The organism is Enterovibrio norvegicus DSM 15893 (assembly GCF_900115495.1).
Taxonomy (GTDB): domain Bacteria; phylum Pseudomonadota; class Gammaproteobacteria; order Enterobacterales; family Vibrionaceae; genus Enterovibrio; species Enterovibrio norvegicus.
Genome location: NZ_FOWR01000035.1, coordinates 1 through 51,839 on the forward strand (window position 1 = coordinate 1; position 51,839 = coordinate 51,839).

Here is a 51,839-nt window from a genome sequence, read left to right on the forward strand (position 1 = left end):
CTGTGGGGTGAAGACGGCGATGACGTCCTCGTTGGCGGCCATGGCGATGACCACCTCAATGGTGGCAACGGTAATGACCAACTGCATGGCCAATGGGGTAACGATGACATGCACGGCCTCGCCGGCGATGACAAACTCTATGGTTGGACAGGCAACGATACCCTGCGCGGCGGTGATGGCAATGACCACCTCGATGGCCAACAAGATAATGATACCCTGTATGGCGATAATGGCCATGACACCCTACTGGGTGGCGCAGGGAATGATTACCTTCACGGCGGTAACGACAACGATAAACTCTATGGTCAAGATAACAACGATACCCTGATTGGCGGCTATGGTAACGACCATCTCGATGGCGGTAACCATGACGATACACTTTACGGCGAGTGGGGTAACGACCGATTAGAGGGCGGCAACGGGAATGACAAACTCTACGGTCAAGACGGTAATGATGTGCTTGTCGGTGGTCACGGCAACGACCACCTCGATGGCGGTAATCATGACGACAAGCTCTACGGTCAGTGGGGCAATGACTACCTCTACGGCTACAACGGTAACGATTCACTGTATGGCGAAGACGGTAATGACACCCTGAATGGTGCTGGCGGTAACGACTTCCTTTCTGGCGGTAACGGCGACGACGCCCTGCACGGCGAGTATGGTAACGACCGACTGGAAGGCAACGACGGCAATGACAAACTATATGGCCATGTCGGTAATGATGTGCTTCTTGGTGGTACCGGTAACGACTACCTCGATGGTCAGTGGGACAACGACCATGTGTACGGCGAAGATGGTCATGACACGCTAAAAGGCGGTACGGGCAACGACTACCTTAACGGCGGTAACGATAACGATACCCTCTATGGCGAGGATGGCCATGACACCCTCTTAGGCGGTAACGGTGCCGACCATCTTGATGGTGGTAACCATAATGACGTACTTTACGGCGAAGGTGGCCACGATACACTTTATGGCGGAAATGGTGACGATAAGCTTTATGGCCAAGATGCCGGCGATAAGCTTTATGGCCAAGAGGGTCATGACACACTCTATGGCGGCTATGGTGCTGACTATCTAGATGGTGGCAATGGTAACGATTATCTTCGCGGTGAAGGTAACCAGGACACTGTTCGCGGTGGCGCTGGTGATGACCGAATCTATGGCGATAACGAAACTGACCACCTCTATGGTGACGCGGGTAATGACCACATCGAAGGGGGGAACGACAACGACTTCCTTTGGGGTGGTGATGATTCAGATTACCTAAACGGTAACCATGGTGACGACCATCTTTACGGTGACCGAGGCGCAGATACACTCGTCGGCGACCGGGGTGCCGACAAACTATGGGGTGGTGACGGCGGCGATAAGCTTTATGGCGGCGTCGGCGCAGACCAACTCTTTGGTGGTGGCGGTAATGACTATCTTGATGGTGGCGACAGTGACGATTACCTTCGCGGAGAGGGAAACAAAGACACCATTCTGGGTGGTAACGGCAATGACACACTGATTGGTGACAATGAAAACGACAGTCTCCACGGTGGTAATGGTCATGATTACCTTTCAGGTGGTAACGACGATGACTGGCTGTATGGTGATGCGCACAACGACACCATTTATGGTGACAACGGTTGCGACTTCATTAATGGCGGTAGCGGAAATGACAGATTAATTGGTGGTAAACACCATGATACTTTCTATTTCGATGCTCACTCAGGTAGAGATGTTATTGCAGACTTCAACAAACATCAGGACACAATTCAGATTGATGATTCTCTTGCGTGGAAGTTTAATCAAATATCTTACTGGGCAGATGGCGCAAATACCGTGTTATCCATTAACAATGGTACCGCGTACGTGACATTGGAAAACTATTCGGCCAACAATGTCAGTGCTGACATGTTCAACTTCACCTAATCGAACTCATCATCCGTTGAGTTAACGAATAAAAACCCGCCAATTGGCGGGTTTTTTCATATTCTCTCCAAGGACCTTAATCACTCACACCTACTCTTGCCTTAAGGGTATACAACCCACACCAATCATCGGCGATTACCGTTATAAAATACGTTTTTAGCGGAGAAAGATTAATGCAGACGTTACAAAGACTGAAAGTCGGAAGTTGGAGGAAAGAAGCTAAAAAAGGGGGAAATTTAGAGAGCGGGAAACGGACAGCTGAAACAAGCCGTCCCCGCTCTTTAAGGCACTGGATCAAAAACTGTTACTAAATATGCCCTTAGGATCACAGCCATAACGATTAGTGCCCTTAGTACCGCGCAGCAAAGTGAAAACCAAAAAGATCAGCTGCCCAAGAACCGGTATTACAATAATTAACCACCACCAACCTGATTTGTTGATGTCATGTAACCTTCTCACCGTCACAGCAATCGCTGGGAGCAATGTTAAGGCGAACCACAACAATGTGGCTTGTAAATCAATCGCTTGGAATTGGGATAGACCCGCTTCCGCAATATCTATAAAAACACAGAGAACCAATACAATGTTTTGGATGAGGAAAAAGCCCCAATATTCTCTTCGTCTTGCTCTGCCTGAAAATTTTGCGTAATTCAAAAACGCAGAAAACAGCCATCTCATTCGAATATCCTTACTTCTATATAGGCTTTTTCGAAATATTGTTATAAAGCCAAGATACATCAGCCATGACGCCGAACTACGCTATCAAATGCCTGTTTATAATGTATGAATAAAACACACAAAACTGCTGTCAATTGCACCAGTTACGACCCAATTATCATTTTAATGACACTGCTCTCATTGATTAAAAGTCACATATTTAAGTGAGAACTGATAGTCATCACATCGGCCTCTTTTTTAACAGAAGAAAAATACAGAACTCGCAAAGTTTTCTAGCCATATCAATATGACGGATACCGATTGCACATAACAGGTTGAATCACTGCCCCCCCGAATGTATATTGCGAATGCTTTTGAGAAACATTCTCATTATATTAATAGGGAGTTAACATGAAAACCTTGTTCAAAGCGATGGTGCTTTCCATTTTTGCTTCATTCTCTGCACATGCACACAACATCACCATTGATCACTTGATGGGGCAAACCCAAATCGATGGGATGCCAGAGAAAGTCGTCGTTATCGGTCTTGGCTCACTGGACGCTGTAAACGCGCTCGGCATCGACCCTGTGGCGGTGTCCAAGGTCTCCCAAACCCCTAACTATCTCGATAAATATAAAAGCGATAAGTACGCGAATGCGGGTAGCCTTTTCGAACCCAACTTCGAAGAAATCTACATGCAAGAACCTGATTTGATCATCGTGGGCCCACGGAGCTCCACCAGCTACGAAGAACTATCAAAAATCGCACCTGTGGTTGTTTTCGCGAATAACCATGCAGAAGGTTACTGGGAAGGCACGAAAGAACAATGGCGCAACCTTGGCAAGATCTTCAGCAAAGAGGACTTAGTAGAAGAGAAAATCGCGTCTTTAGAGAAAGAGTTCGATGCGATACGCCAACATAACAGCGCCAGCAACAGTGATGCGCTGACTGTGATGAGTTCAGGCGGCAACATCACTGCCTTTGGCCCGGAGTCACGCTTCTCTGTCATCTACAAAGATTTTGGCTTCAAAGAAACCGTGAAAGACATCAAAACCGCGACCCACGGCGATTCCATTTCTTTCGAATTCATCCGTGAAGCCAACCCGAAAACGCTGCTGATCATTGACCGCGACACCCTGATCAACCCTGCGGACAGCACCACACGCGAAGACTTCGACAACGATTTGGTGAAAAGTACGCAAGCCTACAAGACAGGCAAAATGACCTATCTAGATCTGAACGCTTGGTACTTGTCCATGTCAGGTATTACGGCGACAGAGCAGATGGTTTCAGACATCAAAAACAGCGTAACGCTTTAATACTTGCTCCCGGAGAGCAGAGGTTATCTTGTTCAAGTTATTGCTTCCTCTGGGCTTATTAAGCCTGTTTTCCCTGTTTGTGGGCGTCAGCCCACTTTCACCTGCGAGTTTGCTTGCAGGTGATCCTGAGGCGCTAAACCTCTTTTTCACCAGCCGTCTTCCCCGCCTCTTTGCCATTTTGCTCGCAGGTGCAGGGCTCAGTATTGCTGGCCTTATTATGCAGCAGATCAGCCAGAATCGATTTGCTGCTCCGTCTACAACGGGCACCATTGAATGTGCCATGCTGGGCTATGTGCTGAGTTTGGTTTTCTTCGGCAACGGCAATCAGCTTTGGCTTATTTTCGGTGTGTCAGTGCTCGGCACCCTGTTGTTCGTTACCCTTATCCAACGCATTCAATTTCGTAACGCCGTGTTCGTACCGCTGATCGGCATCATTTACGGCAGCATCATTGATGCGGGGGCAACCTTTGTTGCCTACAAGTATGACGCGGTACAAATGCTCAGCGCGTGGGCCATTGCCAACTTTGCCACCATTTTACGCGGCGATTTCGAACTGCTTTACATTGCCATTCCTATCGCGATTTTCAGTTACCTCTATGCCACACGCATCTCTGCCGTTGGTATGGGCAAAGACTTCGCCACTGGGCTAGGTTTACGTTATCAGCATGTGGTGTTAATTGGTGTGATGCTGGTTTCCATCATGTCAGCCAGTGTGGTGATGATCGTCGGCACCCTGCCCTTCCTCGGCCTTCTGGTGCCCAACGTGGTCAGCTTGTATTACGGCGACAACTTAAGGAAAAACATTCCTCGTACCGCTGCCCTTGGCGCAGCCTTGGTCTTAGTCTGCGACATTGCTAGCCGCATGATTATCTTCCCCTATGAAATTCCCGTGTCCATGCTCGTGAGTATTCTTGGTGGCCTTGCCTTCATTGTGCTTATTTTGAAGGGGCAAAAGCATGTCTGATTCCAAGAAGATTGGACTGATGCTGATCACCGCCCTTGTCTTCTCAGCGCTGTTTATTGGTATCGGACTCACGGCCAATAACTATGAGTACTTCCTGTCTCGCCGGGTGCCAAAAGTGCTTGCCATGGCGCTTGCAGGCATTGCGGTCGCGCAATCATCACTGGTTTTTCAAACCCTCACGCACAACCGTATTCTGACACCCAGCATCATGGGGTTTGATGCGCTTTACCTTCTTACGCAAACCCTGATCGTCGCCATATTTGGCGGTTTCAGTGCCTACGTGTTGAACGCGTATTTGAACTTCGCCATTTCTGTGGGCGCAATGGTGATTTTTTCCGTGCTGCTGTTCGGTTTCTATTTCGCTAAAGAAGGTCGAAACCTAATAGTGCTGCTGTTGGTGGGATTGATTCTCGGACAAGTATTTGGCAACGCCGCGTCGTTCATCACCATGTTGATGGACCCGAACGAGTTTGCTGCCGTGCAGGCGAACATGTTCGCGAGCTTCAACAACGTAAAGGTAGAACTTGTTTACCTTTGCTTGCCAGTGTTGGCGGTGATCAGCTTCACCTTGTTCCGCATGCATCGCACGCTGGATTTGTTCTGGCTTGACCGAGATAATGCAATCAGTTTGGGCATTGATGTTCAACGCGTCACCCAACGCGCGCTGATGATCTCCGCGGTGCTCATTGCCGTTTCCACCGCACTGATTGGCCCTGTGATGTTCTTTGGCTTGCTCGTCACCAACCTCGCCAGAGAACTTTTCAACACTTTCCAACACCGCGTATTGCTGATTGGCTGCGCCTTATTGTCTGTGTGTACCCTGCTGGCTGGGCAATGGATCGTAGAGAACCTGTTCTCCTTCGATACCACCCTGAGTGTGGTGGTGAATTTCGCGGGCGGCTTGTATTTCCTTTGGATGTTACTCAAGAACAAGATTGTATAAAGCATCATGATTATTCTAGATAAAATCAGTAAGGCCTTTGGTCAACAACGCGTTGTTAGCGATGCAACAACCGATTTTGAAAAAGGCAAAGTCACCACAGTGATCGGCCCTAATGGCGCAGGGAAAAGCACCCTACTTTCCATGGCAACACGCTTAGTTTCGCCAGATAGCGGTACGGTTGTGATTGACGGGAAAGCCATTTCAGATTGGAACACCGCAGAGTTGGCAAAGTCTCTGGCCGTGCTCCGCCAGGCGAACAGCATGACCATGCGTTTCACCATTCGCGAACTCGTGGCATTTGGCCGCTTCCCTTATTCCAAGGGCAACCTTACCGCCGAAGACAATGACGCCATCGATCAAGCGATTCACTACCTTGATTTGGCCGAACTCCAACATCGCTACTTGGATGAACTCAGCGGTGGTCAACGCCAACTCGCGTTCATCGCCATGGTGATCGCACAAGACACGGATTATGTGTTCTTGGATGAGCCCCTGAATAACCTTGATATTCGCCATTCGCTCTCCATCATGAAAACTGTTCAACGCCTTGCGCACGAAATGGGGAAAGCCGTGATTGTGGTGATCCACGATATCAACTTTGCGGCCTGTTATGCCGACCACATCATTGCCATGAAGAAGGGCTGCATTGTTGCTAATGCGACGGTGAATGACGTGATTCAAGCGGAGGTGTTGGAAGACATCTACGACACGCCGTTTAACATCGTTGAAGCCAATGGCAAACGCATGTGTTTGTATTACTGAGTCGCAAGGGATGTGTTCGTGAGCTTTTCGTTGCTGTGTGCTCAAAAACAAAAACCCGCCAACTGGCGGGTTTCTTTTATCTGCTTACTTTCGCTATATGGCTTTAAGTGCATTGAGCACTGCACGCACTAATCACTAAGCACTAAGCACTAAGCAAATCGGGCATTACGCAAACTGCTTTCTGCGTAACTCTCGTGACAGACCCAGGTACAAGCTCAAACACATGACCAACAAGAACACCGCAAACGGCAAGCCTGTTGAAATGGTCGCAGCTTGAAGTGCGCCCAAACCGCCACCCATCAAGAGTGCGATAGCCGCAAGGCCTTCAATGGTACACCAGAAGATACGCTGAGAAACAGGCGCATCAATCTTACCGCCCGCCGTAATGGTATCGATAACCAGCGAACCAGAATCCGACGATGTCACGAAGAAAATGATCGTCAGTACCATGCCGAAGAAGCTGATCACACCGGTAAACGGCAGCGCTTCAAACATCTTGTAAATGGAGAGCTCTGGTTGCCAATTGCCGTTAGTGATCAAATTCACCACGCCGTTGTAGCCACCATCCATTTGATCCAGTGCAGTGGTACCAAACGTCGTCATCCAAACGATACAAACGATGGTTGGTGCAATCAGTACCGCCAAAATAAATTCACGAACCGTACGACCGCGAGAAACGCGAGCGATGAACATACCTACGAATGGAGACCATGATACCCACCACGCCCAATAGAACGTCGTCCAACCGTGGTAAAAGCCCGAGTCTTCACGGCCAACCCAGTTAGAAAGAGCAGGTAACCAGCTAAGGTAATCCACGGTGTTTGACACCACACCGCTGAAGATAAGTGCTGTTGGGCCAACGGCAATCACGAACACCATCAACATGCCCGCCATCACCATGTTAATTTCACTCAGACGCTTTACACCACCGTCCATGCCGCGATAAACCGACACAAGTGCCGCCAAGGTGATCACGAGAATCAAAATCGATTTGGTCTCAATGCCAGCATCAATACCAAACAGGTAGTTAAGGCCCGCTGCAATCTGGTTTGCACCTATACCCAGCGATGTTGCCAAGCCAAACAGGGTGGCCAATACCGCCATGATATCGATGACGTGTCCCCAAATACCCCACACACGATCACCCAATAGCGGGTAAAATGCTGAACGCAGTGTCAGTGGAAGGTTTTTGTTGTAGTGGAAGAAGGCTAACGCCAAGCCCACAACCGCATAAACAGCCCACGCATGGAAACCCCAGTGGAAAATCGATGCAGCCGTACCGATGCTACGTGCTTCTGCAGAACCAGTTTCCAAGCCCAGAGGTGGGTTTAGCGTGTGGTTCATTGGCTCTAGCACGCCATAGAACATCAAACCAATACCTACACCCGCAGAAAACAGCATGGCAAACCAAGCAGGGTACGAGTAATCAGGTGTTGCTTCATCACCACCTAAGCGGATTTTGCCGACAGGCAAGAACGCCAGAATTAAACAGAAGATTAAAAAGATGTTGGCGGAAATGACAAAGAACCAGTCAAACGACTGCGTGATTGCAGGGCGTAACCACCCAAAAAACTCCGCAGCTTGTTCTTGAAAAATCAACACACCCAACACAAACACCACCACCATGATGGCGGAAATTGGGAAAACAGGATTATGGAAATCAAGTCCTAATACGTTGACGTTATCTTGACCGATTTGATAGTCGGTATTGTATTGATCGTCTTTATTTACTTCCGATGTAGATTCACTCATAGCATTGCCTCCTTTTACTGCTCGACAACGCGACACGACTGAGCAGCAATAGCAACGCCCTTTCTCACGCTTCGTAGAGTGAGAAAGGGCATTCATAAAATATTTTATTGTGTACGCTGCTCAATGATGACGAATAGGCTAAGAGATGTCCGAGAAAATCCCTTTCCATACCGATTAATGAGCAATCAGTTAAGAGAAAAATGTAAGCGCAACCAATTATCTCACCTTTAAGACGTTGAGGTAAAAATAGAGAAATTTGAGAAAGATAGGAGGGGCAAATCCGAGAGCGGAGAGATCTTAAGGGATAGAGAGAAACACCTACAAAGTGCAGGTGTTTATTTTCGCATTCAACGTATAAATCAATACGATGCGTGAACCTAGGCTATATTAGCCAGCAAACGTGTCGTCTTTTGGCGAGCCGTTGCTATTGCCGTTAGCAGAATCGTTGCCTTTTGGATCAGGGCCAAAGCGGTTACCCCCTTTTGTGCCTTCAAACGCTTGAAGGATCAACAACGCTATCACGCCAAAAGGCACTATACCGAGCAATGCCCACCAGCCGGAGCGATCAGTATCGTGAAGACGACGCACGGTCACTGCCAACGTTGGTAAAAATACCGCCGCAGCGTAAACCATGCCCAAGGTCCCAATCCCCATTTTCGCATCGTAATATCCCAGCATTTGGTCAGCTTGAGACAATACCAATGAGAAAAACATATTGAATACAATGAAGATCCAATACTCTTTGCGGCGAGCGCGTCCTTTAAACACTGCGTACTTTTTCAGTACATCGATATACCAATTCATTCTTCTCTCCTGAGTAATTCTCCCCAAAAAACACTCACTATTTCTCGTCGAAACAGTCAGCACGAGCGTTGTCGCTCATGCGCTATAGAGTATGGGGCCTTGTGTTCAAACTCGGTAAAAACGTCAGAGATGAACATTTTCACTACGTTTACATGCATACTAAAGTGCACGACCTTAAAAACCGTACAGTGTACCAAATATTGGTTGTTCGCATCTGATTATAGACAACCAAAAGCATACATAAGAAAGCACTCTCGACCTTTGCGTATCTCACATTCAGCAAAAAAGTCCGGATAACATCACCTCGCTGTCCCCCCAAGGTTGATCCACTTCAATAAGCATGCGTAACTGAAATCAAATACATCTAAACACCCCGAGCAGAAGACGTCGGTTGTAGAATAAAAGGACGCAAAATACGCCATGGCAGGTCAGCCCCAACACACGCAATCATTGGCGTGGTTCCCGATTTTATTGGCGACCATTGCGACCATGAGTTGGGCAGGTAACATCACACTGGCGAAACTCGTCAATGCGAACATTCCGCCACTGGGGTTGTCATTTTGGCGATGGGCCGTTGCCGCCGTCGTGTTACTGCCTTTTGTTTACAAGCCGATGAAAGACAAATGGCCACTGTTTAAGCAACACTTTAGATTGGTGTTGTTGCTTGCCTTGCTGGGCGTGGCGGGTTACAACAGCTTGGTCTATATCGCACTTGAAAACACCCTCTCCACCAACGTCGTAATTTTACAGTCGGCTTTACCATTGATGATTCTGTTGGTGCAATTCTTTTTGCTCAAACAAACCGCTACTTTAAAGCAAACCCTCGCCATACTGACCTCTGCTATCGGTGTGTTACTCATCATTACCAAAGGCCAATTAGTCACAGACTTCGCCATTGGAAACAGCGAGCTTATTGCCCTGTTCGGTATCTTGGTTTGGGCCACTTACTCCGTGCTGGTACAAAAGCTTCCCGACGCACTAAAAGGGTTACCCATATTGGGGTACACCGTCTGCCTTGGCGTAGTGATGATTTTGCCCTTTTATGTGGCGGAATCTGTGTTGTACGAAACCATGCCAATTTCCCCGCAGAGCATTGCTATCTCTCTTTATACCGGTGTGTTTGCTTCGGGCATCGCGTTTTGGTGTTGGAATACCGCGTTGATGCGTATGGGAGCAGCGACAACAGGGCAATTCATGCACCTTATCCCCGTTTTTGGTTTGGTCTTTTCCATGCTATTACTGGGAGAACGCATGGAGACTTATCACTATGTAGGCATCGCTTTTATCGTATCTGGGCTTGTGATTGCGAACATTCGTCGCCGCGCGACACAAGAATCACCATCGTCGTAAAATCCGTCTTATTCAGCTATAGTGTCGCCTTGATTTAGAAAGGACACCCAGCAAAATGCTTCACATTTCTCAGACCGTGACCTTGTCAGATGACGAGATTGAAATCACCTACATACGCGCTCAAGGTGCAGGTGGTCAAAACGTTAATAAGGTTTCTTCTGCGGTTCACCTTCGCTTTGATATACATGCCTCGTCACTGCCTGATTTTTACAAGGAACGCTTGCTCGCATTAAAAGACAGCCGCATCAACAAAGACGGCGTCATCGTGATCAAAGGCCAACAATATCGCACACAAGAAAAGAACCGTGACGATGCACTCGCGCGCTTGCAAGAGCTGATCAAAAGTGTCGGCGTGGTACAAAAAGCGCGCAGAGCGACCAAACCGTCCAAGTCATCACAACGCAAACGTATGGATGGAAAAACCATTCGTGGAAAAACCAAATCCATGCGCGGCAAGGTAGATTTCTAACGTTCTTCTCTCTCGTGTTTCCGCTTACTTTTTTCCTGCTGTCTTTGTCTTAGCCATTATCTTCGCCTTGGCCATTCCCTCTGTCTTGGTCTTGGTCTTGGTCTTGGTCTTGGTCTTGGTCTTGGTCTTGGTCTTGGTCTTTACATGCATAATGGCAGAGGTCACATTCCCCGCGCTCAAAAAACTGAGCACCTTGTCAGTCACAGCGAAACGGTGTCCAATCAATGTCTCTGAACGCAAAAGGATTGCACCGTGACAGACAACAATTTCAGCCACTTTCCTCTCCAGCACACGCAGTCATTAGTGTGGAACGACATGGACGCGCTACAGCACATCAACAACACCGTCTATTTTCGCTATTTTGAAGACGTTCGCGTCGTGATGTTGGAAGAACTCAAGGTTTTTGAGTACGTAAAGCGTCACAATATCGGTCCAGTGGTTGCCTCTACCCGCTGTGATTTCCGCGCCCCTTTGGTCTATCCCGACAACATCACCACGGTGTCATGGGTCGAAGACATCCAAGAAAAACGCTACACCATGAAATATGAAATCCATAGCCACAACCAACAGCGTCGCGTCGCGGTAGGTGAAGCCTTGGTGGTGTATTGTGATTTCAGTGACGGAAAGAGTTGTGCCATTCCAGAAGAGACCGCTAACGCATTACAGAAGTATCTTTTGCCAGACAACGCCGAATGACAGCTCCCACAGCAACGCTCCAATTCCACCAGCTTCGTTCAGGGTATGAGGCTGATAAAACATCGGCGTTGACCGAGGCGCTATCGCAGGGTCAGCATCTTGTGATTAAGGGTGCATCGGGATCAGGAAAAACCAGTTTATTGCGTGTGATGTGCGCACTGCAACCCGCGCAACACGGTCATATTGATTACCAACAACACACTATATCAGTGCAAAACTTACCTTGGTGGCGTCGTCAATTTTGCTACCTCCCGCAAGAACCCGTGATGGGGGCGAACACCATCGCAGAAGTTCTCCGATTACCTTGGTCGTTACAAGCAACCGACAAACCTTCACCAAGCGATGAAGCCTGCCAAACTGCGCTTGCGAGCCTGAACATTCAGCACAACATGAACCATGATGTCGACACCCTTTCAGGAGGCGAAAAACAACGGCTTGCCATTACACGCGCATTGTTGCTGGATCGACCCGTGTGGCTGATGGATGAACCTACATCAGCGCTGGACGCCAAAAGCAGAGACAGCTTGATGACGTTACTCAAAACACTTCCCATTATTGCTGTGTCTATTTCACACGATCCTGAATGGATGCGCGCAGCAAGCCACACCTTCGTGTTGGGAGATCATCATGAATGAAGCGTTAAACATCAACAGTTGGGCGCTTGCGGGGTTATACCTACTCTTTGTTATTCCGTTGGTTCTTTTCCAGCGTTGGCAGCTTGGGCTCAGTAAAAGTCTCATTTCTGCCGTGGTGCGCATGACACTGCAATTGGCCGTGGTCGGTTTATACCTACAAACGTTGTTCGCTTTCGCCAATATCTGGCTCAATACCTTGTGGCTACTCATCATGATTTTGGTGGCGAGTGGCACTATCTACAAACAAGCCAGCGCCAGCTTAAAACAGCTCATGCCACCAATATTGGTTGGCCAACTGCTCGCCATGTCACTGGTGCTGCCGGTATTAATGGTTGGGGTGATTCAAGCTGATCCGTGGTGGAAAGCCCAGTACCTCATTCCCGTTGCAGGCATGTTGCTCGGAAATGCATTGTCAGCCAACGTGCTAGCTTTGGAACGGTTACTTACCAGCTTAAAAAAGCGCCACGCTGAATATCAATTTTATGTCGCGCTGGGCGCACCGAATCCGAGCCGTCCATTTTTGCGTGAGGCTCTCACCGCTGCATTACGACCACCTATTGCCGCCATGAGCACGCTCGGCATCGTTAGCCTTCCGGGGATGATGACAGGTCAAATACTCGGAGGTACAGAACCTCTGCTTGCCGTGAAATATCAACTCGTGATTATGGTGGCGATTTTCATCTCAGTGTTTGTTTCCGCAGCAACCACCTTGTATTTCGTCAGCCGACGCTTATTTAATGGTTACGGACAACTAACTTCAGAATCATTGTCTAAACCGTCGCCTTGATATAACGCCCCCTAAAATCTCTCAGCTGATAATAGAAGGGGCGCACAACGCTCCTTTTTTCTTATGACGCTCCCCCAAACACACACCCAATAAAAACGATGGGTACGTAAACGCGTGCGCTTGAGAAGAAAAGTCATCAGTCATCGTCACTAACGACTAGAAAAGGAAAATCTATGAAGACGTCCGTCGGCGCATTGATAGAATTTGAAATATGCAAACAATATTAACCCTCGCCAAAAATTTAATATCTATCAATTGATAAATATTAATTGGAAAACATAAAACCCTTTACAAATATTAAGACAAAAACGAAATTAATGTTATCAATTGATAGCATTAACCTATCGGTAAATATCACATTTAAAATATTTTAAACAATAAGTAAAAATATATTTTTCATACAGTTAAAACAAAAATTGACCTAATATTGACATTATTAACAACACCTGACTTGCAATTAATCTCACACTCCCTACCTTTAAAAATCAGTGATTATTTATACGAGAAAATTAAGTAATTACTGATATACCCATCCTTACAAAACATTAGAAAGGTTATGATTATGACACCCAAGAAACTGTCTGCTCTCTCCATTCTCATTGGATTAAGCATACTTGGACAATCCTCTGCACTTTATGCTTCACAAGCGCAGCATGACGACGCTGACATCGATAAGATAATTCAGTCCTTACAAAAAAAAGAAGTCAATTCCGACTATAAGTTATTTAGCCGCGCCCAGCCTGACATTAAATTTGGAAATATCACTCAAGAGGGCTACGAAAATGCCACAGCCCTTTATCACGATGGAAAAGTAACAATAAACAGCAAAAAAATTGGTGATAACAACAATCTTCAATCCGTTATTATTCATGAGGGCTTTCATGCGCTCAAACCGGAATTATCAGAATCAGAGGTTGATACTGAAGCAGCCCTGTATGCGGAAAAAATAGGCATCAATTATCTTGCACAACACTCTTATGACCCTATTTTGAGCGATGCTTATCGGCCGAGTATGCCCAACATTTTCCAAAATAATCTCATACGAGGTTTGTGCCGTTCAGGGGCAGGCACTGCATTAAGCGCGTTTGGGTCTTTTGGTGCAATAGGATTGGCTGAAGATATTTATAACAACTATGTCGGCGGTACAGCAATTAGCCAAGAAACCTTTAATGCTGCCAAAGGGCTCGCCGTTCCTCTCTCTTGGGCGATGTTTGACTATGTCTTAGGCAAAGCACAATGGGTTCATGGTTTTCCAGGAAGCCATGCCAGTGATGGTCAGCGAATCAATGATATGTTGCGCAGTATTCCGAGAGTGGGCAGCATCGTTGCCGATACATTGCAAGTAGGGGCCTTTTCGGAGCGTGTGCTGCGTGAAGAACTTGGACTCATGATGTTTGTCGGTGCCATTGGTACAAATGCAATGATTCAAAAAGTCGCAGATAGCCACAATGCCACAGCGGCAGCATGGCCACTAAAAGTCGTCGATACAGCTATTTGGGGCGGCTTAAATGGCATGGTTGGCGAATTTGTCAGATATAAAAATGGCGGTACTTACACCTCCCTGCCCGCGTCATATCATGAGTCTCTCGTCCCATACCTTGGTTCACAAAAATGGCAACTTCTTACCTCATCTATCAACTGTGGCATTGCCGCGTATGCAGGGAATCAAGCATGGGGTGGCTATGCGAAATGGCAACCCGTCACTAAAAATTCAACCACCTCTGAGTATGCAAGTAGCGCTTATGGTGCTGCGACAGCATACATGGGGACATGGATAGCCGTAGACGGCGTGTTTAAGTCGATGCAATACGGGATAAATGCGGGAGTTGCAGGCTTTAGAGATGTGGTTTGGCGTAATTTTGTTCAATCAGGTGTTGGGCTCATCAACCTCGCTTACTCGGTTGAATACCATCCAGACGCACTCCCAATCGATACGGATTACGGGGATATACCTGACGTTACCATTCACCTTCGCAAAAAACGCTCAACCTCCATCGACATGAGAATAGCGCGAATGCGCAAGATTTTTCATGAACTGCAAATATCTAAATCTGAAGCGCTTGCCGCGTGGGAGAGAGTTACCGCAGTCCCTCTGGATCTGAATGATTTTCAGAAAGTTGACGTGACGAGGTTGGAACAAGATCTTGCATTGGAAAACAGCCCACAAAACACCAAAGCCGCGGGCGTCACCAACAAGACGTTGAGCCAACTGAAGGCGCTTCAACTGTCACATCTCGCCAAAGAAGCGAAAACCGTCACCAAAGTGCTGACAAAAAATTACGCGGACTGGCGGGCGTGGTGGAATGCCAGCAGTTGGGAAAACCCTGCATTTTGCTCAAAAGATGGCGTACTAGAATACGGCCAATGGCTATCGAACGGAGGAAACATTACCGAACAAAACTGCGGCATTAACAGTTACGGGGATGGGGTTAACGCTGTACTCAAGTTTAACGATGGTTCAATGGCGATAGGTATAAACGGGCGCACCATAAAATCAGACGAAGCATGGACAAAAGGCACCAACGGCGGCACCGATTGGAACGGATATTGGGGGTATGCATTTTTCGACGCCCAGGGACGCCCGACCGCAATGGCCTTAACAAGCAAGAATTGGGCGCAATGGGGCGCTGGGTTTAGCTTCGTTTATAAAAATGGTAGCTGGGAATATTGGAAGCAAGATAACTGGATTTCATCGTTTTCGGATGGGCAGTCGCTCGATCGTAACGCGCCGAGGTTCAACATTCCCGCGCTTTAGTGCAACAAGCTTATGCTTTCACGAGCGGAAAGCACTCGCATAAAATAGCGCATCGACAATAGAAAAGGTCTGCCCATAACAGGCAGACCTTTAGGCGTTTAACGCTAGCTCATAGATGCTTGAGAATGGCGAATTCATGGCATATTTAGGCTATTTGGCTTTCTTTGACTACCTCAACACAAACTGCGAAACACGCTGCTTCAACACACCGTTCGAATTGACCAAGTTTTGGTTATCCACGCGAATTTGATCACTCAAGTTCACAATGGAGTCTTTCGATTCCTTAATCTTCAACATAGACGTGTTCAAGTGCTCAATTTGGCCCAGTAATTCATCTAGCCCCGTGTTCTCATCGTCAGCAGAAATCAGCGTCACAACGTCATTGATGGAAGACACCGCATCTTGCACCGTTTGGTTAGAGCCGTGGTAGTGAGAGATAATGTCCAGCAGTTCTTCTTTTTGCGTGGTTAAACGCTCACTGATTTGCACAACAGATCCACGGATCTCAGCCACAATCTTCGTGATGTCACCCAAGCTGTCTTGCGTAGAGAGTGCTAACTGACGCACTTCATCCGCAACCACTGCAAAGCCTCGGCCTTGATCACCTGCACGTGCTGCTTCTATTGCTGCGTTTAAAGACAGCAAGTTAGTTTGCTCTGAAATCGACTTTATGACTTCAACAAACTTTTCGATGGATTCAGCCTGCGCTTTAAGTTCGATAAAAGAGGTGTACATGTGCTCAACGCTGTTTGAATAATTTTCTAACTGCTCAAGAGACGAAATGTTCTTAGTGTTTAAATCAATCAAATCCCCTTTCACTTGCTCCGTGGAAGAAGCCGTGTCTTTGAGTGTTTGCACCATGGAAGAGGAAAAGGTTTTCAATGACGACAGGTTCGATGTCGCAAGCTCATAGTTGTCATCTTGCTTAACAAGATCTTCGTTGATGTTTTTCACTTTCATGAGCATGCCGTCAGACAATGATTTTGACTCATTTGAGGACTCATCAATCGTCTCAAGTGTATTGCGAATACTAATGCGGAAGTTTTCAATAACCCGCAAAAAGTCTTCCATTTCACTGTTTAATGACGATTTCACGTTGTTCTTTACACTAAGATTGTTCTCTTCGAAGTTTTTTAAATAGCGCTTGGTTTCGTTTAGCGAGTCAACGCCCCACTTTTTCTCATCAATATCGTGGATCAAGAGTACGCCCGCCAACGTCAATTGTATGATCACCGAATAGACATTGTCGGTGAAGAAAAACGCATTCACTAACAGCAGCAAAATGCCAACCCAATGAATTAACCTCATTCTTGTAAACAGCGAACTAAACATACTTTTTCTAGACATTAGCTTTCCCTAATACAAACAACGTAGCGATAATATGCATACAAATGTGTATTGCTTAACTAAAAATAGTTGAGCCTTAGAAGGCTCGCCAACATGATTTAACGTTAATTGCCCACACTATTTGTATTGATTACAACACATTAATTTCATATACCAAGAAAACAATCACGCCCTAAAACTCACGCTGTATCCGCTGTTACGTGAAAAATACGGGTGTGCCAAACACGTGATTTCCAGTACTATGCAGCAATTAAATTTGGTGCAGATGTTTATGGCCATTGAAGTGAAAAATATCCCAACGGCGGAAGTTACGTGCGCAAATTGCCAAGCGTGTTGTTGCCGTCTCGAAGTCATGATCATCACAGACACCGGTGTGCCTGAAGAGCATATCGCGGTGGATGAGTGGGGCGCAGAAACCATGCTGCGTTTGGACGATGGCTGGTGTTCAGCGGTCGATCGAGAAACCCTGATGTGTACGATTTATGAAAATCGCCCTTGGATTTGCCGAGAGTTTGAAATGGGTTCGTACGAATGTGTAGAAGAGCGTAAAGCCTGCTTGTAACCCAAATGCTTAACGAGGGGCTCTCGCGCTCACTGTAGATTCATCGAAAAGAGAAAAGCCAGCAGACGCTGGCTTTTCTCTTTTCAGACAGACATAAATCCTAGTTGCCCATGGCCCTTGCAACAAATGCGCGGGTTCTATCATGCTGGGCGTTGCCAAAAATCTGTGAAGGTGGCCCTTGCTCAACAATCACACCGCCTTCCATAAAAATCACAGTATCAGCGATGTCGCGAGCAAACTGCATTTCATGGGTCACAACGACCATGGTTTGTTTTTTCTCAGCCAGTTGCTTCATCACGGCCAACACTTCATCCACCCATTCAGGGTCAAGTGCAGAAGTGGGTTCATCAAACAAAATCACGTCACCTTTACAGGCCATCGCACGTGCAATGCCAACGCGTTGTTGCTGACCACCAGAAAGCTGCGCAGGGTATTTGTTCAAATGATCTGCCATGCCCACACTTTCTAATAAATCACGCGCCGTTTTCTGTGCCGTGTCTTTTGGCTCTTTCCACACCGTCATCAAAGATTCAGCGACGTTTTCCAGTGCCGTTTTGTTGGCAAACAAGGCATAGCTTTGAAACACAAAACTGCTTTGTTTACGCAGGTTATGAATGTCTGATGTCGACGCTTTCTCCGCATTCACAGACGCTTCACCGATTTGGATGTCACCTGTGGTAGGCGTTTCCAAATAGTTCAGGCAGCGCAGCAAGGTCGATTTGCCCGTGCCTGACGGCCCGATAATGACGACGATTTCACCCTGCTTCACGTCCAAGTCGATGTGTTTTAACACCTCAACATCACCAAAGCGTTTGCTGAGGTTTTTTACCGCGATCATTTGATTCACTGTGCTCATCGTGCGTACGCCTTATTCAACCTGACTTCCAACAACGACTGAATCTGCGTGAAGAAAATCACTACCACCCAGTAAATCAGTGCAACCGCCATAAAGGCTTCGAAAAACTTAAAGCTCGATGACGCTTCCATTTGGGCTTTTGCCATGATCTCCGCCACACCCAAAGTGAATGCAAGAGAGGTACTTTTGATCATGTCGATGAAATAGTTCATCAACGACGGCGTTGCCACGCGGGCGGCTTGCGGCAGGATGATGCGCTTCATGGCTTGAAGCTGTGTCATCCCCACACTCAAACTGGCTTCCATTTGGTTCTTATCAATGCCCAAAATCGCCGCGCGAATGCTTTCTGCCATGTAAGCAGAAAAGTGGAGCGACAAACCAATCACTGCGGCGGTGAACGCATCCATCCCAACAAAGATAGGAAAGATTTGTGGCAAGCCATAGTAGAGCAAAAACAGTTGAACCAAGAGCGGTGTGCCACGAAAGAAAGAGATATACACCACCACAAGGGTGTTCAACACGTTCACTTTAAACACACGCACTAAGGCAAGAAAGAGCGACAACACCAATGCCACAGCAAAGCCGATGAGTGACATTTCGAGGGTTATTCCCAGATACTTAAACAGTATCGGGAACAACGCCATCATGTAATCAAAATCAAACCCGTTCATTATTTCGTGATGTCAGAATCAAACCAAGTCTGTGAGATTGCGCTTAGGGTGCCATCGGCTTTCATGTCATTCAGCGCTTTATCTACTTTGGCTTTGATCTCTAACTTCTCTGGTGTGTTCAAAAACGGCATCGCGTTTTGAATGGTTTCAAACGGTTGACCCGCAAGTGCCAGCGGCAAACCTGATTTTTTGATCAACTGTGCAGAAGAAACACGATCCATCACGAATGCATCGGTGCGGCCTAGGGCAACATCTTGCTCGAAACCAGAGTCATACGTGATGATGTTGATTTCGTTGTTTTTGTCGTAGTTACGCAGTAATTGTTCAAAGTTACTCCCGAGGTTTACTGCCACTTTTTTCCCTTTCAGATCATCAATGCCTTGAATGTCATCGCGTCCTTTGCGGATAACCACTTGCGCACCATCAACCACGTAAGGCACAGAAAACGCGTATTTTGCTTTGCGTGCATCTGTCATGGTGATTTGGTTACTGATGGTATCAATGTGGCCCGCTTCCAACATGCCAAACAGGCCTGAGAAGCTAGAGGTTACGAACTCGACGTCGTAGTCAGCACGCTTACCAATTTCATTCCACACATCCACTTCAAAGCCTTGTAGCTTATCGAGTTTCACAAACGTGAACGGGAAGTAACGACCCGACATGCCCACTTTGATTTCGTCTTGAGCAAGTGATGCGGTAGAGGTAAAGCTGGCTGCGAGTGCAAGTGTGGCAACCAGTAGGTTTTTCATTGAAGGCATGGTGAAGTACTCCTTTATTCTGTTGCCGCCAATGTAACGCAGTTCCTTTTTTGCGATAAATAACGAAAAAACATATGTAATACTCTGTAAATTTCATATAAACCAGAGAAATAAAATGTAATCCATTTCATTCACCGAACAGCTAACTGCTCTATCCGCAGTTTTGCAGATGCATTGTTTACTTTATAACCACCCAGCTTCACCGCATCCATTAAAACCCTTATGCCACCCCATTACTCGCCAATAAAAACAAGCAGCTAACAACAATCAAAAAAAAAATGAAAAAAGATCACCCCTTCTGAGGACTTGCCCGTTTGTAGTGTGTAAATACCCGATGAACAAAGGAAGACACCATGCACTCGCTTTCAAAAAAACGCCTTGCTATTGCGATCACACTTGCCTTGGGGATCACCACCGCCTGCACGGATGTCGCGATGAATGACGCATCTACAAAAGAACAGGCGCAGAATGCGCAAACCTCCACCACGAAACCAAATACCCCTTTGCCTCAACCGCAAATCCAACCTATGCCTGAAATGGAAGAGCATGTTGCCATGCATGATGCCTCCGTCGACGTTGCGTTCGCTGCGCAGCCTACTAACCGCATGGGCAAGGCATTGATGGTAATGCCCGGTTACGAGCCCTACCCCCAGGCCGAAAATCGTGACAACTATATCGACACACCGAGCAATGGCGTGCACCAAGTCAGTACCACGCCGCTTTCCACCTTCTCGATTGACGTTGATACGGGCAGTTATGCCAATGTGCGAAGTTACCTCACCATGGGACAAAAACCCCCGACTGACGCGATTCGGGAAGAAGCCTTCATCAACTATTTTGATTACAACTACGCCACGCCAAACAGCACAAAGCAGCCGTTTTCGGTGAACACAGAGATCGCGCCGTCCCCTTGGAACGTGGAACGCCAGTTGCTCCGCATTGCGCTGAAAGGCTACGACATTCCAAAAGCAGAGCGTAAAGCCTCGAACCTTGTGTTCTTGGTAGATGTGTCAGGCTCAATGGCGCAACCCAACAAATTGCCATTGCTGGTGCAAAGTTTGTCGATGTTGACCAAAGAGCTGGGAGAGAACGACACCGTCAGCTTGGTGACCTATGCCGGTAACGCCAGCGTGGTGCTGAAACCCACAAAAGGCGACAACACACAAGCCATCCTCAATGCGCTCAAAAGCCTGAATGCGGGCGGTGGCACTTACGGGGAAAGCGGCATTAAACTCGCCTACCAACAAGCGCAGCAAGGCTTCATCAAAGGCGGCGTTAACCGTGTGATTCTGGCGACAGACGGCGATTTCAACCTCGGCGTCACCAACATGGATGAGCTTAAAGACATCATCACCGCTGAGCGTAAGAAAGGCGTATCCCTCACCACACTCGGTTTTGGACGAGGCAACTACAACGATGCCTTGATGGAGCAACTGGCGAACACGGGAGATGGCAATCACGCTTACATTGATACGCTGCATGAAGCTCAAAAAGTGCTGCTACGCCAGATGAGCGGCACGCTTCAAAGCATTGCGTCTGACGTAAAAATTCAAGTCGAATTCAATCCGGCTAACGTCAAAGAGTACCGTTTGATTGGTTATCAAAACCGAAAACTGCGCGACGAAGACTTTAACAATGACAAGGTAGATGCAGGTGAGATTGGCGCGGGTCATACCGTGACTGCGCTCTATGAACTGACGTTAACAGGCGACCAAGGTCAAATTGACGATCTGCGTTATCAACAAAAAGAGGCCGATGTGGCATCTTCAGGCAGTCACAGTAACGAATTGGCGCATGTGAAAGTCCGTTATAAATTACCCGGCACCGCCACCAGCACACTGGTAGAAGGCAATGTGAATCAAAACGACATCAAGAAGGGCTTCACCCATGCGAGTGCAGATTTCAAATTTGCCACAGCGGTTGCGGCATTTGCACAGAAACTCAAAGAAAATAGCTACCTTGATGATTTCGATTACGCGCAGATCGCCACCATCGCACGAGAAAATCGCGGCGACGACCCTTACAACTACCGCGGAGAGTTTGTTCGCTTAGTGGAAGTGGCGCAAAGTCTTTGATGGCGAGGAACAGCAAAGCGTGCAACAGCGAGCAATCACACGTCTTATCACGGCCATTTAATAACCAATAAGGTTTCATGGAAAACATACCCGACGAACAACTGATGCTGCAGTTTCGCGACGGCAACCAAGCAGCCTTCGCGACCCTGTATCAGCGACACAAAGGATCACTCTACCGCTATTTCTTGCGCCAGCTTGGCAAAGGAAATGGCGGCAGAGCCGAAGAGCTGTATCAGGACGTCTGGTATCGTGTGATTGATAAACGAGAAAGCTATGCGCCAACCGCCAAATTCACGACCTGGCTGTATCACATCGCGCACCACCTCGTGATTGATGAACACCGAAAACGCCTGTCGGAAAACGCCTATGCTTCGCAGCTTCCTGACGAACCTCAATCAGACATGAACGACGCGCAAGCGCGAGAAAAAGACGCCATCAAAGTGTGTATGGATGCCCTTGCTCCACTTCAACGCGAAGCCTTTTTGTTACGCCACGAAGTGGGGTTTGAACCTACACAGATCTGCGAGATTGTAGATGCAAAGCCAGAAGCCGTGAAAACCCGACTGCGCTATGCCATGGAACAACTCAGGCAATGCCTAACCCGTAAATTAGGAGGCCGAGAATGAGCAAGCCTTTTAGCGATGATGATATCGCCGCCATCTACAAAGACAGCGCGACAGAAGCTCCTTCCGCTTCGCTTGATGATGCCATATTGGCGTATGCGTCAAAGCAAACAGGACACGCTGATTCACCTGACACAGAAACAGCATCGCCAAAAGGCAAATCCGCGACGCCGTGGTGGCCGATATTTGGCCTTGCCGCCGGTGCCATGTTTGTCGCCCTGCTTGCACCTTGGCAATGGGTCGATCAAACACTGCCTGGCGCACAAGATATCCAACCGTATTCTTCGCCAGACGTCATGATGCTGGAAGAAATAGACATTGCGCCATCCGCTGCAGATTCGGTGCCAGAAGCCAAACTTCACAAGTTTGCACCGCCAAGTGAAGACGCCCCAAGGGCAAGAAGCATGAAGTCAGCCTTACCTGAAAAATTGACCGTACCCGCTGCCCCTGCTTCATCCTCAGCGCCCGCTATAAAAGCGCTCGAAAGTGACATGATGGCGGACAGCGAGATCATTGCTGAGATTGGCGTCATTGCGCCAGACCCTTTCCTTGAAATTAAAGCACTTCTTGAAGAAGGAAAAGAAACACAGGCTCGCGATACGCTGCGCAAACTGCTTGAACAACAGCCTGCGTTAGAAGCAGCAATACCCGCCGAATTGCAAGGTTTGCTCAATACCGGCACTGATAAACAGTGACCCTTCTTAGGCGATAGTGGTCTCTTAATCGTTACCCCGATAATGACCACGTTGGCGTGTTATCGGGGGATTCAATTCTATCAAAACCCTCACAAAAGCCCCCTGCGAGAAATTCGCGAGAGTTTTGCGAAACGTTAGAGATTGGCCTGCAAGTTTTGTCCTTCATTCTGTTTTAAACCGTTAAACAGGATGAACGACAATGACAAAATCAACGAAGCAAGGACTCTGCGCACTTTCACTTCTTGGCTGCCTCGTATCAGGTAATATCGCGGCAGCGGAGCTTGAAATTACCGTCACAAATGCCACCAAAGGTATCTATTTCACCCCCCTTCTTATTGCCGCTCATGACGGCAGTAACACATTATTCGAAACAGGTACCGCTGCATCCGCTGAACTTCAAGTCATGGCTGAAGGCGGTGACATTTCAGGACTGTCTTCTGCGGTCAGTAACGCGGGTGGCAGCGTGGTCGAAAACCCAGCCACTGGCCCGCTAGCACCGGCGAGTACCACCACGTTTGATTTTGACACTGGCTCACATGAGTACCTTTCTCTTGCCGCGATGCTGCTGCCGACCAATGATGGCTTCGTTGGCCTAAATAGCTGGAAGATCCCTACCGAAGCAGGTACTTACAGCATCAAGCTCAACAGCTACGATGCAGGCACAGAAATTAACGATGAGTTGGCGACAAGCATTCCTAACCCGCCGTTTATTACAAACCTCGGCGCTAACGGAACCGGTGTTGAACAAACCGCGAGTAACGCGACGGTTCACATCCACCCGGGCAACCTTGGCGATGCTGATGCAACGGCCGGCGCGAGTGATTTCGATTTCGCGGTACACCGTTGGTTGAATCCCGTTGCCGTGATGACCGTTGTGGTGAAATAAGGGGGTTTTATGAAATTACGATTAATGCTCGTTGCGAGCTCCGCCCTATTGCTAGCGGGCTGTCCGTTTGATGATGACGATTCTCCAAGCACGTCAACCAACCCTGACTCACCGAGCACGCCAACCAGTGCCAGCTACACCGTCACGGTAAAAAACCTGACGGCGGCGCAGCCTGTTTCTCCGGTTGCCGTGCTCGCACATAACGACAACTTTGCCCTGTTCACGACAGGTGAAGCCGCGTCTGTCCCGCTAGAAGTCATGGCTGAAGGTGGTAACAACGCCGACCTTCTCGCTTTCAGCAGCGATGACAATGTGACATTGACCATGGGCGGCACTGGCCCAATTCCTCCAGGCGGACAAGAATCTTTTACTTTCACAGTGGATCCGAGCAGCGCGGGTTATCTGTCAGTGGCTGGCATGTTAGTCAACACTAACGATGCGTTTGCAGGTTTCAGTGCAATGGACATAAGTGCGCTTGAAGCGGGTGATAAGGAACGCGTTAACGCAGTGATTTGGGATGCAGGCACAGAAGTCAACGATGAGCTTGCAGCAAACATTCCCGGCCCTGCTGGCGGTGGTGAAGGCTTCAATGCCGCGCGTGGCAGTGATGATCAAGTGACGGTTCATCCAGGTGTGATCAGCAGTGATGATGGACTCACAACCTCTGCGTTGTTAACCCAGCATCGCTTCTTGAACCCAGGTATTAGCGTCACGATTGAACGCACCGAATAACGCGAGGACTCACCGCCAGCGTGTTAGCCAAAACGAACAGGCAAACCCACGACTGGCGGTGAACATCATATTCAAAGAAGGACGTCTGAAAGGAAGCAAGTAGACACAAGAAAAAGCGTGGCAGCTTATTGGAAAACATGGAAAGACTTGGCGTGAAACCTGTTACATGCAGAGACAGTTCACACGCAAACGGACGGCATTCCGCCCTTCGATGTTACTGGTTGCTTGATCCCCCGCCTTCATGTGAAGGAACGCTTGAGCCAGATACAACGATGTTAGCCGTCCGTTTTTCTCTTCCCCGCGTGTCACTATCGCGTCAAAGGATCAGCTAGAACGATTCATCATCAAACCCGCCAAAGTCATCACCACCGCCAAAATCATTACCAAAGCTGTCTTCAGCCCCTGAGTCACCGCCATAGCGATTGGCGTCTTCGTCGGTATTGGCAAATCCGCTATCGTTACCAAAACCGCTGTCATTACCAAAACCACTGCCAAACCCAGTGTCATCACCAAAGCCAGTGCCTTGGCTCCAACCGCCCGTATAATCTTGGGTATAACTGTCAGAGCCATCGAGAAAACTGCCACTTTCTGGCGACGCCGCATCACCCGAATCCGACGTTGACGCGTCATCGGGTGAAGTGTCCTCATTGATCACGGTATTGTTGGTGACATCTTCCACCACAGGTTCGCTATGATCGCCACCAAAGAACAAATGGCTCAATGCGCTGCCTCCAACCATACCTGCCGCAACACCAGCCGCTGTTTGCATAAACCCACCAAATGCACTTGGACGATACGCAGGTTGTGGCGGGGTTGGCGGCTGACGATCACCACCAAACATTTTGCTCATGCTGCTGCGTTGAGATTCTTGCTGGTAAAACGCCGCATTGCGCTGCAAATAATCATTGCGGCTTTTAAGCTCTTTCAACGCCACGTCTTGCGCCAACGCCATTTGCGTCAATCGGTATATCACATCAGGTTGCGACGCAATCTGTTCATTAATGAGCGTCGATGCTTCTGGGTCGGATGACTTGCCTTGATTCGCACTCAATTTGCTTGCCAAACCCAGAATCAATTCTCTTTCTTGTGGTGTCATGTCGCCCCCAGCCCTTGTTTGTCATGGGATTGTAGATGCGGACAACATACGCCAATTAATGAAAATCAAAAGCGCCCAAACTAAGTTTGCGAAAATGAAGAGGCCCTCCTACCAACAACCTCCTCTTCAAGCCCAACCAATGTGTGTCCAATAAAACAAGCAAATTTAGAATATAAACCTTGTTTAATATCCACCTTTTCATGCACGTATATATCGATTTTGAGAAAACACACCCACATCAAATGACATAGCCTTACTCATACAATGGTTTATACCCAAACAACCTGAAGATGCTCGCATTCAGGTTGTTTGGGTATATTGGCTGGCCGCATCAACGCACCGATGCGCCAATGATCGCGTATCTGATTAAGGAAATTATTTATGTACCTCATGTCATCGATCTTAAAAACGTTTGTGATCGGCATTGCCTACCTCTTTGTCACGGCAACAGCCACTGCTGAGCCCTACAACGGGTATCTGGCGTCACAATCTGTCGTCGTCGATGCGCGCATTACGGGGAGTGAATTAACAGAGAACAATAATGGCGGAATTAAAGTCGTGGAGTACAACCACGCGGTGATCAACTTTAATGATGCGTTCGACATTAACAGTCACACCTTTACAGCGCCGGTTTCTGGGTTGTACAGCATTGATGCACGGTATGCGCAACGCACCTGTGGCTTTAAATATTTGCTCCGCATCGGCATTTCGATTCCCAACGCGATAGCCCCAGGCAGTAACGCTTCCATTGGTCCTGTTACGTTTGCGAACAACGACACTGGCTGTGCCATTCCCGGCGTGGCCGCGGTCGACAGCATCATGTACCTAAACCAAGGTGACACCATTTTCATTCAGGCGCGTTATCAGCGCGCGCCGTATGATGTGTCGCCGTGGAATTACATTAATGACTATCAAAACCGCCTTGTGATCACCTACCTAAGCGCAGGTGATGGCTGTTATAGCTGTGGCGGGACGCCATAACGTAAGCGGTTTTTCAGCGCCAACAGAAACGCCCCATTCATGCCAAATGTTCCTCGATGCTGGCAAAAATGGGGCGTTTGTTATCACGTAATGACGAACTTACTCGATAATCTGACCGCGGATCTCTCCGGCCGCATTTGCAGGCGTATGCACATTCACATAGTTACCACCTTCTATGAATGTGGTTTGCTGTCCTGCATCCAACACCGTGTTGGCGGGTGTTTGCCAAATATTTACATCACCACTGTCTTGCTCGAGCCCCACAAGCACACCGCCATTCGCACCCGAAACACCGTTGTGAATATGTGCAGCGGTGGCACCTGAAACGCCTTCTGTAACGGCTTTAAGCGTCAAAGCACCTGTCTCTGTATTTAACAGCGCGTAACCATTGCCTTGTGCAGAGGTTGTCACTACAGGCACTTCTTGGCTTCCATCAATCGGGAAGGTAAACAGCACTTGCTGGTTCGTGGTGATCTGGCCTCTTATCTCACCGCTTGGCGTTCCAGGCGTGTGGAAGTTTGTGTAATAGCCTCCCGCATTTAAGGTCGCCAATGTTGCAGCATCAAGTTCAGTGTTCGCGGGCGTTGTCCAAACGCCAGCATCTGTTGCGTCTTGGTCGAGAACAACCAGCACGCCGCCATTGCTGCCGACCTCACCAATGTGAATATGCGCTGCCGTCGCATCGTCGATCTCTTCAGTGTTTACGCGAAGGTTCAACGTCTGGTTTTCACTGTTGTACTCGGCATAGCCGTCACCACTTGCGCTCGTGGTCACTGCGGGAACTTCCTGCGAGCCGTCCACTTCGAAGGTATAAATGGTGGTGGTATCAGGCACAATTTGCGCGCGCACTTCACCAGACGGCACCGTGCTTGTGTGAAGGTTAATGTACCAATCTCCGCTCAACAGCGTTTGAAATTGTTCATCAGTCAGATCGCTCGCATCAATGCTGGCCAGGCCGTTTGAGTCTGGCGTACCAAATGGGAAAACCACAGCGCCTGTACTGCCAATATCCCCAGCGTGAATATGCGCTGCAGTGAAATCGCTGAAGTTGCTCGTATCAAGCGTCGCTTTCAGCTGCTTGGCACTTTCATCCACGTCTATCGTTGAACTGCCTGAGCGTGTGGAATCGTTCATCGGCACCGCTTGTTGCCCTGTCAGCATCAATGCGTACGTTTTGGTGGCCGTAAAGTCAGGGGATGAAGGCGTGACTGTGTTGTTATCGTCATCATTGCATGCAACCAATGCGGTTAAGGCTACCGCTGCTGCTATGTATTTCATTTTATCGTCCTATTGATATGCCCAACCTTTGAAATACCCATGTGTCTCCGATAATTGGGCGACAACAAGAAGGACAACAAAGGCGTTGATAAGAGAAACGCCGAATTTCTGGCTCCATTTCGGGGGTGTTGTATTCGGTGTTTGTGTAAACACACAGGTGGGACGAACACGATGAAGCATTGGATTCAGATACAGAGCAACGCATTGATGCAATACAATTTATTCTCAACAAAGCAACAAAATCCCTTGTTTTATCTAGGGCTAAAACCAAAAAAAAGCACAGTGGTTACACTGTGCTCTTGCCTATTTTCTCACGCTGAATGTCGCGGGTAACGACACATTACAACCACTTTTCGATCAAGATTTCATCGATGTATTCGGACCCAATACCCGCTAGCGCGCTGCCAGGTTTTTATCCATGTCGGCGTAATAGCGCTGAAGGGCATCAACAATGACAGTGTCCACCTCATCATGTTCGAGGTAAACAGGTATCCCCATGTCGATCAATTTGTCTTCAGCATCTTGCAGGGTTTGGGATATGAAAAGTGTGGGTAGGTGCATATAACTGCCCGTGACCGATTTTCCTTGAGCCGCAAGGAATGACACCGTGTGTTGAAACACCGTTTTTTGCACACGTGCAATCGCGTCAAGAGACGAGACTTTAAACGCCAGCGGCGCAAACCAATCCGTGTGCTCGCCCTTGTATTGTTCTAGCTCGCCATCAGGTGCTTTGCCTTTACCGTGTGCCGTCAAAAGGCACTGCGCCAGCACATTTGATGCATCAATCACCTCGATGTGTGCTGGAATCAACCCGTCTCGCTTGAAACGCGCACAACTTGCCGCCGTCAGTGCAAGCGGTAATTCCGTGCAACCGAGAACGACCTTTGAGCAACCTTGCTGTTCGCACTCAGAACGAATCACATCACACAGCAGCGCTTCGGCGTCTGGTGTGATTTGCGCCGTTTTAATACCAAAAGCAGGATCGTAAATCGCCGCCATCACTTTCTGTTGGTTATCGACCGATGGCTTGGTGGATGCAACACCTTGTTCCATCAGCGCCGCTTGATAGAGACCCGAGTCAACCAAGCTATTCACGCCCATCACCAGCACCTTATCTTGTTTGCCTTCTATGGTATGTGCGGTTCGATGAAGCATGTCCACGAAAGTCACTGGTACCTCTGGTAACAGATTCCGGAACAGATCGTGCGCGCTATTACAGGCCAACCCCATGACATCCGCACCGAGATATTGCATGAAACGCAGCGTATAGATGGCCGTATCAGCCTTTCTTAATTCAGGTTCGTCCGTTGGCTTCCAGCTTTGCATCACTTCGTCAGGTTTGTAGGCCAAACGTGAGTTACCGAACGCAATAAACGCGCGTTTATCCGCGCCCTTTATGGCGTCAATTTTTTCGACCAAATCCACCATGGCTTCATTGCCGAAGCCACCAATAATGCCAATACGTGGCAAATGCGTACTGCTCATAAAAACCCCTATTGAATTGCGCGAATGCTCTGAGAATCGACTTCAGAACAAGGACCAATGGCGATCCGATAACGCAATCTAAACAAGAGATTCCAAATTTTCTTTGATCAAACAGCAGCATAGAGACGCATTAACAGCATATCCATCTAGTGATATAGCAAAAACTAGATGTTAATCATACTATCAATAACAAAGCACACCGACTCGTTAACGGAATAAAAACAAGGACATATTAGTCATACTTTTTGTGCGGGAAATTGCAATTCCCTTGAATTCCCACAGGACGGGTGGAAATATGTCCCGCAGATTAAGGATTTGGGAAAAATTCCCCATGGACAGAAAAACCTTCATCAGCAAGGTGAACGGATTGGATTCGTTAACATCGGAAGAAGTGCTTATTGCTCAATATTTTATGAAGCACTACACCATGCTACCTTTCGCAAAAATTGATGAGCTTTGTAAGCAGATTGGCGTAGGAAAAGCCACACTAGGACGTTTCTTACAGCGTTTGGGTTTTTCCGGCTTCCTTGAATTCAAAAAGCAGGTATCAAATGAACTTGCACTCACACTAACAACACCGGTTGAACGTTATGAAGGGGCAAGACAGGCTGACCAGGGCCAAAGTGTGTTGGAGAGCCATGCTAAAGAAATCATGTCGAACATGGCGAAAACCTTTTCTTCTTTATCCGAATCAGATTTCGATCTCGCCATCGTGTACATGCAAAACCCACGAGGAAAATTGTACGTGGTCGGCAGCGCATCCTCTGAGGCACTCGCGAATTATTTCTATTTATTAACAACCGCTGCACACGTTGCTATGCCAATGCAGCTTGCAGCGGGTTTGATGCGCTCTGCATCGCCAGTGGCAGGTGTGGTTATCGCTTGCGCTGGCGTGGCAAACGTTTCGCCTATCGAGCTAGCAAAACGCACCATGATCCCAATGCTGGGCGGCCTTCTGTCCGTACTCGTATGTTCACAAGTGCTGATCTAATTCCCTAGAAACAGTCATCACATGAACACGTAAGTTTTTATCAGGTTGAGGTGTGTCGTCTAAGCAAGGTCTAAACAATATCGGTATGACGCACCCAACCTGTTTTTGTATTTATTCCACGCGATTCACGAAGAAGCGCGTGTAGGAGAACGTAATGAATATCGTCGATCGCTTCCTGCAATACACCCGCATTAACACCACCACCAGCCGAGAAAAAGGCGCTGCTGGCATCATGCCGTCTTCTGATGGGCAAAGGGTGCTCGCACAATTGATTGCCAAAGAACTTGAAGCCTTGGGCATGGAAGACATCGTGTTACGCGATACCGCCATCCTAACGGCGACCTTGCCTTCAAATGTGCCAGCGTCGGCGCAAGCCATCCCGACCGTTTCTTTCTTTGCGCACCTTGATACCAGCGCAGAGCAGTCTAACGACACAAAGGCACAAGTCGTGCCTTACAACGGCGGTGATATTTGCCTCAACGCAGAGTTAGATATCATCCTGAAACAAACCGAATTCCCAGAGCTTGCTCAGTATGTGGGTGACGACATCATCGTGACCGACGGCACTAGCTTGCTGGGCGCAGATGACAAAGCGGCCATTGCAGCCATCATGCACGCGTTGCAAAAACTCAAAGCGAACCCAGACATTCTTCACGGTGACGTGAAAGTGGCCTTCGTCCCTGATGAAGAACAAGGCCTACGCGGTGCGAAAGCCTTCGACGTAGAGAGCTTTGGTGCAGACTTTGGTTACACCTTGGATTGCTGCGGCATTGGCGAGTTTGTGCATGAAAACTGGAATGCGGGCGACGCAGTCATCACCTTCACCGGCCAATCTGCACACCCTATGTCAGCGAAAGGAAAACTGAAGAACTCGCTATTGATGGCGCACCAGTTCATCAGCATGTTGCCAGCAGGCGAAGCCCCGCAATACACAGAAGGCCGCGAAGGCTATTACTGGGTGAAAGAGATGACCGGAAACAGCGCTAAAACCGTGCTGAAAATGGACATTCGCGACTTCACCAAACAAGGCTACCAACACCGCATGGCGTTTTTGCAGAACTTGTCTGACAGTTGTGCAGGCCTATGGGGCGAAGGAACGGTATCGATTCACTTGGCAGATCGCTATGAAAACGTGGCAAACAGCTTAGAAGGTGAGGCAAGTTTCCCAATCGACATCGCCAAAGAAGCTTATGCCCGCAACGACATTCAAATGAACGCGATCCCAATGCGCGGCGGTTATGACGGTGCGGTACTTTCTCAAAAAGGCTTGCCATGCCCGAACATCTTTACCGGTGCGCACAACTTCCACTCCATCTACGAATACTTGCCAGTGAAATCACTGCAAGCCGCCAGTGCCGTGGTGGTGGACGTGATTAAGATTACCGCAGAGCGTCATTTGTAAATTATCCACCATACATCGGGCGACCCCCGCCCGATGTTCATTCTCTTTCAACGCACTCCGCGCATACCTTTTTCTCTTGCCTCTTGTCTCTTTTTCGTCCCTCAAATCTCGCCCCTCGTTTCTCAATAAAAACCCTTCTCGGCAGAGAACAGAATTGTTATAACCCACTCATGCCGACGAATATTTGAACGAAAGGACGCGACACCACCATGGAAATTAGGTTTACCCAACTCACCGCCACGGGCGCAACATCAACACTCAATATTGAACAATGGACAATCTCCCCACAGGAATCTTGGGCGGTATTCAGCACCGAAGGCGACATTGGTTCTTTGCTGGGCGAATTACTGGTGGGTGAACTTGAATTTGATGGCGAATTGCACCTATCGCCAGGGACATTCGCGCAAGTGTCTTTAGTCGAGCAGCAGCGTCTACTCGATGACGAACTGGCAAAAGATGACACCGATTTCCTCGATCGCATTGATGCTTGCAGCACGGTTTACGCACTGATATTCGAGCAATGCCACGATGACGCCCTCACACAAAAGCTCATTAACGAACTGGATCTAAATCACCTGAGAGAGAGTGGCTTTCGCGTGCTGTCTACCGGTGAAACACGCCGTGTGATGTTAGCGCGAGCATTGGCTACACAACCTGATTTTATCGTGCTCGATAGTCCGTTCACAGGCCTTGATGTTGCACACCGCGCTGCGTTGGCGACCTATCTGACCGCCCTTTCACAACGTGTACAAATGCTTGTGACCTTCTCACGAGAAGAAGACATGCCAGAGTGGGTTGATCACATTGCACTGTTCAACCACGGTAAGCTCGACAGTTTGATGAACAAAAACGCGTGGGATACCCACCCCATCATCACGCAAATAAAAGCCCAATCGAAAGAACAAAGCGAGCATATGATGGCGTTAATTCGTCGCTATCAGCACAGCACACCGTTTGAAAACCCTATCTTTGAACTCAAAAACGGCGAAGTCGCTTATACCGAGAAAACCATCTTCACCGAGGTCGATTGGCGCATAGACAAAGGCCAACACTGGCAGGTAAAAGGCCCGAATGGCTGCGGAAAAAGCACGCTGCTCGGGATGATTTTTGGCGATCATCCTCAGTGTTACAGCAACGACATTCAGATATTTGGAAAACAGCGCGGATCAGGCGAAACCATCTGGGAAATCAAAAAACACATCGGCATGGTCTCGTCGGCTTTACACCTGCAATACCGCGTGAATTGCTCTGCCCTCGATGTGATTTTATCAGGCTTTTATGACTCCATTGGTCTGTACAACCAGCCGTCATTGAAAGAACGAGACATCGCCAAAGAATGGCTCGATATTCTCCACATGCGCCAATACCACAAAACCCCTTTCCGCAAATTGGAATATGGACAACAGCGCTTACTGTTGATTGCCCGTGCCATTGTTAAGCAACCCACGTTGCTGATTCTGGACGAGCCTTACCAAGGCTTGGATTATCTTGGCCGCAGGTTAATGAAAAGCACGCTAGAACTGATCGCCAAAGAAAACCTCAGCCAATTGCTGTACGTTTCGCACTACCAAGGTGATGAGCTAGAAAGCATCAAGCATTCACTGACGTTTGAGTTTGATGAAGCGTCTGAGTGCTACCGTGCAACAATGCAGTCACGTTAGTTCTTCACGCCATTGACTCACATGGTTAAACCAAAGGATGGATGAAAAAGGCAGCTAAGCGCTGTCTGCACTTGCTTGCTCACACCAACGCGAGTGCCATTGAGTAAGTTGTTCAATCGGTTTAGGTCGGCAAATCAAAAAGCCTTGGATCAGCATGTTTGGATAATGCGTGACCAAGTATTCCAGCTCTTCTAATTCTTCAACGCCCTCAGCCACCAGCTTGAAATTCTCGGCGGGTGAAAAAGTAGCAAGAGAGCGCACGATGGCCTGACTGAACGGGTCGTTGTGGATTTGGTGCACCAAGGAGCGATCAATTTTCACTTCGGTGAACGGCAAGCTTCTTAACTGCTGAATGTTGGTGAACCCTGTTCCAAAATCATCCATCGACACCCCATATCCCTGAATGCGTAAACGGTTGAGCGATTCCAATTGCTCGGCAGATTTCAGCGCATGCTCCTCAGTAATTTCAAGGATGATTTGGTGCTTGTCGATGTTCTGCGCATCAAACAATTGATGAAGACGTTTAGGAATATCCAGATCGGAAAGTTGAGTCGGCGAGAGGTTGATACTGATGGACACGTCACTGCCAAACGCCGTTAGCAACGCCGGCATATCGATGGAGATTTTCTGAGCCAGCTGCATGGTGATGGTATCGACAAGATCGTGCTGGATCGCTGTGCCAATGAAGTTATCCGGCAAGATCGTCTCGCTATTTTCCTCTACCTCTATCCTCGCCACCACTTCCAAGCTTTCGATGCAATTACTGATGGGGTTTAGCTTGGGTTGGTAGTAAGGCACGATGCTGTCACGAGATATGTGACCGACCAACTCGTCGCGGGTCATTTTTTCTAAATGAAAACGTTTTTTTCGCCCCACATACCCCATGCGTTTCAATACTCGCGAAAGGCCATCGCGGCAGATGGGTTTTGCAATACTGCCCAACAAATAGACCTCTTGTTGTTGAGCAATGTTAGCGGCCAACTCTACAACACGGGTTTCCAAATCAGAAACGATGCACACACCACCGCGAAACCCGAGATTACCAAGTTCCCGAATGACTTCCATGCCGTCAATAACAGGCATGTTTAAATCCGTCAGTACTACGTCGTATTTTTTGGGGTTTTGCTTCACCGCGTCGAGCGCCATTTGTGGCATTGCAAAGCTATCAACGTTGTTATAACCAAGCTGAGAAAGCACAGACTGGATCATGATGATCATGCTTTCTGTGTCATCAATGACGAGTATCCACTTTTCTTTATCCAAATCTTCACCCAAAACTTACTGCATCACGCCGTGAGCCATTATTGTTATTTATTATTCTGCCAGAGCGACACCGTGGTGTGAGGATCTCGTATGAAATAGATCACATTGAAACACCAGAATTTCGGATAACTTACCAAGTTAGTGAATGTTAAAAAAGACACAAGGCGTTTCATTTTTGGGATGGCGTGTTTGTTTTAATTCAATGCAACATCACAATGCTTCTGATATCTAAAAAGTTATTCGTCACACAAATAAATGGGCAGGTAAAATAATCAAAAGAAACAAAGAGACCTCTCCACTGAACACGAAAACATGCATCTCTGGTTAACTGAAAGGAATGGCATTGATATATAAAAATGTCACAAAACACAATTAATATATTTAAACTCAATCACTTACCATAAATTCTTAACGCTAATTTCAGAAAGTTGTCGTCTAAAACCCTCACTCTACGCGGAGAATAATACTCGCTGTCATTCTATATCGAAGTACATTTTTAATGCTTAACAGAAAGTCAAACGCGCTAACACCTTGCACACGCTGTATTTTCTATAGACGCTAAAAATACAAGTGATACATCGGTCATATTTTTGAGAAGAAAATTAACAATTTCATTAAACCTCCTTTATTCGAAGGCACAAGTCCCCCAAATAAACTATTAATAGACACGGGCTAAACAACAAATTGTATATAAGTAAGTAATAAAATACGCATACATAAAATAGCTCGCAATTAAAAAAATAACTCAACACTTTGTTTATACGGTTAAATTTACCTTTTCCTTACCCAAGAAAAGAGGATCATTGTGCCGATTTTATCGTCTCGCAGAGAGAGGAGTGGCCCCGTGATGATTATTGCCTGTCCGTGAATAAAAACACCCCGGTGTATGACACGTTCAATGAAAGGCAACCGCGTAGTATTACGAGAAAATTGGTATGAAAACCCCTTTAATGAACAGTTGGTTAGTTCAGCTCTTGTCACCTTCACTGCCCCGCCGTTCAGGCGCACTCAGCGCACTACGAGATGGCATGCTTTGGCTTGTTCCTTGTTTGATTCTGTCGAACATATTGATATTCGCCTCTAGCTTGCTCGATTTCTTCAGTTTAAACGAGCCCCTATTAATGGAAGGACTCCATCAACTCAACGGTTGGTTAACGAGTCTCTACCCCTATTTTTTTGCTGCCTCCATCAGCATGATGCTCGCTATCTACTGGCGGTTACCTCGCCCACCCATCGCCATTTTGAACATGGCCTACATTGCGGTCACAGCACAAATTCTCGGTCACGAAGGCCAAGCTGAAGCCACCTTGTTATTGTTTGTTGGTCTCACCATGCCGCTCTATAGCGTGCCACTGCTTTCCAAGTTAGAGCGCATGCCGTTCGCTCGAATTCTAGAAACCGAACTGGCTGGCAAACCCGTCAAAGATTCCATGAACCTGATGCTACCGGGGGCGCTTGTCGCGGCGGTTGTCGCCGTTGTGGCCTTCGCACTTAATGCCTTATTCAATTATTTCGAATTCGACATCCTATTGAATGCTTTTCATGGGATGGATGTTGAAAACAACCCTATCGAATCAGGCTGCACATTTGCCGCGCTTAATTCCATGTTTTGGTTTGTTGGAATACACGGCTATTACGCGCTTACCCCTATGGTTGAGCCATTGATTACCGCGTTGGACATTAACCGCACTGCTGTTCTAGCTGGGGGCCATGCTCCCAATGTGATGAGCCTTTCTACCCTCTCTCTGTTTGTTTTTGTTGGTGGTGCAGGTGCAACACTGGGCCTATCCATCGCGCTGATCGCGTTTTCCAAAAGCAAAATGATGCGGGTAATTGCCATTACCAGTATTCCCCTTGGGCTCTTCAACATAAACGAACTGCTGTTATTTGGATTGCCTATTATCTTCAACCCGCGCTTGTTCCTTCCCTTTCTTTTCACGCCACTCGTGAACGTCGTTGTGACCGTACTTGTGCTTCAAATGGGCTTGGTCGCCGTGCCTTACACATTGGCGCCGATGAGTAGCCCAATCATCATCAATGCATACGTTGCGACGGGCGGGGACATTTCTGCCATTGCGTTGCAGCTCTTTATTATTGCCCTCAATGTGCTGATCTACCTGCCTTTCGTGCGCAGAATCGACAATCAAGCCAAGCAGCAAGAGGTCTACATACCGTCTCTCGACACCACCTTTACTCGCCGTGAAGAAGAAGCGTATGTGCTTTCTGTTGATCCGGTACGCGAAGCGTTGCTTCGCTCAAAAGAAATGGAAGACACTCACAAGAGCATGGCGCTTTTCTCTAACCGCGAGTTTTACTTAGAATACCAACCACAGATCAATTCCATTACGCAAAAGGTCGTCGGAATGGAAGCCTTAATTCGGGTGAGAGACCAGCGAGGCAATGTCGAGTTACCCGCTGATTTTCTGCATATTTTCGAGAAAGCCAACATGATGAGCGACATTGATGTTTGGGTCGTCAAAAATAGCGTGGCGCAGTGTGAAGCATGGATACGCGAAGGATTGGAAATTCCGATCAGTGTGAACATCACCAGCCCAACGCTGACCAATGCACAAAAGGTGGGAGACATTCTTCTGCTGATTGAACGCGTACCCGGATTGATCCATTTCGAGATAACCGAAGATACATTGATTCAAAACGAAATCATGGTGGGAGATTCGATTCGCCGATTGCATGAGGCTGGCGCGCGCGTTCATATTGATGATTTTGGCACCGGCTACAGTTCGCTCAGCTACCTAAACCGGTTTGATATTGACGCTCTCAAGATTGATCAAAGTTTCGTGGCTGCACTCAGCAATGAAAAGGGTCAGAAAGTGTTTAACGGCTTAATAGCCATTGCCAACGAGCTCGATATCAAAATTATTGTCGAAGGCGTAGAGACCAAGGAGCAATATGCTTACGTCTCACAGAAAGCGGATGTAGAAGTACAAGGTTGGTATTTCTCACGCGCCATCGCCGCGAACGATTTCGCCAGTTTCAACATTCAACACACCGCCACAATGAACGCAAATATCTAGTTGGACGACAGCCATTTATGCATGCAGAAAGAGCACAGAAACGTGCTCTTCTCACTTTCGCATTCTCGCATTCTCGCCACCTCGCTAGCATCGATTCATCGGCGATGTGCTCGCGAATACATTCCTAAGTCAACCCTGTCTCTGTATACTCCGCCTTATTGCACTATCGCACATCAACAAGGTTCCATTTCATGCCATCAACACCCGCGCATTCCGTTATCGTTCTCGACTTCGAAACCACAGGCTTATCACCGAACATGGGCGATCGCGCCATCGAAATCGGTGCTGTTAAATTAGTGAATGGTGACGTCGTCGATACCTTCCAAGAATTGATGAATCCAGGCCGTCGCGTCAGCAGTTTTATCGAGGGTTACACGGGTATCACCAACAACATGCTTCGCACTGCAGCAAGTTGTGAAGACGTTATGGCGAAATTTGGACATTTCATTGGCGACAGCCACCTTGTTGCGCACAATGCCTCGTTCGATAAGCGTTTTCTTGATGCTGAATTAGAACGTGTGAACGTGCGTTATTCTGGCCAGTTTGCATGTTCAATGTTGATTGCTCGCCGCTTGATACAAGATGCACCTACCCACAAATTGGGCGATTTAGTGCGCTTCAAACACATCGACAACGACGGCGTATTTCACCGTGCGTTAGCCGATGCACAAATGACGGCAAAACTCTGGATGGCAATGATCGAGGAGCTCGAACAACAAGGCGTGTTCGACCCGAGCTTCAAACTGATGCAAACCATCAGTAAAACCAGCAAGGGTGCGATGAGAGGGTTATTAGAAAAGGCTCGTAGCAACGCGAAGTCTTAAAACTCAATCCGAGAAAAGTGGCGGTTTTCTTCTAAGGCTTCCATGCTCAAAATGTCCATTAAATCGACCTCGACGCTTTCATCTCTGCCCATAGTGCCAGAGGGTGTATGAGTGAGCACAAAACACAACAATTCCCTCTTCAGACCTGGGTTATTAAGCTCGGAAGGCATGCTTTCCGTCTTCGTTGTCGTGCCTATCCCGTCAAGTACTTGACCATTTTTTAGCGTTAAAGCAACGCGGATCCGATAAAGACAGGTAATCTCAATGTAATCGTGAATGTCGCAAGCAATCATTGTTATCTCCTTACTGCATGCTTACTTTTCAAGTAAAGCTTGTATTCAATCAATGTCGTTAGCTGAAAAACCAGACCACCCTCTCTTTGATATCACGAGAGAGCGGTCACCGCGTCAAAACACAAGAAGGAATACGTAGTTATTACGAGAATTAGGTAAGAGAAACCTTTGGAAAATCAACGTCTACATCAAAAGCCACGTTGGTGTAATTGGTAAAGATGTTCAGTGCAACGTGCGCCAGAATTTCTGCAATATCTCCATCGGAGTATCCCGCATCGCGCACCCGCTGAACATCGTCAGCAGAAACTTGGCCATGCTGTTTTACTAACTTTACCGCAAAGTCTAACGCTGCTTGTGTTTTTGGGTCACTTCCTTCACCACGTTGCGCACTCTGCATTTGTTCCAAACTGACGCCCGCATTTTGTCCCAGGAGGGTATGAGCGGCAAGACAGTACTCGCAGCGATTTATATCTGCAACGAGCACTGCAATTTGCTCGCCGAGTTTTGCCCCTAGCTTGCCCTTTCCTAGGGCACCAAAGGATGTCCACATGCTTTCAAGAGCTGGTGCAGAATGCCCAATGGTTTTAAACATGTTTGGAACAGCGCCAAATGCGCCATGTATCTCATCAAAAAGTGCTTTCTGTTGTGTGTTCGCCTCAGCAACGTTAACGGGGTTGATCTTCGCCATGTTGAATCTCCTTGATAATAGGTAGTTTATTAGTCATCTCTGAGTTAATGGTTTCGACTCAATACAATATAAACTAGCAATACTTTGTGACGAAATCAACATAGTTTTGTATCGAAACTATGTGTTGTGTAATACCGCTTTGCTAAGAAATTTTAACTGACTGTTTTAACTTAATTTAATAGAATTTTAGTATCAAAAAATTGGGTAAAAAGAAGGCAAGCAACGCGAGCATCATACGACACGAGCACGTTAGAAAGAGTTCAGCGGATACGTTGGGGGATGCATTTAGGCTATTACTGCCGGGGAATGACTGAATAATATTGTTCTTTCTCCGCAAGAAAGCGGGCAAGTAACAAGGTCAAATTGGCGCGTCGAGATTTGTCTGGCCAGACGGCGTAGCAGCCTAAAGGACTCAGCGTCCATTCTGGCAGCAGGTGAACAAGCTTGCCCGACGTCACCCCCTCTTCAGCAAGGTGCCAAGGTAGTACTGTCACACCCACGTTTTGCTGCACTAAATGTGCCAGAGCATCGATGCTGTCGACCTGCAAGCGATAGTTATTGAAAGCAATCACGCAGGTTTCGTCACTCGCGGTGAATTCAATGTTCTCATTGCGCTGTTTGTAGCTGATCCAATCCCACGATTGCACATCTTCGGGTGTTTTAGGGCTAGGGCGAGACGCGGCATACTCAGTCCCTGCAACCAACACTCGTTGATATTCCCCAAGCTTTCGCGCCACCATGGAACTGTCCTCTAGCCAACCCATTCGAATATTCAAATCGAAGCCGTTCTCCAATAACCCGACAAGATGGTCGGTATAAGAAACTGACAAGGTAACGCGAGGGTATTCGCGTACAAATTCGGCCAAAATCGTAGAGATCCGAGAAGAGGCCATATAGGCAGGCAACGACACATTCAGCGCACCAAGCGGCTCAACGGACAAGGCATTCAACTCATCCAACCCCACTTCCGCATTCCGAAGCATTTCCACCACGCGGGGATAAAACAACTTCCCTTCATTGCTCAGTGCAAGTTTTCGTGTGGTGCGGTAAAGCAAGGTGATCCCCAAATGGTCTTCAAGATCTGACACGGTTTGGCTCACTCGAGACGGTGCCAAGTTCAAATCTTTTGCCGCTGCACGAAAAGAACCTTCGTCCACCACGCGGGCAAATATCGCCATGTGCTTTAGGTAATCAATCATTGTTCTGCTTTGCGGAATTATATCTTCTGATAATACAGGATAACAGATGTAAAAAATTTGTTGTAACTTCTCACTGCGTAATACACCACATCACGTAACGCGAAGGGAGACATCATGAATTTAACGCGCACACCTCTATATGTTGCCGCATTCGCAACGACCTTTTTATCAGGTCTCGCCAGCGCAGAGGGCTTATACGTCAAAGGTTTAGTGGGTAAAAGCTACCAAGCGACAGACTCAGAACCTTACGGTAACAACATCGCACAAGATACCGATTTCCCCGGTAAGTTCGGCGCAGGTGACGGCACCGTAAGCACGTTGGGCTTGGGCTATGTGATCAACGAACAATTCCGCATTGAAACGCGTTTGGGCTATCGCGAAGGCAAATTTAATAGCCAACGTGTAGGCACTGGTGCACGCACAGGTGAAGAATATGTGCTTAACGGCAAACTCAAGAGCACGACGCTGACTGTGGAAGGTTTCTACGACGTTGACACTGGCACTGCATTTACCCCTTACATAAAGGCAGGCGTGGGTGTGGCACGAAACGAATATTCCGCACGTTTAGGTGGCGCAGGTGTTCAAGGTTTCTTTGACCAACTCGATGGAACCGTGGACGGCTACTACGATGACTATGCCGATGAAACCTCGACCGAATTTACCTGGAACATTGGATTGGGCGCGAGTTATGCCATTACAGATCAACTCAGTCTAATCGGTGAGTATCAATATATTTCATTGGGTGATGCTGGCACGGGTGTGGATTCGCTTGATTTTGGCTCTGGCGAAACCAATGACGGTTTCCGTATCGATGACGCAACCGCACACGAAGTGCAAGTGGGCTTGCGTTACCACTTCTAAGCAAAACCCAATACTCAGTCACGGAGCGATGTTATGAGCACGAAACGGAAAATCAGCGCGCTATTTGCCTTCATTTTGTCATCTTCTGTCGTTCAAACATCCTTCGCGACTGGCGTTGAAACGTTACCAACAAGAACCAGCCCTGTCCCTGCTACGACAAACAGCGTGCCGCATGTTCAGCTAGGCGGAGAATCAAACCCTGCTTTGTTGAAAGATCTGATGGCCCGTGCTTCTCGCATTCCTGGTGTGGATATTCGAGAGACTGTGATTTCCATGTCTGGGACAAAAGGGTTCTGGATTGAAGAGCACGTATCACTGGCAAACCCACAATCTATTGTGGGTGGTCGCGAATTCGCCCACATGCACCCAGATGGCAGTTTGCATGCCTCATTGTCACCCGATTTAGCCGTAAAAGCGGTCAATGCTGGGTGGGCGACACCTCACCCTTGGTCGAAAAAAAGATTGGGCTGGGAGGGGTTTGTGATGATTTATACCCCTACCACTGACAGCGAAGTCGATACCGTTTACCAACTCATACTGGCGTCTTTTGATTTCGTTACAGGGCAGAAATTGTCCTCACTTCAGTAACCGTTTTTTCTCGCTACGCCATTTCTCAGAATGTTAAACCGGAGCTATTCCTCATGACGACGAGCATAACAACGAAAATTCGCAGAGCAGCAATCAACCCGCGCACCGCACTTATTAGCGCATTATGTTTGGGTGTTACCGCCTGCCACAGCAACCAAATAAAACTCAGCAATTCAGATGTCGACTTTTCTAACTGCCGAGAAATCGCTGGCGGCATTGTGGTCGCAAAGGCCGATTTACAATCGCAGGTGCCTGAAGGCATCACGGTGAATAGCCTGACCGACATGGGATTTGTGTTCGAAGGGTCAGACGATCAAGGCATGCTGATCGTGCGTTCGCTCTCATGTGAAGCCATTCTGGTAACCGATTCAAAAGACAGGGTAAGAGCAGATAACAACGTTGCTTTTGTACATGTGGGCACACCAATTAATGTATCAAACCTTCCGGCCACCACGTACTCAAACGACAGCGTAAATGGCGCAGATTTCAACATTTACGCGCTCAGCTACCAAACCTCATCGCCAGCTTACTTCGGTGCAATGAAACGCGCGGGGATGCAGAACATTGATTTGAATGAAGGCATCGTCAATGAACTCACTGACAACGATCCCAACACATGCAGCACGGCCAACTTGAAAGTTAACGTACCAGGCGAGAGCCAATACGCGTTGGGCATTACAGGTAATGTTGTTGAAGCCACGGCTGAATGCCATGTGGGTGGCGCTGATTTCATTGCAAACTGGTGGTCTGTCGATAAACACGATCGTGTCACTGCGTTAAGTAATGAGGTTATTGATCAAACCTTCACCGACACCGCAGGCCCTGATGTGTTTGTTGTCACCAATGATGGCACGACCATCAATGAACTGATTGGTACAAACCGTAGCGCATTTACAGGCTTTTCAGGCAGCGGTTACATCCCATCTGAAGGGCTTGGCAACGTTGACATGGTGGCGGAAGCGTTGGGACCATTGAACTGATCATTGTTCATCTTATATACGTAGAGAGTGCTTCACCCTCGCACTTCACAGCCTCTATCGTATAGAAACAACATCGCTGCTGACATCCACTGCTCAGCGGCTTTTTTTAGGTTTATCCAAAGAGGTTTTGTTTTCGTTCTCTCAAGTAGAGAAACAAACGAATTAATTCTAAACCTCTCTTTTTCATTCCATGTCTGATTTTTTATCTCGCCATAAAATAAGCAGAAAACGGCAATAGCCATTTCCATACTGCGTCTGTTTCCATCGAAGAAAATAAACCGTCACTCCAACTGTAAAAGCTAAAAAACGCACTATATGCACCTTTCTGCAAAACAACACACGCCAGATTAAGTCTCATTTACTGAATGATTTCAGTAAATGAGACAAACATGCAATAGCTTTTGGCAACCTACCTTCTCATCCAAAATAATTATCTGCAAAACAATGTGTTAAAAGTGTTTTCCATATTTTTTACATTTTTGAAATAAACTCAGAATGTCGTGGGTCTCTTTAATTGGATTCGACATTCGTCAATACCAGATGGTGGCAGTGCTCTCAATTCCACTCACTTTTAGAGCACAACAATGGCTACTCATTCTTAATACATATTGGAGATAGACCATGAACAATATCGCAAAAACAAGCACATTCGCATCTGTAGCACTGGCTCTAGCAATGAGCGCAAGCGTATCAGCCGCTGAACTTCCAGCGGGCAGCTCTGGTTCAGCGATTGGTGCGGGTGACAAAGTTCACTGTTACGGCATCCACTCTTGTAAAGGCAACTCAGACTGTAAAACTGCTGAAAATGCGTGTAAAGGCCAGAACGTTTGTGCAGGTCATGGCTTTAAAGCAATGGAAGCGAAAGAGTGCCTGAACGAAGGCGGCACTATCTCTGATATCAAGTAATTTGTAGGAGAACGGAAATGACTTCAGGCTTTGGCTTAGGATTACGCACTCAACATTACAACGATTTTTTGACTGCGCCGCAGCCGGTAGATTGGCTCGAAGTCATTTCCGATAACTACATGGTCGATGGCGGCAAGCCATTGACCATGCTAGACCGCATTCGTGCCGATTACCCCATGGCAATGCATGGTGTATCAATGTCGATAGGCTCTATCAATGGCCTTGATACAGACTACCTCAAGCGCCTCAAAAAACTTGAGCAACGCATAGAACCCATGTGGGTATCTGATCACCTTTGCTGGACAGGCGTACATGGACGAAAACTCCACGATTTAATGCCCCTGCCCTTTACGCAAGAAGCGCTCGACGTGGTGATCCGTAACGTTCACCAAGCACAAGATGCACTTCAGCGCCCTTTGGTGTTGGAAAACGTCTCTAGCTACGTGGAATTTACCTCGTCAGAAATGACGGAATGGGAATTTCTCGCAGCCATTCATAACGCTACCGGTGCAAAGCTGCTATTGGATATCAACAATATCTACGTCAGTGCCTTTAACCACGGCTTCTCATCCAAAGAATTTCTCAACGGCATTCCCATTGGCAGTGTTCAACAATTCCATTTAGCCGGTCACCAAAATAACGGCGACCATTTGATCGACACACACGACCACCCCGTGTGCGACAGCGTTTGGACACTCTATCAACAAGCACTCGTTCGGTTTGGGGAAACCCCCACCATGATTGAGCGCGACGACAACATTCCCCCGCTGGACGAGCTATTGGAAGAACTCGATACCGCGCGAACGGTTGCACAAGCCATTCTGCATCCAAAGGTTGCCCTATGAATCTGCTACAAATACAAGACGACTTTCAACGCACTGTATTGGCGAAAGAAAGCGCAGGCGCGGATTGGGTGACCAAGACAGCACCCGGTATTACACCTGAACACCGTATCGCCATTTATCACAATGCATACCGCGTGCGGTTAATGGATGTGCTGTGGGATACGTTTGAGCATACCGCGACCTACCTTGGCGATAATTGGTTTCGCCAGTTAGCTGCTAACTATGTGCAGACGCACCACTCCACCTTCAACAACATCGGCTTGTACGGTCAAACCTTCACGACATTTTTGGCTGAACAGCTTCCCAATGATTTGGAAGTGGCAGAATTAGCCACATTAGATTGGACGTTGCGTCGCACCTTCGACGGCGGTAACAGCACAGTGATGACCATGGACGATCTGCAGCAACTTGCCAGCAGTGACCCAGAAAATTTTGCGCTACACCCTGTCACTACCCTGACCATCAATACCCTGCAATTCAACACGCTGGAAATCTGGCACGCCATCGATCAGGATGAAACACCACCCGAGGTTGCGCCACTTCCTCACTCCATCGACATACTGATTTGGCGCAAGGGCGATTCGCCGCATTTTCGCAGTATTTCACCGTTGGAATCTGCTGCGATTGGCTATGTGCGTGAGGGCAACACGCTAAATGATATTGGCGCGAGACTGGTGGAGAGCTTCCCAGAAGAAGACGTGTCGATGATATTCGGCCAGCTACTCCAACAATGGATTGGCGATGAAGTGCTGGCGGTAAAATCATAACGGTGACGAATGAGAAAAGCTTATTTCACTTTGATGGGTATTTGCAGTGAAAAGGTGACACCGCCAGTATCAGACAGATCAATGTCTCGGATCATTTCTACCAAAACGCCTGTTACATCAACAGACAGTTGCTCTTGTTCTGTACGCTGAAATAAAGATTCAATGGCAGCGATATAACCGATATCCGACGCCACATAGACATCACAACACAAAAAATACCCTTCTTGGATAACGTTATCGTATTCCTCATTGTCCACCTGCCAATCGCCAATCACAGTTTCAATTTCTTCCCATGATTTCTCTATGTCTTTGATCGGCGTAATGCCCATGAGCCGAACAGCTTTCTCACCATAGGCATTGAATACCTTGTCCCAGTTGCGGTCATCAAGGGCTATCTTTTTCATCCCTCTTTGCGGGTACCAAACCAACTCGGTCGGCATCGCTTGCGCTAATTCTTGCTCCAGCGTGTTCCCTTCGCCCGGGTGCGCCAACTTGTTCATCAACGCCACCGTTTCATTCGCGGTGGATGTAATCCCCATTTTTCGGATCTGTTTTGCAGTCACACCCAATTCACGTTTAAGTGCTTTCCCTAATGCTTGAGAGGAAGAAAAGCCGCAATGTTGTGCGATTTCAGTGATGGTCCAAGGTGCATTTTTCATCAACAGATTCACTGCCCGCTGTAATCGCAGTCGGCCTAAGTAATGCCCGGGCGTTTCATGGAACAGATCCGTAAATTGACGATGAAAATGATAAGGAGAAATAGCACTTTTCGTGGCAATTTGTTCCCATGAAAGCTGATCATCAAGATGTTTGTGCATCAAAGTCAGTGCATGTATGAAACGTTTACGCAAATGCTCAGGAAGTTGTTCGAGCAAGGCAACTTCAGGAACGAGGTAAAAAGGGGATGGGGGTTCAGTCATTGGTGCCAGAAAGCATGGGACAATAAGGTTACTATCGCCCCAATACTCCCTAAAATCAATTACACAGCGCTCAAAGACAACTCATCGTCCACTTTCGGTAACTTGCGTGTTGTCATCCCCAGCAACACAGGAATCAAAATCAAGGTAACGACAGTTGCAAACAACTCACCAAACACCAAAGAAACAGCGGCTGGTTTTAAATACTGTGCCTGCTCAGCCGTTTCGCTAAGCAGCGGAATCAATCCACACACCGTGGTGATCGTGGTCAGAAATATCGCCCGAAAGCGGCTTGTTCCCGCAGTGATCAAAGCGTCTTTTAATGGCATGCCATGTCGATACTCTTCGTTGAACCGCGTAATGAGCACCAAGGAATCGTTGATAACGATGCCTGTCATTGCCATCATGCCAAACATCGACAACAAGCTGATCGGCAAATCCATCACGTAGTGCCCGAATATCGCCCCAGCAAACCCAAAAGGGATTATCGCCATGATAATAAATGGCTGCCAATAGGACTGGAGCGGCACCGCAAGCAAGATGTAAATCAACAAAAGTGTCAGCACCATCGCTGATGTAAACCCATCAGATACATCATCGATTTCTTCAAATTCTCCCCCCGCTTTGATCTCCACATCAGGATATTGGAGGTGCAATGTTTCGATCGTCTTTTCTAGCTGAATAAGTGTCTGTTCTGGCGCTTGGATATCGCGATTTTGTTTCCAATACAGATTCACCACCTGTTCGCGATTTCGACGATGAATGATCTGCGTTTCTTGCTCGTGTTGGAATGTCGCAATGTCGCCTAAGGGAACGCTCTCACCATTCGGCAATTTGACCAAAGCTTGTGCTAATTGCGCTAGCGTTTTACGTTCCTCTCGCGGGTATTTGAGCAGCAACTTAGTCTCTATACCTTGCTCCAATAAGCGATGGATCTCACGTTCTCCAAAGGCTTCTCCGGCCAACCGTGCCAATGTCGCTTGCGTCACCCCTAATTGCTGACCAAACGCATTTAGCACTATGCGTACCTGAGGCTGTCCGGACTTCCCATCGTCATAAATGTCGGTGACACCTGGCAACGTTTCAAGTGTTTGAGCCAGTTGGCCCGCTACGCGTTTCGCTAACTCTCGATCTCTGGATGAAATAGACACATACGTGCCACCGATTGGTGAATCCGCAGCACTGAATTGCACGGAATACGCACCTTCAATGGCGCCCGTTTGCGCCCGCCACTGATCAATCACCACGTTCCCAGGCAATACACTTAATGCTTCATGGGTTAACTCTACGGTGATTTCTATACTGCCATGACCATCCGACCAAGCCAGCACGTTCACCAACGGTGACGCAACCAGTGGATAGTCATCTTTCAATGCCTGTGCAACGGCCTCAATAGCGGATTCCGTTTGAAACAATGCCTGTTGTTGCAGTGGAAATGGCGCGCCGTCTTCCAGCGAGATTTTTGCCGTGACATAACGACCTGGAATATCGGGGAAAATAGCGCTTCTTATCGATCCTGTTGACCACATCCCATAGGCCAGCACCACGGCTGCAACAAACCCTAATAGCGACGCTAACTTGTATTCTAACGCCACTTTTAACAGGGGTTTGTAGACATGCATGTTGACTGTTTTTAACCCTTGCTGGGCGGCTTTTTGAACGCGCCCGATTGCACTTTTTGATGGTTTTTGCGGGGACAGGTGCGCCAAATGTGAGGGTAAAATTAGCTTGCTTTCAATCAGGGAGAAGATCAGCGCAAAAATGACGACCGCAGAAAAACCTGCCAGCACTTTGGCTAAATCGTTATCGATCCAAAGCATGGGCGAGAATGCCGCGATGGTCGTCAATACACCAAACACGGTCGCAACAGATACCGAATGCACCCCTTGCCACGCGGCCTCTTGACCATTTAGCCCTTTTGCGCGTTCATCATAAATGGATTCACCAACCACCACAGCATCATCGACCAATATCCCCAGCACTAAGATGAAACCAAACAAGGTAATATCATTAAGGCTATAGTTTGCCAATTGCATGGCCCCTAGCGTGCCAGCCAAAGCAACGGGGATTCCCACAGCCACCCAAAACGCGAGCTTCAGTTCAAGAAAGAGACCAAGCAATAAGATGATGATTGCCAACCCCTGCCACGCATTGTCGCCCAACCTGAAAAGCTGATCCTCAATATAGGGGGCCATATCCGCCATTGTGTCTAACACAATGTCCGATGGCAGAATGTGACGTTGTGCCGCCAAGGTTTCTTCTATGGCCTTGCTGACGCTCAGTAAATTGTCGGTCTGGCTGGTGCTGATCAACAAAGCAATGGCGTTCTGTCCATTGTTTCTTACAATTGCACCGCTTTGCTCATAACCTCGGCGTAACATAGCAATCTCACCCAGATACACCGTACCCGAGGGCCCAGCGACAATCGCTAATCGATGTAGCTTTTGAATATCATCTGCGTAACCATCGCCGCGAATGATCATACGGCCTTTATCACTGACTAATTCACCCGTGCGGGACTCCAGCGACCGCTGTTCAATAAGCGTCGCCAAATCATCTAAACTGAGCCCCAATTTTTTAAGCTCTGCAGGGTCTGGTTCTATAACCAACTCTGGGAAGCGACTGCCCCAGTTAGTAACATTTGAGATCTGAGCATGCTTCTTAAGTGCCTGTTCGACTTGCCTCGCAATGGGCTGTAATTCGTGGTCACTGCGCGGAGCAGACACCACAACAAATGCAGCAAGATTAGTAAATTCATTTCGGACAACTTGCGGTTTTTCTGCCTGTGTGGGAAACGCATTAATTGTATTCACCCGGTTGCGAATGTCATCCAGCAATTGATTAAGATCAGCACTGCTGGTTTTTCGCACCACCACGCTCGACTGCCCTGCACTTGATTGACTGGTGATGTGTTTGATGCCCGCCACGCCGCTAATGGCTTCTTCAATTCGCTGTGTAACGCTTTCATCAATCTGCTTGGCTGTGCCTCCGGGATACGCCACAGTGATCATGACTGACGAAGGCGCAATCTGAGGAAAGGATTCAACCCGTAATTGCCCAGCAGCCATCACACCACTCACAATAATGGCAATCATCAACAGGTTCGCGCCAACAGGATTATGAATGAACCACTTGGTGAGCCAATTCATTGCGCCACCTCCTGCACGTTCAAGCGCTGAGGAGAAACATGCTTACCGGGCAACATGGACATCAACGGATACGCCACTACACGGCGCGGATTATCCCGCTCAGTATCAAAGCGAACAAACACCGTATCTTGAACTTGCCCGACGGGCACGACCCACTCTTTTTGCAGGCGATCTTGCTTGTCTATCGTCCAAACATAACCATCGCGTGTCATCGCACTCAACGGCAAGGCAGAAACCTGTTGTTGCTCCCCCAAATTGACGACCACACTGACCTGCTGATTGGGAAGAAGGCGAGGCTCGTGCTGGTAAGGATAGCTGACCGATAACACCACCTTTCTTTGACGCGTTGCTTCATCAGCTTGTGGAGACACATAGCGTACATCTGCCGGCCATTCATTTGCGTTGCGATCAACAATGCGAATCTCAGGCACAATCAACGCAGATTGCACCTTCTGCCAATCCATTTCTGACACAGGCAATTCAATATCTATTGACGCACTCGCCGCCAATTCAAATGCGACTTGCCCAGCAACCAACCATTCTCCCGGACTGATGTTGCGACGCATGATCACAGCATCAAACGGTGCAACAATATTCGCGTCTCTTAGCAAAACATCCGCGCTCTCATAGGCTTGCTTGGCTCTGTTTAATTCTGCTTTTGCAGCAGCAACTTGAGGCTCCTTTCGTGCAAATGGCGAGCTTTTTGTAAGCGATAGCATACGCAATGCTACCGTCTGTTCATGCTCTGCTTTTTTAAGGTTTAATTCCGCTTGTTTGAGGTCACTGTTTGCCTGCGCCATATTGGATACCAACAGACTGGTATTTAAACGTGCTAACTCCGTGCCTTTCTGCACCAATATGCCCGGCTCAATGTTTGGATTTAGCCACGCCAATCTGGCGCTGCTGGAAGCTTTCAACTGCACAGGCCAGCGCGCCGAGGTTGTCGCCAACAAGGTCAAACTCGATGCATGTGCACTTGGGGTAACGTCTAGTACAGACACGGGGGCTAACACTGGCGGCTTTTCTTTCACCTTTTGCACGTCTGGCTCGAGTTCGTCAACAATCACCAAGGCAAAAAAAATCGCGAGACACCCAGCACCAACCGCAAGAATCTTTTTACGCTTCATGAGGTACCTCCCTGAATATCGACAGCAAGACAGCCGGCGAGAAGAGGCGGATATAGCGTAAGGATAAGATGATGGTTTTACTCAGTGACATAATGAACCCGACCAATGAATGTCGCGCCAGTATTGCCAATTATGTTAGAAAAAAAGTGTCCCAACTTGCTGTTTTAAATATTCCAGCCACTGGTGTTTTGATTGCGAGATTGCGAGATTGCGAGATTGCGAGATTGCGAGATTGCGAGATTGCGAATCAGTGTGGGTGCGGTCCCTGAGTTGGGGCAAGAGTAACAACCACACCGCCCTTTTCTTCGCCACGATCTCTTATCTGCTCTTTCTAGCCTCTCGCAATCTCAATCCTCGCCTCTGCGTTACCCTCTCTCGCTCTTCCCAGATGTATGGACTCCCTCCCCACAGGGGGTTACGGTCTTAATCCGACGAAAGATTAGCCAAAGGAGTCCATACATGCGCAATCCTAATATATTGG

47 protein-coding genes and 2 pseudogenes are annotated in these 51,839 nt (G+C 47.8%); 30 read left to right on the forward strand and 19 right to left on the reverse strand.

Going from position 1 to position 51,839, the window contains the following annotated elements; all coding sequences use genetic code 11:
* Positions 1-1,923, forward strand: a 1,923-nt coding sequence (locus BM082_RS18890; protein ID WP_139218805.1) for a calcium-binding protein, incomplete at its 5' end; no start/stop codon positions are given.
* A 294-nt stretch (positions 1,924-2,217) separates the two neighbouring features.
* Here the strand turns inward: BM082_RS18890 and BM082_RS18895 are convergent.
* On the reverse strand, positions 2,218-2,601 hold the full coding sequence (locus tag BM082_RS18895) for a DUF805 domain-containing protein (RefSeq protein WP_017015798.1): 384 nt from the start codon (positions 2,599-2,601) through the stop codon (positions 2,218-2,220).
* A 390-nt stretch (positions 2,602-2,991) separates the two neighbouring features.
* On the opposite strand from BM082_RS18895, the gene BM082_RS18900 reads away from it, so the two are divergent.
* From BM082_RS18900 to BM082_RS18915, 4 genes are read left to right on the forward strand one after another with little or no spacing between them, the layout of a single operon-like run.
* Positions 2,992-3,900, forward strand: coding sequence for a siderophore ABC transporter substrate-binding protein (locus tag BM082_RS18900; RefSeq protein ID WP_074928164.1), 909 nt, complete (start codon positions 2,992-2,994; stop codon positions 3,898-3,900).
* Between the two features lie 28 nt (positions 3,901-3,928).
* Positions 3,929-4,864 (forward strand): iron chelate uptake ABC transporter permease subunit VctD, encoded by a 936-nt coding sequence (gene vctD, locus BM082_RS18905; protein ID WP_017008916.1) that lies wholly within the window; start codon positions 3,929-3,931, stop codon positions 4,862-4,864.
* Positions 4,857-5,807: an iron chelate uptake ABC transporter family permease subunit gene (locus BM082_RS18910; RefSeq protein WP_074928166.1), complete on the forward strand. Its 951-nt coding sequence runs from the start codon at positions 4,857-4,859 to the stop codon at positions 5,805-5,807. Before vctD ends, BM082_RS18910 begins: the two co-directional genes overlap by 8 nt.
* 6 nt (positions 5,808-5,813) lie before the next feature.
* Complete coding sequence (locus tag BM082_RS18915) at positions 5,814-6,569, forward strand: iron ABC transporter ATP-binding protein (protein WP_017008914.1); 756 nt, start codon at positions 5,814-5,816, stop codon at positions 6,567-6,569.
* Between the two features lie 165 nt (positions 6,570-6,734).
* On the opposite strand, the gene BM082_RS18920 is transcribed toward BM082_RS18915, so the two are convergent.
* Complete coding sequence (locus tag BM082_RS18920) at positions 6,735-8,321, reverse strand: BCCT family transporter (protein ID WP_017009144.1); 1,587 nt, start codon at positions 8,319-8,321, stop codon at positions 6,735-6,737.
* 387 nt (positions 8,322-8,708) lie between these two features.
* Positions 8,709-9,125: a DUF805 domain-containing protein gene (locus BM082_RS18925; protein ID WP_017009145.1), complete on the reverse strand. Its 417-nt coding sequence runs from the start codon at positions 9,123-9,125 to the stop codon at positions 8,709-8,711.
* Between the two features lie 420 nt (positions 9,126-9,545).
* Between BM082_RS18925 and BM082_RS18930 the strand changes: the two genes are divergently transcribed.
* Both BM082_RS18930 and arfB read left to right on the forward strand, forming a co-directional pair.
* A complete protein-coding gene (locus BM082_RS18930) occupies positions 9,546-10,475 on the forward strand; it encodes a DMT family transporter (RefSeq protein WP_074928169.1) in 930 nt (309 codons plus the stop codon).
* A 55-nt stretch (positions 10,476-10,530) separates the two neighbouring features.
* Positions 10,531-10,944 (forward strand): alternative ribosome rescue aminoacyl-tRNA hydrolase ArfB, encoded by a 414-nt coding sequence (gene arfB / locus BM082_RS18935; RefSeq protein ID WP_074928173.1) that lies wholly within the window; start codon positions 10,531-10,533, stop codon positions 10,942-10,944.
* 24 nt (positions 10,945-10,968) lie between these two features.
* Here the strand turns inward: arfB and BM082_RS18940 are convergent, their stop codons facing one another.
* Positions 10,969-11,220 (reverse strand): hypothetical protein, encoded by a 252-nt coding sequence (locus tag BM082_RS18940; protein ID WP_139218806.1) that lies wholly within the window; start codon positions 11,218-11,220, stop codon positions 10,969-10,971.
* On the opposite strand from BM082_RS18940, the gene BM082_RS18945 reads away from it, so the two are divergent.
* The 4 genes from BM082_RS18945 (at position 11,197) to BM082_RS18960 (ending at position 15,817) form a co-directional block, all read left to right on the forward strand.
* Positions 11,197-11,640, forward strand: coding sequence for an acyl-CoA thioesterase (locus BM082_RS18945; RefSeq protein ID WP_198928624.1), 444 nt, complete (start codon positions 11,197-11,199; stop codon positions 11,638-11,640). The two genes, BM082_RS18940 and BM082_RS18945, sit on opposite strands and share 24 nt — an antisense overlap.
* Positions 11,637-12,275: an ABC transporter ATP-binding protein gene (locus BM082_RS18950; RefSeq protein WP_074928176.1), complete on the forward strand. Its 639-nt coding sequence runs from the start codon at positions 11,637-11,639 to the stop codon at positions 12,273-12,275. The genes BM082_RS18945 and BM082_RS18950 overlap by 4 nt, the downstream gene beginning before the upstream one ends.
* On the forward strand, positions 12,268-13,062 hold the full coding sequence (locus BM082_RS18955) for an ABC transporter permease (protein WP_074928178.1): 795 nt from the start codon (positions 12,268-12,270) through the stop codon (positions 13,060-13,062). The genes BM082_RS18950 and BM082_RS18955 overlap by 8 nt, the downstream gene beginning before the upstream one ends.
* Before the next feature lie 562 nt (positions 13,063-13,624).
* Entirely contained in the window at positions 13,625-15,817 is a 2,193-nt protein-coding gene (locus BM082_RS18960) for a hypothetical protein (protein WP_017009152.1), read from the forward strand.
* A 168-nt stretch (positions 15,818-15,985) separates the two neighbouring features.
* On the opposite strand, the gene BM082_RS18965 is transcribed toward BM082_RS18960, so the two are convergent.
* Positions 15,986-17,164: a methyl-accepting chemotaxis protein gene (locus BM082_RS18965; protein WP_017014895.1), complete on the reverse strand. Its 1,179-nt coding sequence runs from the start codon at positions 17,162-17,164 to the stop codon at positions 15,986-15,988.
* A gap of 271 nt (positions 17,165-17,435) precedes the next feature.
* Here BM082_RS18965 and BM082_RS18970 point away from each other — a divergent pair, with 271 nt between their 5' ends.
* On the forward strand, positions 17,436-17,726 hold the full coding sequence (locus BM082_RS18970; protein ID WP_026024510.1) for a YkgJ family cysteine cluster protein: 291 nt from the start codon (positions 17,436-17,438) through the stop codon (positions 17,724-17,726).
* A 100-nt stretch (positions 17,727-17,826) separates the two neighbouring features.
* Here the strand turns inward: BM082_RS18970 and BM082_RS18975 are convergent, their stop codons facing one another.
* From BM082_RS18975 to BM082_RS18985, 3 genes are read right to left on the reverse strand one after another with little or no spacing between them, the layout of a single operon-like run.
* Complete coding sequence (locus BM082_RS18975) at positions 17,827-18,564, reverse strand: amino acid ABC transporter ATP-binding protein (RefSeq protein WP_026024978.1); 738 nt, start codon at positions 18,562-18,564, stop codon at positions 17,827-17,829.
* 14 nt (positions 18,565-18,578) lie between these two features.
* Entirely contained in the window at positions 18,579-19,253 is a 675-nt protein-coding gene (locus tag BM082_RS18980; RefSeq protein WP_017011663.1) for an amino acid ABC transporter permease, read from the reverse strand.
* Positions 19,253-20,011, reverse strand: a complete 759-nt coding sequence (locus BM082_RS18985; protein ID WP_017015787.1) for an amino acid ABC transporter substrate-binding protein — start codon at positions 20,009-20,011, stop codon at positions 19,253-19,255. Before BM082_RS18985 ends, BM082_RS18980 begins: the two co-directional genes overlap by 1 nt.
* 353 nt (positions 20,012-20,364) lie before the next feature.
* Between BM082_RS18985 and BM082_RS18990 the strand changes: the two genes are divergently transcribed.
* The 5 genes from BM082_RS18990 (at position 20,365) to BM082_RS19010 (ending at position 25,022) form a co-directional block, all read left to right on the forward strand.
* Positions 20,365-22,086, forward strand: a complete 1,722-nt coding sequence (locus BM082_RS18990; protein WP_074928180.1) for a vWA domain-containing protein — start codon at positions 20,365-20,367, stop codon at positions 22,084-22,086.
* Positions 22,087-22,163: 77 nt separating this feature from the next.
* Positions 22,164-22,712: a sigma-70 family RNA polymerase sigma factor gene (locus BM082_RS18995; RefSeq protein WP_017014900.1), complete on the forward strand. Its 549-nt coding sequence runs from the start codon at positions 22,164-22,166 to the stop codon at positions 22,710-22,712.
* A complete protein-coding gene (locus BM082_RS19000) occupies positions 22,709-23,404 on the forward strand; it encodes a hypothetical protein (protein WP_017014901.1) in 696 nt (231 codons plus the stop codon). The genes BM082_RS18995 and BM082_RS19000 overlap by 4 nt, the downstream gene beginning before the upstream one ends.
* Before the next feature lie 199 nt (positions 23,405-23,603).
* Positions 23,604-24,290: a spondin domain-containing protein gene (locus BM082_RS19005; RefSeq protein ID WP_074928181.1), complete on the forward strand. Its 687-nt coding sequence runs from the start codon at positions 23,604-23,606 to the stop codon at positions 24,288-24,290.
* A 9-nt stretch (positions 24,291-24,299) separates the two neighbouring features.
* Positions 24,300-25,022 (forward strand): spondin domain-containing protein, encoded by a 723-nt coding sequence (locus tag BM082_RS19010; RefSeq protein WP_017011669.1) that lies wholly within the window; start codon positions 24,300-24,302, stop codon positions 25,020-25,022.
* A 328-nt stretch (positions 25,023-25,350) separates the two neighbouring features.
* Here BM082_RS19010 and BM082_RS19015 read toward each other — a convergent pair whose 3' ends face one another.
* A complete protein-coding gene (locus BM082_RS19015; RefSeq protein WP_017011670.1) occupies positions 25,351-26,118 on the reverse strand; it encodes a DUF2076 domain-containing protein in 768 nt (255 codons plus the stop codon).
* 381 nt (positions 26,119-26,499) lie between these two features.
* Here BM082_RS19015 and BM082_RS19020 point away from each other — a divergent pair, with 381 nt between their 5' ends.
* Positions 26,500-27,099: a hypothetical protein gene (locus tag BM082_RS19020; protein WP_017011671.1), complete on the forward strand. Its 600-nt coding sequence runs from the start codon at positions 26,500-26,502 to the stop codon at positions 27,097-27,099.
* A gap of 99 nt (positions 27,100-27,198) precedes the next feature.
* Here BM082_RS19020 and BM082_RS19025 read toward each other — a convergent pair whose 3' ends face one another.
* Both BM082_RS19025 and BM082_RS19030 read right to left on the reverse strand, forming a co-directional pair.
* Positions 27,199-28,377, reverse strand: a complete 1,179-nt coding sequence (locus BM082_RS19025; protein ID WP_017015783.1) for a CHRD domain-containing protein — start codon at positions 28,375-28,377, stop codon at positions 27,199-27,201.
* Between the two features lie 393 nt (positions 28,378-28,770).
* Positions 28,771-29,862, reverse strand: a complete 1,092-nt coding sequence (locus tag BM082_RS19030; RefSeq protein WP_074928183.1) for an aspartate/glutamate racemase family protein — start codon at positions 29,860-29,862, stop codon at positions 28,771-28,773.
* 331 nt (positions 29,863-30,193) lie between these two features.
* Between BM082_RS19030 and BM082_RS25450 the strand changes: the two are divergent.
* The 4 genes and pseudogenes from BM082_RS25450 to modF form a co-directional block, all read left to right on the forward strand.
* Positions 30,194-30,412: pseudogene (locus BM082_RS25450) on the forward strand (MurR/RpiR family transcriptional regulator); the annotation flags it as partial.
* A 249-nt stretch (positions 30,413-30,661) separates the two neighbouring features.
* Positions 30,662-30,853, forward strand: a pseudogene (locus BM082_RS25365) (MurR/RpiR family transcriptional regulator); the annotation flags it as partial.
* 154 nt (positions 30,854-31,007) lie between these two features.
* Positions 31,008-32,255, forward strand: coding sequence for a peptidase T (gene pepT / locus BM082_RS19040; RefSeq protein ID WP_074928190.1), 1,248 nt, complete (start codon positions 31,008-31,010; stop codon positions 32,253-32,255).
* 209 nt (positions 32,256-32,464) lie between these two features.
* On the forward strand, positions 32,465-33,916 hold the full coding sequence (gene modF, locus BM082_RS19045; protein ID WP_074928193.1) for a molybdate ABC transporter ATP-binding protein ModF: 1,452 nt from the start codon (positions 32,465-32,467) through the stop codon (positions 33,914-33,916).
* Between the two features lie 54 nt (positions 33,917-33,970).
* Here the strand turns inward: modF and BM082_RS19050 are convergent, their stop codons facing one another.
* Entirely contained in the window at positions 33,971-35,191 is a 1,221-nt protein-coding gene (locus BM082_RS19050; RefSeq protein WP_017014908.1) for an EAL domain-containing response regulator, read from the reverse strand.
* Positions 35,192-36,114: 923 nt separating this feature from the next.
* On the opposite strand from BM082_RS19050, the gene BM082_RS19055 reads away from it, so the two are divergent.
* Together BM082_RS19055 and BM082_RS19060 are read left to right on the forward strand one after the other, a co-directional pair.
* The gene (locus tag BM082_RS19055; protein WP_074928196.1) at positions 36,115-38,214 is read left to right on the forward strand and encodes an EAL domain-containing protein; all 2,100 of its coding nucleotides are present in this window, start codon (positions 36,115-36,117) and stop codon (positions 38,212-38,214) included.
* A 191-nt stretch (positions 38,215-38,405) separates the two neighbouring features.
* On the forward strand, positions 38,406-39,038 hold the full coding sequence (locus BM082_RS19060; RefSeq protein ID WP_074928199.1) for a 3'-5' exonuclease: 633 nt from the start codon (positions 38,406-38,408) through the stop codon (positions 39,036-39,038).
* Here BM082_RS19060 and BM082_RS19065 read toward each other — a convergent pair.
* The 3 genes from BM082_RS19065 to BM082_RS19075 form a co-directional block, all read right to left on the reverse strand.
* Positions 39,035-39,331, reverse strand: a complete 297-nt coding sequence (locus BM082_RS19065) for a Rho-binding antiterminator (RefSeq protein WP_017015776.1) — start codon at positions 39,329-39,331, stop codon at positions 39,035-39,037. The genes BM082_RS19060 and BM082_RS19065 overlap by 4 nt on opposite strands.
* A gap of 151 nt (positions 39,332-39,482) precedes the next feature.
* Positions 39,483-40,019 (reverse strand): carboxymuconolactone decarboxylase family protein, encoded by a 537-nt coding sequence (locus tag BM082_RS19070; RefSeq protein ID WP_017015775.1) that lies wholly within the window; start codon positions 40,017-40,019, stop codon positions 39,483-39,485.
* Between the two features lie 293 nt (positions 40,020-40,312).
* Entirely contained in the window at positions 40,313-41,218 is a 906-nt protein-coding gene (locus BM082_RS19075; protein ID WP_074928202.1) for a LysR family transcriptional regulator, read from the reverse strand.
* 114 nt (positions 41,219-41,332) lie between these two features.
* On the opposite strand from BM082_RS19075, the gene BM082_RS19080 reads away from it, so the two are divergent.
* Genes BM082_RS19080 through BM082_RS19090 form a run of 3 tightly spaced genes read left to right on the forward strand, consistent with a single transcriptional unit; the run spans position 41,333 to position 43,647 of the window.
* On the forward strand, positions 41,333-42,079 hold the full coding sequence (locus BM082_RS19080) for an outer membrane protein (protein WP_074928205.1): 747 nt from the start codon (positions 41,333-41,335) through the stop codon (positions 42,077-42,079).
* Positions 42,080-42,112: 33 nt separating this feature from the next.
* Positions 42,113-42,667: a luciferase domain-containing protein gene (locus tag BM082_RS19085; protein ID WP_017011684.1), complete on the forward strand. Its 555-nt coding sequence runs from the start codon at positions 42,113-42,115 to the stop codon at positions 42,665-42,667.
* Positions 42,668-42,720: 53 nt separating this feature from the next.
* Positions 42,721-43,647, forward strand: a complete 927-nt coding sequence (locus BM082_RS19090) for a hypothetical protein (protein ID WP_074928208.1) — start codon at positions 42,721-42,723, stop codon at positions 43,645-43,647.
* Between the two features lie 32 nt (positions 43,648-43,679).
* On the opposite strand, the gene BM082_RS19095 is transcribed toward BM082_RS19090, so the two are convergent.
* Entirely contained in the window at positions 43,680-43,895 is a 216-nt protein-coding gene (locus tag BM082_RS19095; protein WP_017015770.1) for a hypothetical protein, read from the reverse strand.
* A gap of 373 nt (positions 43,896-44,268) precedes the next feature.
* Here BM082_RS19095 and bufA2 point away from each other — a divergent pair, with 373 nt between their 5' ends.
* The 3 genes from bufA2 to BM082_RS19110 are packed head-to-tail and all read left to right on the forward strand — an operon-like array spanning position 44,269 to position 46,165.
* The gene (bufA2, locus tag BM082_RS19100; RefSeq protein WP_017011686.1) at positions 44,269-44,553 is read left to right on the forward strand and encodes a BufA2 family periplasmic bufferin-type metallophore; all 285 of its coding nucleotides are present in this window, start codon (positions 44,269-44,271) and stop codon (positions 44,551-44,553) included.
* Positions 44,554-44,570: 17 nt separating this feature from the next.
* Positions 44,571-45,398 carry an MNIO family bufferin maturase gene (gene bufB / locus BM082_RS19105; RefSeq protein WP_017011687.1) on the forward strand — a complete coding sequence of 276 codons (828 nt, stop codon included), beginning with the start codon at positions 44,571-44,573 and terminating at the stop codon, positions 45,396-45,398.
* A complete protein-coding gene (locus BM082_RS19110) occupies positions 45,395-46,165 on the forward strand; it encodes an HvfC/BufC N-terminal domain-containing protein (protein WP_074928211.1) in 771 nt (256 codons plus the stop codon). The genes bufB and BM082_RS19110 overlap by 4 nt, the downstream gene beginning before the upstream one ends.
* Before the next feature lie 20 nt (positions 46,166-46,185).
* Here BM082_RS19110 and BM082_RS19115 read toward each other — a convergent pair whose 3' ends face one another.
* Genes BM082_RS19115 through BM082_RS19125 form a run of 3 tightly spaced genes read right to left on the reverse strand, consistent with a single transcriptional unit; the run spans position 46,186 to position 51,358 of the window.
* Positions 46,186-47,085: a helix-turn-helix domain-containing protein gene (locus BM082_RS19115; protein WP_017011689.1), complete on the reverse strand. Its 900-nt coding sequence runs from the start codon at positions 47,083-47,085 to the stop codon at positions 46,186-46,188.
* 59 nt (positions 47,086-47,144) lie between these two features.
* The gene (locus BM082_RS19120; protein ID WP_074928214.1) at positions 47,145-50,231 is read right to left on the reverse strand and encodes an efflux RND transporter permease subunit; all 3,087 of its coding nucleotides are present in this window, start codon (positions 50,229-50,231) and stop codon (positions 47,145-47,147) included.
* Positions 50,228-51,358 (reverse strand): efflux RND transporter periplasmic adaptor subunit, encoded by a 1,131-nt coding sequence (locus BM082_RS19125; protein ID WP_017011691.1) that lies wholly within the window; start codon positions 51,356-51,358, stop codon positions 50,228-50,230. The genes BM082_RS19120 and BM082_RS19125 overlap by 4 nt, the downstream gene beginning before the upstream one ends.
* Positions 51,359-51,839 lie beyond the last annotated feature (481 nt).

What these genes read in the sequence shown, in the direction of transcription:
- arfB (WP_074928173.1), top strand. Translation starts at nt 10,531, where the DNA reads ATGCTTCACATTTCTCAGACCGTGACCTTGTCAGATGACGAGATTGAA.
- BM082_RS18960 (WP_017009152.1), top strand. Translation starts at nt 13,625, where the DNA reads ATGACACCCAAGAAACTGTCTGCTCTCTCCATTCTCATTGGATTAAGC.
- BM082_RS18965 (WP_017014895.1), bottom strand. Translation starts at nt 17,164, where the DNA reads ATGTCTAGAAAAAGTATGTTTAGTTCGCTGTTTACAAGAATGAGGTTA.
- BM082_RS19010 (WP_017011669.1), top strand. Translation starts at nt 24,300, where the DNA reads ATGAAATTACGATTAATGCTCGTTGCGAGCTCCGCCCTATTGCTAGCG.
- BM082_RS18910 (WP_074928166.1), top strand. Translation starts at nt 4,857, where the DNA reads ATGTCTGATTCCAAGAAGATTGGACTGATGCTGATCACCGCCCTTGTC.
- BM082_RS18930 (WP_074928169.1), top strand. Translation starts at nt 9,546, where the DNA reads ATGGCAGGTCAGCCCCAACACACGCAATCATTGGCGTGGTTCCCGATT.
- BM082_RS18975 (WP_026024978.1), bottom strand. Translation starts at nt 18,564, where the DNA reads ATGATCGCGGTAAAAAACCTCAGCAAACGCTTTGGTGATGTTGAGGTG.
- BM082_RS19075 (WP_074928202.1), bottom strand. Translation starts at nt 41,218, where the DNA reads ATGATTGATTACCTAAAGCACATGGCGATATTTGCCCGCGTGGTGGAC.
- BM082_RS19090 (WP_074928208.1), top strand. Translation starts at nt 42,721, where the DNA reads ATGACGACGAGCATAACAACGAAAATTCGCAGAGCAGCAATCAACCCG.
- bufB (WP_017011687.1), top strand. Translation starts at nt 44,571, where the DNA reads ATGACTTCAGGCTTTGGCTTAGGATTACGCACTCAACATTACAACGAT.
- BM082_RS18920 (WP_017009144.1), bottom strand. Translation starts at nt 8,321, where the DNA reads ATGAGTGAATCTACATCGGAAGTAAATAAAGACGATCAATACAATACC.
- BM082_RS19080 (WP_074928205.1), top strand. Translation starts at nt 41,333, where the DNA reads ATGAATTTAACGCGCACACCTCTATATGTTGCCGCATTCGCAACGACC.
- BM082_RS19070 (WP_017015775.1), bottom strand. Translation starts at nt 40,019, where the DNA reads ATGGCGAAGATCAACCCCGTTAACGTTGCTGAGGCGAACACACAACAG.
- BM082_RS18995 (WP_017014900.1), top strand. Translation starts at nt 22,164, where the DNA reads ATGGAAAACATACCCGACGAACAACTGATGCTGCAGTTTCGCGACGGC.
- BM082_RS18955 (WP_074928178.1), top strand. Translation starts at nt 12,268, where the DNA reads ATGAATGAAGCGTTAAACATCAACAGTTGGGCGCTTGCGGGGTTATAC.
- BM082_RS19110 (WP_074928211.1), top strand. Translation starts at nt 45,395, where the DNA reads ATGAATCTGCTACAAATACAAGACGACTTTCAACGCACTGTATTGGCG.
- BM082_RS18970 (WP_026024510.1), top strand. Translation starts at nt 17,436, where the DNA reads ATGGCCATTGAAGTGAAAAATATCCCAACGGCGGAAGTTACGTGCGCA.
- BM082_RS19065 (WP_017015776.1), bottom strand. Translation starts at nt 39,331, where the DNA reads ATGATTGCTTGCGACATTCACGATTACATTGAGATTACCTGTCTTTAT.
- bufA2 (WP_017011686.1), top strand. Translation starts at nt 44,269, where the DNA reads ATGAACAATATCGCAAAAACAAGCACATTCGCATCTGTAGCACTGGCT.
- BM082_RS19120 (WP_074928214.1), bottom strand. Translation starts at nt 50,231, where the DNA reads ATGAATTGGCTCACCAAGTGGTTCATTCATAATCCTGTTGGCGCGAAC.
- BM082_RS19125 (WP_017011691.1), bottom strand. Translation starts at nt 51,358, where the DNA reads ATGAAGCGTAAAAAGATTCTTGCGGTTGGTGCTGGGTGTCTCGCGATT.
- BM082_RS18990 (WP_074928180.1), top strand. Translation starts at nt 20,365, where the DNA reads ATGCACTCGCTTTCAAAAAAACGCCTTGCTATTGCGATCACACTTGCC.
- BM082_RS19115 (WP_017011689.1), bottom strand. Translation starts at nt 47,085, where the DNA reads ATGACTGAACCCCCATCCCCTTTTTACCTCGTTCCTGAAGTTGCCTTG.
- BM082_RS19030 (WP_074928183.1), bottom strand. Translation starts at nt 29,862, where the DNA reads ATGAGCAGTACGCATTTGCCACGTATTGGCATTATTGGTGGCTTCGGC.
- BM082_RS18980 (WP_017011663.1), bottom strand. Translation starts at nt 19,253, where the DNA reads ATGAACGGGTTTGATTTTGATTACATGATGGCGTTGTTCCCGATACTG.
- BM082_RS18985 (WP_017015787.1), bottom strand. Translation starts at nt 20,011, where the DNA reads ATGCCTTCAATGAAAAACCTACTGGTTGCCACACTTGCACTCGCAGCC.
- BM082_RS18900 (WP_074928164.1), top strand. Translation starts at nt 2,992, where the DNA reads ATGAAAACCTTGTTCAAAGCGATGGTGCTTTCCATTTTTGCTTCATTC.
- BM082_RS19015 (WP_017011670.1), bottom strand. Translation starts at nt 26,118, where the DNA reads ATGACACCACAAGAAAGAGAATTGATTCTGGGTTTGGCAAGCAAATTG.
- BM082_RS19085 (WP_017011684.1), top strand. Translation starts at nt 42,113, where the DNA reads ATGAGCACGAAACGGAAAATCAGCGCGCTATTTGCCTTCATTTTGTCA.
- BM082_RS18915 (WP_017008914.1), top strand. Translation starts at nt 5,814, where the DNA reads ATGATTATTCTAGATAAAATCAGTAAGGCCTTTGGTCAACAACGCGTT.
- BM082_RS19005 (WP_074928181.1), top strand. Translation starts at nt 23,604, where the DNA reads ATGACAAAATCAACGAAGCAAGGACTCTGCGCACTTTCACTTCTTGGC.
- BM082_RS19025 (WP_017015783.1), bottom strand. Translation starts at nt 28,377, where the DNA reads ATGAAATACATAGCAGCAGCGGTAGCCTTAACCGCATTGGTTGCATGC.
- BM082_RS18925 (WP_017009145.1), bottom strand. Translation starts at nt 9,125, where the DNA reads ATGAATTGGTATATCGATGTACTGAAAAAGTACGCAGTGTTTAAAGGA.
- BM082_RS19000 (WP_017014901.1), top strand. Translation starts at nt 22,709, where the DNA reads ATGAGCAAGCCTTTTAGCGATGATGATATCGCCGCCATCTACAAAGAC.
- BM082_RS18895 (WP_017015798.1), bottom strand. Translation starts at nt 2,601, where the DNA reads ATGAGATGGCTGTTTTCTGCGTTTTTGAATTACGCAAAATTTTCAGGC.
- modF (WP_074928193.1), top strand. Translation starts at nt 32,465, where the DNA reads ATGGAAATTAGGTTTACCCAACTCACCGCCACGGGCGCAACATCAACA.
- BM082_RS19055 (WP_074928196.1), top strand. Translation starts at nt 36,115, where the DNA reads ATGAAAACCCCTTTAATGAACAGTTGGTTAGTTCAGCTCTTGTCACCT.
- BM082_RS18950 (WP_074928176.1), top strand. Translation starts at nt 11,637, where the DNA reads ATGACAGCTCCCACAGCAACGCTCCAATTCCACCAGCTTCGTTCAGGG.
- BM082_RS19020 (WP_017011671.1), top strand. Translation starts at nt 26,500, where the DNA reads ATGTACCTCATGTCATCGATCTTAAAAACGTTTGTGATCGGCATTGCC.
- BM082_RS19060 (WP_074928199.1), top strand. Translation starts at nt 38,406, where the DNA reads ATGCCATCAACACCCGCGCATTCCGTTATCGTTCTCGACTTCGAAACC.
- BM082_RS19095 (WP_017015770.1), bottom strand. Translation starts at nt 43,895, where the DNA reads ATGGAAATGGCTATTGCCGTTTTCTGCTTATTTTATGGCGAGATAAAA.
- pepT (WP_074928190.1), top strand. Translation starts at nt 31,008, where the DNA reads ATGAATATCGTCGATCGCTTCCTGCAATACACCCGCATTAACACCACC.